Source organism: Acinetobacter brisouii CIP 110357, from assembly GCF_000488275.1.
GTDB lineage: Bacteria > Pseudomonadota > Gammaproteobacteria > Pseudomonadales > Moraxellaceae > Acinetobacter > Acinetobacter brisouii.
On record NZ_KI530763.1, the window covers coordinates 288,358 to 345,776 of the forward strand.

Below are 57,419 nucleotides of genomic sequence, written 5' to 3' on the forward strand. Positions count from 1 at the left end.
CTTTACCATTCCATACAGGTTGCATGGTTGCAGGAGAAATACCCAAAATCGCAACTTGTGGCCAGTTCACCAATGGGGTAAACGCTGTACCACCGATTGCGCCCAAGCTTGTAATGGTAAAGTTCGCACCTTGTAAGTCTTTTGGTGATAATTTTTTATCACGCGCTTTCTTACTCAGCTCACCTAACTCAACTGCAATTTGCTTAATGGTTTTTTGGTCTGGGTTACGTAGTACAGGAACCGTCAAACCATCTGGGGTTGCAACTGCAATACCCATATGGATTTCGTTGCGTAACAACACAGATTTACCATCATCTGCCAAGTGGCCTGCAAATTCGCGCTCTTCTTTGAGTAAGTGCGCAACCGCTTTAATGATGAATGCCATAATGGTCAGACTAATGCCTTCTTTCTTAAAGTTGCCTTTAAGATCATTACGCCATGTTTCAAGCTCAGTAATATCAGCAAGGTCAAATTGCGTCACTTGAGGAATAAAGTTATTCAATGACAGTTGCGGAATTGAAACTTGTTGTAAACGAGTCAGAACTTTCTCTTCAACACCACCAAATGCACTGAAGTCTGGTAATGATGGCAAGCCTGATGCAACTGCTGCGGCAGCCGCTTTTGGTGCTTCAACAGGCGCTGTCAAACGCTGTTTCACATAGGCATAAACGTCGTCTTTCATGACGCGGCCATGCTCGCCAGATGTTTTCACCTGTGCCAAGATCACACCAAGTTCGCGTGCTAGCTTACGAACCGCAGGGCCTGCATAAACTTTCGCATTTGCAGCTTGCTGTTCTTTGGTCAGCTTATCGGCACCTTGAGTTGCTGCGACTGGAGCTTCAACTTTGGCTGCTGGTGCTGCCATTGGTACAGTTTCTGCTTTTGTTGCAGCAGGTCCAGGCGTTGCTGCCGCCACTGGTGCAGCCGCTTGACCTTCTGCCGCAATCGTTGCAAGCAAGACACCTTGTGATACGCTTTGACCAGACTGTAGGTGAATGGCTTTCACTACACCTGCGACAGTACTCGGGACTTCAACCGTCGCCTTGTCAGACTCAACTACAACTAGGCTTTGATCCACTTCAACTTTATCGCCGACCTGAACCAAGATTTCAGCCACAACCGCTTTATCTACACCCAGATCAGGCACTTGAATTTCAACATCGCCTGCAGGTTGTGCCTGTTGTACTGGAGCAGCAGCTTGAGCAACTGCAGCAGGTGCTGGTGTTTCTACTGATGGTGCAACAGGTGCTGGTGCAGCAGCAGAAGTTGTTTTAACCTTAATTAAAACCACGCCTTCTTTAACGCTGTCACCTTGTTTAACTTCAATGCTTTCAATCGTACCAGACACTGTACTTGGCACTTCAACAGAGGCTTTATCAGACTCAAGCAAAACAAGACTGTCGTTTTCTGCAATGCTCTCGCCGACTTTTACCAAGATTTCAGCAACAAGGGCTTTTTCTACACCAATGTCAGGTACTTGAACTTCAACCACTTGGCTGCTGGTTACTGCTGGTTGAGCCACAGTTTGTGGTGCTGCAACAGGAGCTGCTGTTTCAGCCACTGGAGCAGGTTTTGCCACTTCTTCTGCTTTGGCAGCAGGCGCTGCGCCTGCTGTTTCAAGCTCAAGCAATACCGTACCTTCAGTAACGCTATCGCCTTCTTTGATCAAGATACTTTTTACCACACCTGCTGAAGTGCTAGGCACTTCAACAGAGGCTTTATCTGATTCAAGCAAAACCAAACTGTCATTTTCAGCAATGCTGTCACCAACTTTAACTAAAATTTCAGCGACTGTTGCTTTATCTACACCGATATCAGGAGTCGTAATTTGCATGATTAGTTCTCCTCTTTATAGTCTGCAACAGCATGCAGTTCAGGTGTTGCTTGCGGTGCCCATGCCACTGGACGGTCTGTATCCAATTCAAAGTTAGAAATCGCATCTTTGACTAAACGTGCATCAACTTCGCCTTCATCAGCCAACTTTTTCAAAGTTGCAACTACGATATGCGCAGCATCTACACCGAAGTAACTACGTAAGTTCGCACGTGTATCTGAACGACCAAAACCGTCTGTACCCAATGCAACAAATGGACGACCATCTGGAAGATAGGCACGGATTTGTTCACTATACGCACGCACGTGATCTGTTGCAGAAACCACAATACCTTCTGTACCACGCAACTGTTGAGATACCCAAGATTCTTTCACTTCTTCAGCAACAGGATGTAGGCGATTGTATTCTTCACATGCCATACCATCACGTGCCAATTCGTTGAAGCTTGTTACACTCCATACGTTTGAATGGATTTGATATTCATCACGTAAGATTTTCGCAGCTTTAATCACTTCACGAAGAATCACACCAGAACCCATCAACTGAACTGTTGCTTTTTCATCTTTTTCGAACAAGTACATACCACGTTTAATGCCTTCCTCAGCACCATCTGGCATTTCAGGATGCTCGTAGTTTTCGTTCATCACGGTTAAGTAATAGAACACACGCTCTTGATTGACATACATGCGTTTTAAACCGTCATGTACGATCACAGCCAACTCATAACCAAAACATGGATCATACGAGATACAGTTTGGAATAGTATTTGCCAAGATATGTGAATGACCGTCTTGGTGCTGTAAGCCTTCACCGTTCAGTGTGGTACGACCCGCAGTTGCACCCAACAAGAAACCTTGTGCTTGTGCATCGCCTGCTGCCCATGCAATATCACCAATACGTTGGAAACCAAACATAGAGTAGTACATGTACATTGGAATCATTGGCAAGTTATTGGTTGAATAACTGGTTGCCAACGCAGCCCATGCGCTCATCGCACCTGCTTCGTTAATCCCTTCTTGTAACATGTGACCGTCTTTTGCTTCACGGTAATGCATCAACTGTTCTTGGTCTTCTGGAGTATATTTTTGACCGTGAGCGGCATAAATACCGAGCTGACGGAACATCCCTTCCAAACCAAAAGTACGTGCTTCATCTGGAACGATTGGCACAACGCGGTCTTTAATCGCTTTCTCTTTCAACAATGCAGCAATTAAACGAACCATCACCATCGTAGTAGATTGTTCTTTACCACCAGAACCACTCAACACTGAGTCAAATACAGATAGTTCAGGAATCGCCAAAGATTCGCTTTCACGACGACGTGCAGGCAAATAACCACCCAAAGACTCACGACGTGCTTTCATGTATTTCATCTCTGGTGAGTTTTCACTAGGACGATAGAATGGAAGCTCTTCAAGTTGCTCATCTGTAAATGGCAAGTTGAAACGGTTACGAACATATTTCAACGATTCAATTTGCATCTTTTTGATTTGGTGCGTTTTATTGACCGCTTCAATTTCTTCAGACAGACCATAACCTTTGACAGTTTTTGCCAAGATTACAGTAGGTTGACCTTTAGCTTTGGTCGCTTCTGCATATGCAGCAAAAACTTTGTACGGGTCGTGACCACCACGGTTCAGGTTATCAATATCTTCATCGCTTAAGTTTTTAACCAAGGCTTCAGCTTCTGGGTATTTACCAAAGAAGTGCGCACGTGTATATGCACCACCTTTTACTTGGTAGCGTTGAAAATCACCATCAACTGCTTCTTCCATTACTGCTTTTAAAGCGCCTGATTCATCTTTATCCAGTAATGGATCCCAATGACGGCCCCAAACCACTTTAATCACACGCCAGCCTGCACCACGGAATAGTGATTCGAGTTCTTGAATGATTTTACCGTTACCACGTACAGGACCATCGAGACGCTGTAAGTTACAGTTGACAACCCAAATCAGGTTATCCAGTTTTTCACGACCTGCCAGTGAAATCGCACCCAAGCTCTCTGGCTCGTCCATTTCACCGTCGCCAAGGTATGCCCAGACTTTACGGTCTTCTTCTTTAATCAAGCCACGGTTCATCAAGTATTTTTGAATATGCGCTTGGTAAATCGACATGATTGGACCAAGACCCATTGAAACCGTTGGGAACTGCCAGTAATCAGGCATTAAATATGGATGTGGATACGATGGTAAACCAACACCTGCAACTTCACGACGGAAGTTGTTCAAATGTTCTTCAGTCAAACGACCTTCTAAGAATGAACGTGCATAAATCCCTGGTGCACAGTGACCTTGATAATAGATCATGTCGCCGCCAAAGTTATCATTGCTTGCACGGAAGAAGTGGTTAAAACCTACATCATACAAGGTTGCTGAAGATGCAAAACTTGCCAAGTGACCACCTAAATCATCACCTGTTTTGTTGGCACGTAACACCATCGCCAGCGCATTCCAACGAATCAAAGCACGGATACGGCGTTCCATGTCTTGGTCACCCGGCATTGCAGGTTGTTCTTCTACAGAAATGGTATTTAGATATGGAGTATTTAGGCGCTGAATAGGAACGTGTTTAGCAATTGCACGCTGATAGAGTTTTTCTAATAAGAAGGCTGCTCGCTCTGTTCCCATATGTTGTAACACTGAATCAAAAGCATCTTCCCATTCTAGGGTTTCTTGCGCGTCAGAATCGCCATAATACGCCATGTTTCACCTTTCCTTAATCATTTTAGACAACCCGTTATTTTTAACATGTTTTAGATTAAAAAGTTATGGCTACTTTTAAATACAACTAGATACCAACATTCATAAAATAAATAATCGTTATCTTTAAAATCCTTATTGACAAAAAAATCGCCCATAAGGGCGATTTTTATAAAATAACAACAAATCAGCAGGAAGATTTAGAGGTTTTTACTGCTGATCTGTCACATTACACATTTAAATATTCAAATTTATGGCAACATCGCAAGATAAGTACTTGGGTTCTTACGTTGACCATCTTGTACGATTTCATAATGTAAATGCGCACCTGTACAACGACCTGTACAACCGACTTTGGCAATTTCTTCGCCCGCCTGTACACGCTCGCCCACGCTCACTAGCAAACGTGATGCATGTGCATAACGAGTGATATAACCATTACCGTGGTTAATTTCAATCATTTGACCATAACCATTGACCCAGCCTGAACGAGTCACGACACCAGAACCAGAAGCGTAAATTGGAGTGCCATTTGGTGCAGCCAAATCTACACCTGGGTGATATTCAGATTTACCAGCAAAATAACGTGTTCCATACTGTGAACTCACACGTACCATACCTGGTAAAGGATTGGCTTTTAACCAAGACAGAACACTTGAACCAGAACCGGTATTTGCAGCAGAAAGGTTTGAACTACCGTATTTTTTAGTGACTGACGCATTGTTAAATTCAACTGATTTATGACCACGAAGTCTCACATTCACATGTGGTGTCGCATCTTCATCATCAACATCATTACTTTCTACTGAGTATGAACCTTGTGCAACTGCACGGCTCAATTGTTCAAGACGATCTGTTGAAGATGGAGTCTCAATTAAATCTGCAAATGTCAGTGGCGTCGAGACCAGTAAAGATAACGCTAATAAAATACGTCGCATAAAAACCTCTAAAAACTGCTTAACTTAAGCATCACGAAAAACAACCTTTGTGCTTCTTGTTTAGACTTAAACAAGGCTCTAAGATGAATGCCATAGCAAAAATCGGACTCTGCCATGTCACAACCTCGGAATCTATTTCAGTCTAATCCCCCCCAAACAAAGGCTGCAAATATTCAGCAACTCACCAAACAAGTACAATATTGGCAGATGCTGACAAAAATCATTCAACCGCTTTTACCACAGCCTGAACAATGGCAAGTGGTTTGCTATCAACATGGTGTCTTAATTATCACAGGGGAAAATCAGGCCATGATTAGCCAACTGGGATATTTACAAAAACATTATGTTGCACAATTATCTCAAAAAGATGAATTAAGAGATTTACAAAAAATTCAAGTTCGTCTGCGTACAAAAAGTATTCAAAAAAGACCGGTAAACAAAGTTCAACCTATCTCAGCAGAAACACAACAAATGTTACAAAGCGCAGCACAGTTTGTGAACGACCCTAAGCTTAGCCAAGCTCTACGCAATTTGGCAAGCGTTATAAAGTAACAAGCTAATTTCGACAGGCTATTTCTCGATATTTCGCTATTTTTCACACAATTTATATTTTTGTATAATCAATGCGCCTGCCTGAAATTTTAAGGGTTTAGCTCACATTCACATACGGAATTGGGCAATCCTTAATGTCATTAAATGTTACAATTTCATAGTTACTCGGATCGCTCTTCACCTGATGCAACAACTGATTGTTCAATGCATGCCCAGACTTGTAAGCATCGAATTTTGCAATAATTTGGTGACCTAGCAAATATAAATCCCCTACTGCATCTAGAATTTTGTGACGTACAAATTCGTCATCGTAGCGTAGCCCTTCTTCATTCACTACACCTGTTTCATCGACACCAATCGCATTTTCTAGGCTTGCACCTAACGCCAGATTATTGGCTTTCAAGAAATCCAGGTCTTTCATAAAACCAAAAGTACGTGCATCACTGACTTCATACACAAAGGTTTCAGTTGAAAAATCAATTGTTGCTGACTGATATTCTTTAGCAAATGCAGGGTGGTCAAAATCAATAGTGAAGTTAAGCTGAAAACCGTGATGTGGGGTAAACGCTGCACGTTTATCGGCAATCGTTGCTTCAACAGGTTTTAAAATTTTAATAAATTTCTTTGGGGCATCTTGTTCAACAAGCCCACCTTGCATCAGCAAGTAAATAAATGGACCCGCGCTACCATCCATAATTGGAACTTCAGAGGCAGAGACTTCTACGATTAAATTATCAATACCCAATGCAGCAATCGCACTCATAACATGTTCAATTGTGCCGACTTTAATTTCATCTTTTACCAAGTTAGAGCACATAAATGCTTCTTGGATCAACATGGCATCTGCAGGTAGGTCTACAGGTGGGTTTAAGTCAATACGACGGAACACAATACCCGAGTCAACCGTATGCGGCACAAAGTTAATCATGACTTTTTGCCCACTGTGTAAACCAATACCACTGGCCTTGACCACACGCTTGAGGGTACGCTGTTTCAACATCTGCTATTGTCTTCTACCTTTACAAACTGCTCAAGATTAGCATAATTAACCATTGATAAAAAACAAAAAAGGTAGGTCTATTGCCTACCTTTTCTCATTTTAGTAAATTAATTACTAAAATAATCACTTACCTTGTTGTTTTTTCAAGTAATCTTGAATACTCATCGGGTTAGGACGTGAGCCACCTGTTGATGTTGCTGCTGGACGTGCAGGTGCGCTATTTGGCTGATACTGGCGCTGAATCGCTGGAATATCATCATCTTCAACGATTTGCTGAGGTTGCTGCTGAGCTACAGCTGCCGCAACGTGTGATGCTGCCTTAGCACGTGCTTCTGCATTATTAGAATTACGAGTCAGACCTGTTGCAATCACAGTAACGCGAATTTCATCACGTGCATCTGGATCAAATACTGTACCAAAGAAGACTTCACCTTCATCAAGGTCAACAATTTGGTTCACCACATCGGTAATGATCTGGGTTTCACGCAAAGTTACATCGTTACCACCTGTAATGTTAATCAACACGCCCTTCGCGTTCATGATATTTACATTATCAAGTAATGGACTACGAATAGCTAAACGTGCAGCTTCTTCTGCGCGGTCTGGACCTGAGCTTTTACCTTCACCCATCATGGCATAACCACGAGTACTCATCGCTGTTTTCAAGTCGGCAAAGTCAAGGTTAATGTGACCTGGGCGTACAACCAGATCAAAAATACTACGTACAGCATTCAGCAATACATCGTCTGCTTTACGATAAGCATCTTGCATAGAAATGTCACCATAGACATTGAGCAAGCGTTCGTTTGGAATAATAATGAGTGAGTCAACAAACTGTTCAAGTGCCTCAATACCTTTTTCAGCGGATTTTTGACGGCGACGACCTTCAAAATTAAATGGTGTCGTAACAACACCCACCGTTAAAATTCCCATTTCTTTGGCAATTTCTGCAACGACAGGAGCAGCACCCGTACCTGTTCCACCACCCATTCCTGCGGTGACAAAGACCATGTCTGCGCCTTCAAGATGCTGGCGGATCAACTCACGGCTTTCTTCCGCTGCAATTTGTCCGACTTCTGGATTAGCACCAGCACCCAAACCGCGTGTGCTTTGTTCACCAAGCTGGATTTTAAATGGGGCATTCATGCGGTCTAAGGCTTGTTTGTCTGTATTCGCACAAACAAATTTTACGCCTTTAATATCAGACTGCACCATATGTTGCACAGCGTTACCGCCACCACCACCTACACCAAATACAGTAAAACGGGCTTGACCGTTACCATCGGTTTGTTCGTCGTCTAAAAATTCAAATGAGGCCATGACCTTGAGTGTTCCTAATGCTTATTGGCAGCCACTTGAGCCCGTATACTGCCTTGAACGTCTATATAAAATACAATTTTTTTAGGATGCTGTGCTAAAGCCATCTTTGTCAAGTATAGAACTTTTTGCTTACAACTTCCCAACAATATGCGCCATCAAAACGGACTTAGAAAATCGATTTTAGTTTATTGTTTAACGAATTCCATCCATTTTTTAAACGATTCATCATCGTTTTATCTCTATTTTCGTCGGCAACTTCAATTGCATCAGGTATTTCACTTTGACTATACATCAATAAACCCGCAGCAGTAGTATATTGCGAACGACGTAAAGCGGCTAAATATGCATCATCTGCACCGACCTGTAAAGGTGGATTACCTAAATGTGCTGAAACCCCAAAGATTCTACGCGCCAAACTGACCATACCTTCAATCTGACAAGCATCACCTGTAAGCACAACGCCATGATATAGTCCGTGGATTGCGCCCGTTTCATCAAGATCATTACGAATAGTATTTAAAATTTGTTCGTAACGCGCAATGATAATTTCACTCAATTCAATACGACTAATGGTCTGCGGCCCTTCAATCCCCTGCACATGCAACATATGATCGGGTTTAACCACATTCATATCGACACAGCCATGCAGAATTTTGATTCGCTCAGCTTCTTCAGTTGTGGTTTGCAAGACAGCAGCGATATCACGGGTCACATGCTCACCGCCCACTGCATAGGTCTTGGTTAATGCTAAACGACCATCGAGGTAAACTGCAAGATTGGTTGTACCCGCACCAATATCGAGTAAGCATACGCCATAATCTTTTTCATCCTGCAACAAGCTCGCTTCGGCTGTTGCCAAGCATGAAATAACCATGCGCTCAACGCCAATATTGGCACCCTTCATCGCACGATCAAGGTTCTGCATGGTGCTAATTGGCAACATCATCAACTGATAGTGCCCTGTCATACTATGTGCTGACATGTTAATTGGGTTAATCACCCATTGTTGGGAATCATCAAGCTCAAAACCCAATGGTACAGCACTAGCAAGATAATGATCTGGCGTAATATGACTGGCCTTAGCAAGTTCTAGTGCACGCACAACTTCATTGGTGGTAATGGTATGATCAGGATTGGCAATCGGGGTACGCCCTGCTGCATAAAAGCTTTTTAAATCAGTACTTGGAATCGAAATCCAGGCAGAATGTACACGACATTCTGCCATATTTTCAGCTTCTGACACTGCATTTTTAATGGCAGAAATCACTTTATCCAGACTAACTATTTTACCTTTGTTCATACCGCGATTGCGCGCAGTTGCCATACCAACAACCTGAATATTGTCAGGTGCATGAACTTTACCTATCAAGACTGAAACTTTATGCGTCCCGATGTCTATTGCTACAACTGAGGGAACCGCTTCACTCATTACCTACTACCATTGATTTATGATTAATTATTGGCATAGCGCCGGCCAGTATTCCAATATTAATGCGCTTGTGCCGTATTTGGCTCACTCGCTGGTGTACTGGCAACATTATTGCTCGCTACAAATTGTCCATGCGAAACAGGTGCTTCACCTCTCCACTGGATTGCCAGCCCATTTCTGTAACGCAAATCTACAGTGGCGATTTGAGACCAAATCGGCTTTAAATCTGTTCCTGCAAGTACACTTAAACGCTGTAGTTTACTCATGGTTTGATCCTGATCCACAATAATGCGTAATCCTGAATCAAACTGCATAAACCACGTCATGCGCTCGGTTAAATACAACTCTTTTAAATGGAGATTAAAAGGTTGAAATAGTTGATTTATCTCATTATAACGTCGCATCATCAACTGTGACTGGCTAATCGGCCCATGTAACAATGGTAAATCATTGTGTGGCTGCGGTGCAGCTTCACTATACACATCGCCATTGTCACTCAGTAAACGTCCTGTTCCCCAGCGCGCAATCGGGTGACGAGGGAAAACTCGCACACGAATTGCATTTGGCCATGCACGAGAAATAACAACCCGATCAACCCATGAAATTTCTAAAGTCCGATCACGGATTTTTTCCAAGTCTGAAGTAAAATAATTATCTCGTATAATCGGTTTAACGTACGTACCAACTTGCTGAGCTTCTAGAGCAGAATCATTACCGACCACTTGCAAATCTGCAACACGCGCATCTGTAATAATCTTATATAACCCATAAGCTCCTGCAATAAAAACAGTTGTTGCAATTATTAACAATATCCATCCGCCCCAATTTGCCATTTTCTCGGCACGTGTGGGCGGCTTTTCATGAATAGAGGTGACTGCTGCGCGTGATTTGCGACGCATTGAAGCTGGTAATTGCGCCATAAATTAGCGAGCCGTTTCCGTCAAGGTTTGTTCTAAAATCGCCACGCAAAGACTGTCAAAATCATAGCCAACTGCTTTAGCCGCTTTAGGTACTAGCGAATGGCTGGTCATACCTGGAACTGTATTCACTTCCAGCAACCAGAAATTGTTCTGTTCATCTTGCATTGCATCAATACGTCCCCAGCCGCTTGCACCCACCGCCTGAAAAGCGCGTAAGCATAATGCCTGCAAACGTTGCTCATCTGACTCACTCAAGCCACAAGGAATGCCATATTGCACGTCATTACGCTGATATTTAGCTTCATAATCATAAAAAGCCACATCTGCGGGTGGTTGTAAACGAATCACTGGCAACGGCTGACCATTCAAGAATGAAATGGTGTACTCACGTCCAGTAATCCATTTTTCTGCCATAACTACGGCATCGTGCTGAGTGGCTTTGGCAATCGCAGCAGCAAGGTCTTCCGCTTTTTCGACCTTACTCATGCCAACGCTTGAACCTTCATGCACAGGCTTGATAATTAAAGGTAAACCAAGGCTTTCAACCACTTCGTTCAAATCAGTGTCTTTACCGATAATTCGATACGGCGCAGTAGGTAAATCCGAACCTTGCCAAACTTGCTTGGTTTTGACTTTATCCATACCAATCGCCGAGCCTTGTACGCCCGTACCTGTGTATGGAATATTTAACCATTCAAGCACACCTTGAATCTGGCCATCTTCACCACCACGACCATGCAAAACAATAAAAGCACGATCATAGCCAACCAGTTCAGTCACGCTACGTTCCTGTGGATCAAATGCTTCTGCATTGACACCTGAACGCAACAATGCTTCAAGAACCGCTCGACCACTATCTAAGGAAACTTCACGCTCTGCTGAACGTCCACCCAATAACACTGCAACCTTGCCGAATTTTGAAGCATTTGACACGTTTTTTATCCTTAAATCTAAGCAAATCACCCAAGCGGGATTATTTTATAAATAAGCGTTTTTGCGCTAACTCAACCGAAATTGCACCCACGTTACCCGCACCTTGTGTTAATAACAAGTCATTTGGTTGTAACACTTTTTGAATGACGTTTTCGAGATTTCCCTCAACCGGATCAATCAAAATCGGTTCGACTTCACCACGTAAGCGAATGCTGCGCGCCAGTGAACGGCTATCTGCACCCACAATTGGTTTTTCACCTGCTGGATAAACTTCAAGTAACAGTAACTGATCCACCTGTGACAGCACGTCAACAAAGTCATCGAAACAATCGCGGGTACGGCTAAAGCGGTGTGGCTGGAACAACATCACCAAACGGCGGTCAGGATGACTCTGGCGAGCTGCCTTAATGGTCGCTTCAACTTCTTTTGGATGATGACCATAATCATCAACCAGTTTCACATTGCCATCACCAAGCGCATATTCACCTTGTACCTGAAAACGGCGACCTACACCACTAAAGCCTTCCAAAGCACGGCAGATAGCAGCATCAGAAACCCCTTCATCGGTTGCGACGCCAATCGCTGCCAAGGCATTTAAGATATTGTGCAAACCTGGTTGGTTGATAGTGACACGCAGTGGCTCACGATCTTTACGTAAAACGGTAAAGTGCGAACGCATACCATCTTGTTCAACCTCAACTGCGCGAATGTCATTATCTTCATTGAAACCATAAGTGACCGTTGGGCGACCAAAACGCGGCATGATTTCACGTACATTGGCATCATCACCACAAACTACAGCCAAGCCGTAGAAAGGTAAACGGTGAATAAATTCAATAAAGGTATCTTTTAATTTGTCAAAGCTACCACCATAGGTGTCCATGTGATCTGCATCGACATTGGTGATAATGGCAGCCATTGGCTGTAAAAACAAAAATGAAGCGTCAGATTCATCTGCTTCCGCCACAATATAACGGCTCGCGCCTAGCGCAGCATTTACACCTGTACGGTTGAGTAAACCACCAATCACATAAGTTGGATCGAGGTTTTCTTCTGCCAGCATGGTCGTCAATAAACTGGTGGTTGTGGTTTTACCATGCGTACCTGCAACTGCAATCCCGTGGCGATAACGCATTAACTCGCCGAGCATTTCTGCACGGCGCACGACAGGAATACGCTTTTCAAGTGCTGCTTTGACTTCAGGGTTTTCATGATCAATTGCAGTTGAAACCACCAAGACATTGGCATCTTGCACATTTTCAGCGGCATGCCCGATATACACCTGAATGCCTTTTTCTTCCAAATGCGCTGTGGTTTTAGATGCTTTAATGTCCGAACCAGAAACACAATACCCCTGGTTTTTTAAAACTTCAGCGATACCACACATCCCTGCACCACCAATTCCCACAAAATGAATGTGTTTAATACGGCGCATTTCAGGCACTTTGATAAGTTTGTTGACTTGATCTACTGGGGTTGTCGATGACATACGATGCTCTAACTATAATGCTTGGATTAAATCCACCACATGTTGTGTGGCTTCTGGTTGTGCGTGTTGACGCGCTTTAGTTGCCATTTCAGAGAGTAACTGGCGATTCATCAGCGGCGTCAATAATTGCTGTAAATTTTCAGGGGTCATACTGGCTTGCGGGCAGATTTTTGCTGCACCAATCCCCTCAAGAAAACGGGCATTGGCAGTTTGATGATCATCAACCGCACTTGGCAGTGGAATAAAAACGGCGGCAACACCTGCGGTTGCGACTTCCGTCACTGTCAACGCACCTGCCCGACAAATAATCAGATCGGCATCACTATACGCTTTTGCCATATCTTCAATAAAGGGAACCACTTGCACTTGTAACTGCTGTGGCGCGTTGGCATAGCGAGTTTGCGTTTCAGCAAGCTGTTTTTGCCCGCACTGATGGGTAATATGCAGTTCAACATTAAGTTGTTTAAATGCTTCTGGCAATTTTTCATTTAGTGCCTGTGCGCCGAGTGAACCACCAACCACCAAAATATTCAGCGGTTGATGGGCTTGTTCACGGGTTTCGTAACGCCATTTCGGGGTTAATGTCTCGGTAATTTCTTTACGTACAGGGTTGCCTGTCGTCACAACCTTGCTTGATGCAGGAAATGTATTTGGAAATGCCTGACAAATTTTACTTGCCACACGTGCCAATTGTACATTGGTAAAGCCTGCAACAGCATTTTGTTCATGAATCAGCACAGGAATTCCAAGCGCACGTGCAGCCAAACCACCTGGGCCTGCAACATAGCCACCAAAACCTGCAACCACATCAACCTGTTGCTGTTTCATAAAGCGCATAGCAGCTAGAGTTGCGCCCAAAATTTTAAATGGTGCAACCAGTTTACGAAGTAAACCATTACCACGTACACCCTGAATATCAATCTGATAAATCGGAATGTTTTGGTCTTTTAACAAACGGTTTTCCATGCCTGCTGGGGTTGCCAACCAAGAGACACGATGACCTTGTTGTTGTAATAATTTTGCCACGGCTAATGCAGGGAAAACGTGTCCACCCGTACCAGCAGCCATCATCATGACATGTTTCGGTTTTTGTAATTGAGAATTGGTCACGGTTAAATACTTCAGCTGTGCAAGTTACGTAAATTTCTTGGCTTATTTTAATCATAAAGTCTTATTAGCGTGAATGATTTTCACGTCATTTAAACAAATATTGATTAATTAAAGTGATACTGATCTTGTTATCTCACATTCTTGTTAAATCATCTTGAAGCTGTTTGTTTAAATCACGACAACTTTCGGTATTTTTCTATCACAGCAGGCGCGCAAATCAACTCAGTTGATAGACAACTCTGCATCAGGTAGTTTTTAAAATCATAAGAAATCGATATGTTTTATATTCAATATGTTATTCGGCTGATCTTAAAAATCGATGAGCGTACTCTTGATACGCTCATATGATCGGAATTTGAATATTTTTACTGCATAGACAGCTTACAGGAGTGAATTAACGTCCTCGCTCTAACACATCAAATAACGTATCGGCAATCGAAGTACCAAACTGAGCATCGATTTCACGAATACAGGTTGGGCTGGTCACATTAATTTCAGTCACATAGTTACCAATCACATCGAGTCCCACAAAAACCAAACCTTTTTCGCGTAAGAATGGGCCGACTTTTTCAGCAATTTTCTTGTCATTTTCACTCAATGGTCGAGCCTGCCCTAAACCACCTGCTGCCAAGTTGCCACGCACTTCACCATTTTGAGGAATTCGTGCCAAGCAGTAAGGAATCGGTTCACCATTGACCATCAAAATACGTTTATCCCCTTCCACAATTTCAGGAATATAGCGCTGTGCCATAATTGGCTGCTGACCGTTCTGGGTTAATAGCTCAAGCGTTGATCCAATATTCACGCCGTCTTGGAATAAACGGAAAATACCCATTCCCCCCATACCATCCAGTGGTTTAACGATCACATCACCATGTTCAGTAATAAACTCGCGCATCAAACTTTCTTGTGATGTAACTAGAGTTGGAACTTGAAGCTCAGGGAACTGGGTTGCAAATAGTTTTTCATTGCAGTCACGCAACGACTGTGGTTTGTTGATAATCCACGCACCTTCGCGTTCTGCCTGTTCCAGAATGTAAGTGGTATAGACAAAATTCATATCGAACGGTGGGTCTTTCCGCATCAGAATTACATCGTAATCCGCCAGTGATTGTTTTTGTTTTTCACCCAGTTCGTAATAATGCTGATAATCTTCAAAAACTTTCAGTGGTGCAATCAAGCCGAAGGCTTTACCCTGATCAATATATAAATCTTGTTGTAAAGCATAGCCCAAATCATGCCCACGGCGGCTCGCAGTCCATAGCATTGCCATGGTTGAGTCTTTTTTCAGATTGACATTTTCAATGGGATCCATCACAACCAATACACGCATGATTTTTTACTCTAGCTATTTTTTGATGAGAAAAAGTATAGCGGAGATTGTGGCGGTCTTTTTCTGAATTTCAGTAAAGCCTCATATATTATTTGCAAGAAAATAAAGGATGAACTCATGCAGCAGGCGATTATTGGGTTTCATTTAGATGAAGAACAGCATTGGGTTGCAGATTTAGCCTGTGGGCATACGCAACATGTACGGCATATGCCGCCTTGGCAAAACCGCCCTTGGGTCATGACTGAACAAGGGCGTCAGGAAAAAATCGGGATGATGCTGGAGTGTAAGAAGTGTGATGTGGAAAATTTTGAATAAGAAATTTTATTGGCAAAAGATAAGAGATTTACTTCATAAAACGCCGACTTATTTCAGAAACGGCATTTTTATGTTTGATTGATTTTTTAAAATCAAACAAACTATTGATTCATATTGTTTTAAATTAACTTTGCATAACGATCATTATGTTAAATATAGGGTTCGTAAGGTTCATCTAAGGATAAAGTCCACTGCTTAAATGCTTCATTCATTTTATTCTTTTGCTCTTTAGAAACATCTGGATAAGAATAGAATCTATCGTAATCATTCCTAAAGTGACTACTCTCAATTCTTTCAGCTAATCCATCAATAAATTCTTTTCCTTTGGTTATATAACCTTGAATTGCTTCTTCATCTAGGATTATAGCCTTTTCGAAACTCGTTATTCTTAAATTGATAATAACATTAAGATACATCCATTCATGGTCTTTATATAATTCCCAATAATGGGGTTTTATTTCTATTATTTGCATATGGTGATGTCGATAGATTTTTAAATATTTCTAAAATTAATATAATACGGATTATACGAAGGCTAGGTATGAGATCTAAAAATTTTTCTACTTCGTGCAAGTACACATGATATTTAACAAAGGATTAATTTGAGATCCATCTTTCAAACTGATTAGCTACGAATCTATAAGCATTACTTTCTTCTTTCGAGGAAAATATAAGTTCAGGTTTATCCCTTTCTGTATAGTAAACACACCACTCTGTTTTTTGTTTTAAGACACTAATACATTCAGAGTTCTTAATTTTATCAAAAGAGTAACTGCTGTGATGAATTCCCATCTGTTTTAATAATTTAATAAGCTCATCTCTAGTCATTGTCAGGCTCTTAATTATTAATTCTTTCTAAAATTAACATAAACCTTATACGAAATTCTTAAAATTTCTTATTCAGCATCAATACCTTAAATAATCCACTCCAGAGTTCGGCGCACTGCAACGTTTTTTTTCATGATTTTCTACGTTTCACGACTATTATTTAATCGTTTTAATTAAGTCTACTCAACAATTTAATTAAATGACTAATAAAAAAGGAAGCCTTCGCCTCCTTTCTTATTTAAGTAAATATAGACTTAGATACCATATTTCTCACGGTATGCCTGCATATTGGCTAAGGCTTCTTTCTCACCTTTGGCATCCAGATAATCCATCAAATCTTTCATGGTAATCAGTGCATGTACAGGAATCTCAAGTTCTTTTTGTACTTCTTGGATTGCAGATAATTCACCTTGACCACGTTCCTGACGATCTAACGCAACCAACACGCCAGCAATGCTCGCACCCGCATTTTTCAAAATGGTCACGACTTCGCGAATCGCTGTACCAGCGGTAATCACATCATCAATAATCCAGACTTTTTTACCTTCGACAGCAGCACCGACTAAAACACCGCCTTCGCCATGATCTTTGGCTTCTTTACGGTTAAAACCCCAAGGCACACTTTTACCATGAATTTGTGATAATGCCACAGCCGTTGCAGCAACAAATGGAATACCTTTGTACGCAGGCCCAAAAATAACTTCAACATTGTCACACTGAATCAGTTGATCCGCATAACCTTGTGCAAGCAATGATAATGCTTCACCATCGTTGAGTAAGCCTGCATTGAAAAAATAAGGGCTAACACGACCCGATTTTAAAGTAAACTCACCAAACTTCAGCACACCTCGTGATAAGGCAAGGTCAATAAAAGCCTGTGGGTTAAATTGAGATGGCGTTGTCATGAGGGCTCCAAATTTAGATATTAAGGTAAGACTTGAGCATGATACCAAAGGATCACTATCCAAGTGAGGCAAAAATTCTACGCGTAGTCTCGATTAACGTAAATGGGCTACGTTCTTCTGTGACCAAAGGTCTGCTGGACTGGCTAGAACAGTCCGATGCCGATGTGGTCTGCATTCAGGAAAGTCGTATTACCCACGCCCAATGGACAGACAAATTTAAACCGGAAGGCTGGCATACGCATCTCTTTCCAGCAGAGCGTGCAGGTTATGCAGGTACGGCAATCTATAGCCGACTCCCCTTTCTCTCGGTTCGAGATGGTCTGGGCTTTGAACTGGCAGATTCACAAGGGCGTTTTATTTGTGCCGAATTTGATTTAGGACTAGAGCAGCCTGTACATATTGCGTCGTTGTATTTACCTTCAGGCTCTTCAGGTGAAGAAGCACAAATCCGTAAAGATCAGTTTTTAGATGAATACAAAAAAATTCTGAAGCAATGGCGCGATGAAAATAAATCCATCATTGTCTGTGGTGACTACAACATCGTACATAAGCGCATTGATATTAAAAACTGGTCAGGCAATCAAAAAGCTTCAGGCTGCCTTCCTCATGAACGTGCATGGCTTGACCATATTTATGATGAACTGGGTTATGTCGATACCTTCCGTGTAGTACGTCCTGAACCAGAACTGTATTCATGGTGGTCAAATCGTGGACAAGCCCGTGCGAAAAATGTCGGTTGGCGAATCGACTATCAAGCTTGTTCACCTGACTGGAAAACTCGAACAATAAACGCATGGGTTTACAAAGATCAATGGTTTAGTGACCATGCACCTGTTATTATCGATTATCGACTTAATTAATTTTGTGAACACATGTTCACAAAACCATTAAAAATAGCTTACATCCATTGTCGCCTGAAATGCTTTTTTCTGACATCACTTTGTAGCAATATAGCCGCACGGCACAGGGACATGTCAGGACGACAGCAAAAGGATAGGACGCCGTAGGATGAAGTAAAAATAAACTAAGTTTCTTAGTTTATTTTTCAAGGATGTGACATCGGACGTTGTAAATGAGACCCGCATAATCAGGATGATCTAATGCGGGTTTTCTCTATTTGAAGTACTCATTTTTCCCAATAAGATAAGCATAGCCGAAAACAGATTTTTTGGTTAAGCTCATTTGTCATATTGATAGATGAGTAATGAATATGCTGAAAATTTACGGTATCAAAAACTGTAATTCCATGAAAAAAGCCTTCGATCTGCTAAATGAATTAGGTTTAAGCTACGAGTTCCATGACTATAAAAAACAAGGTATTGATACAACAACAGTCAAACAATGGCTAGACACCTGTGGACAAGACCAGATCTTAAACAAAAAAGGCACCACATGGCGTAAACTCAGCGAAGCTGAACAACAGCAAGCGCTTGCGAACGAAGACAATCTGATTCAGGCACTCATCACACATACCAGTTTAATTAAACGCCCTGTGCTGCAAACTGCTCAAGGCTTTATTGTAGGCTTCGATGAAGCAGCGTATCGCAACTTAGCCTAAAAATAAAAAAAGCCTAGAACAGTCTAGGCTTTGCTTTTATCACAATACATATTAGTGAATACGGTTCCAGGTTTGGTTACGTCCAAGCGCAGAAAAACCCAAATACCCCCGAATTTTAAACTGCTTGCCACCGTTAATTAACTGACCTTTCAGGCTATAAGTTTTGCCATTTTTCGGATCAAGGATTGAACCATTATCGTACTGATTGCCACCCACATTTTTCAGACCACGTACAATCGTCACACCATGTAATGGTTTATTTTTGTAGGGACCTTCGCAGTTGGTACAGCTATTTTCTTCCCCAGGGGTCAGTACTTTTTGAATACTTGCAGACAATGTACCGTTTTTTTGCTCGGTAAAGACAACGATCGCTTTAGGCTTTTTGGTTTCATCATCAATTGTTTGCCAAACTGTTCCATTGAGCTGATCTGCTGCATGTGCAGCCATCGCGGCACCAAATAGTCCAAACGCAAGTAACATTTTTTTCATTATTTCTTCCCTAATCATCTATTGTAGTATTGCCAATCTTCAGTATTCAAAATACATCGCCAATTTGCAATTTCTCAGTGTGACCGTTTAGTGTTGCCTTGTAACAATATTTACAAGATCATCCTATATTGTGCTGTTCTCTTGCAAGAGAAAATACAAGCAAACCACATCAGATCAAAAGCCTGATAGACCTTAGCCTTCAAAATAAAGCATCAGGAATTATATAACGTCGCTTTTTATCGCATCCTCAGCTCAGCACAAGCAATAAATGAGTTATTTACACGCCAATCACTGCGTTTTTTGCGTAAGTTGCTGCAAACGCTGAAGCAGTCCAGCCATTTTAAATTCACCTGTTAAACGCAAACTGCGTAGTTCCCGATGTTGGGTGTCTAAAAACAAATAAGTTGGTGGCCCCAAAATATCCCATTGACTCAATAACGCCTGATGCGAAGCATCATACTGACTCAAATCCAGCTTGATCAGATAAAATGGCGCAAGTGCCTGTTGTACCTGTGGCTGTGGCAAAATCTGATGCTCAATAGGCTGACATGCCACACACCACTCAGCATAGACATCGACCACGATAGCCTGACCTTGAGGTGCTTGTGCAAGCAACGCCTGAAATTTGGCAGCAGTCTTGGCAACATGCCATTGCACCTGAGTAGAGGTTCCAACAGTATTTTGACCTTGCCACCACTGGTATTGCTGGTAAGCATATGCAGGCACCAGACTTAGCAGTAAAACTGCATACAACCACTTGAGACCGCGCACATGTTTCACTGTGCCATAGAGCAAATAAGCAATAAAACTCACCAGCAGCAATACATTCAGAAGTTGCCACGCACTAGCACTCAGGACAGGGCGAATAAAATACAGTGCCAGTCCCAGCATAATAAATGCAAAGACCACCTTAACCTGCATCATCCATAACCCTGCTTTAGGCAAAGCTCTGGAGCCAAGCAAACTGACCAGCAGCATTGGGACTCCCATCCCCATGCCTAAGCCAAACAGCAAAATCGCACCATGCCATGGGCTTTGGGTCTGAGAAATAAACAGTAACGCTCCTGCAAGAGGTGCTGTCATACACGGCCCGACCAGCAAAGCAGAAATCACTCCCATGACTGAGGCACCAAGTAAGGACCCCCCTTTTTGCATAGACTGTGCCCGATCTAAGCGGTGTGTCCATGTCTGCGGTAACTTGATTTCAAACAGACCAAACAGGTTCAGGGCGAAGACCACAAATAACAGGCTAAATGCCATTAAAATGCTCGGCTGCTGTAACCAGCGCTGAAAGCTCAAGCCAAATGAAGATGCCACCACACCTAAAACTGCATAAACCGATGCCATGCTACAAACAAAGACCAAAGCAATACTCCACGCCTTTAAGCCCTTATGCTCCCGAATTAACAGCGAAGTCAAAATTGGAATCATGGGTAAAGAACATGGGGTAAAAGCCAGTAAAATTCCCAAGCCTAAGAACAACAGTAATCCATAAGCAAAAGAATGCTGACTAAGGCGCTGTGACCAGACTTCATCATCGGCGGTTAAAACAGTGGCGGGCTGGGGAGTATTTTTCGTCGTTACCGCAGCGGCTGTGGTATTTAAAGGATTGGAATCTAGCGATGTGGATTGCTGCTGTGAAAGTTCAAGCAAACCAGACGGTGGACGTACCTGGTCCTGCATACTGATCAAGCCATCGGCATCGGTGCGAATGGTGAGTTTTTGTGGTGGGTAACACAAACGGTCTTTGGCACATCCCTGCCACGTCACCTGATAGCTTTGGTTGGGTTGAGTTGGAATACTAAAACTGACCTGATTAAAGTACACCCAACTTTGCCCAAAATTATCATCGTGCTGGGACACGGCTTGCGGAAATTTAAGTGCGAGTTGCTGTTGCCCCTGCTGCACCGTAAATTTTTGCTGATACAGATAATAATGCGGCTGGATTTTCCAAGACAGTTGTGCCTGATGATCAGAGAGAGATTCCGCCGAAAACTGAAATGCCTGTTCAGCAGGCAACAACTCGTCGGCATGGCTGAACACAGGAAAAGATACGATCAATAATAGGCAATATTGTAAGGCTAGCCACAATATTGCCGTTTTTTTGACATACAACCGCATCGGCAGATCTGCTCATTGAATTTAGAACAGGTAGGATACGCCAAAACCACCACTGTAGTCAGGTACATCGCCGCTCAAACCCACGCCAAAACTGGCATCGAATTGTGTGCGATTGTTAAGATTGTAAACCAAGCCTGTTGCCAATGAAGTCTGCTCATGCTGGCTTTCTTGTTTACGGTAGACAAACTGCGAAAAACCAGACCAGTTGCCAGCAATCTTATAATTTAAAGTCGGAATAGCCGTCCATGACCAGCGACCATCCTGCATTTCATAGAACATGGTCATGCTGGTGTTCAGCAATTCATTTTGCTGGTACGCCACGGTTGAACCCAAAGTATAGGTATCTTGATTTTCTCTAAAACCTTGATTACCTGTCGCAAAGGAGACTTTACCCAAAACCGCCATGGTCATTTGGTCATCTTGTAAATCAATGGCTTTTTTGATCCCGACAGATACATCTCCCAGACCATTATCATTGATTCTTTGACCTGCACGACGGATTTGTGTCCAAGCTGGCCCTTGCCAACCCAACTGCAATTCCATACTGTTGGTCAAACCCGTACGAAAGAGCATATCCATCTGAATTTTTGTAGTTTTCTCATAACCGTCAGCCGTACCCTCTTTGCTATAAGAGACGCTTGGCAAGCTCTGTTCCCATGCCAGTTGCCCAACTGGGGTAATACTTGTTCCAAAGCCTGAACCTGGACGGTCAAAAGAAAAATCAGTCGCCAGACTATGCATACTCACTGTAGAAGCCAGTGCGAATGCCGTGGTTTGCCATAGTTTCATAGATATTCTCAAGGATTAAGCGTTAGTTAATTCTTTTGTCATTTTTGCACCATGCTCACGAAGCAACTGCAAAGTCTGCTTTTGCTCTGGCAAGGTTTGCGACCAATCGATTTCATCATAGTCACATTCAAAAAATAATTGGCTAATTGATGATAACACGGTTAAATCTTCATCATCCAACGTATTTGGGTTGACTTTTTCATCCAGCAACCGCTGCACCGCAGGAACACATGCTGCGCTGGCTGCATCCCAAAGCGGTCCATAAAACTCTTCCGCATCCCACAAATGCACATTGGCTTTCGCCTGAATCAAAGCATCTAGAATTTCAAGATGGGGTTGTAGGAGTTGCTGTTTTTGTTGTTCTGACAAAGGTTTTCCTGCCTCAGAAGCATCGCACAGCGCTTCCCACCACTGGAACAAGCCATCACAAACCACGGTAATTGGCAAGCCTTTTTCAGGATCCATAAAATTAGGATCAAGCCCTTGAGATAACAGGTCTTGTACTTTGGCTGGGTCAAGTTGTTCAATGGCATCAATCAAGGCATGTTGTGATGTCGTTAGCATGATGAGTTCTCAATGGCAATGTGCTCAAGCCAGTTTAACAAGAAATCCAATATCAAAGGCAATAAAAAAAGCTCCCGAGGGAGCTTTTCTAGAAAAAGCAGTTACTTAAGCTTCATCTTCTTCTTCAATTTCAAGCGGTTTAGCGCGAGGATTATCTTTTTTCTCAATCACATGTTCTAGGCTACGTTTGAGGCGTTCAATTGCGCCATGAATTGCGGCATCCACATTACCTGCTTTATGTGACACAGCAATCGGTTTCAATCCTGCTAGGCGTGCTTCGATCATGCAACGTAGGTCGTCATCTCCGCCCTTGTCTCCATTTTCATCACTTAAATGTACTGAAAAGTGAGTAATACGTTCACTGTGACGTTGAAATTCATTCGTAAGTTCTGCACGTATATAGCCAATTAGACGTTCACTATTTTGGATATTTTTATCTGTACGGATTTCAATATTCATAATTAATCCTCTCTTATTTCATCGATCTGCGCTGTGCAAAACAAAACAACCATCCATGTAAATGCACCTGAAACCTAATGATGCGCGATGGTAAAAACACTTAAATTTATAAGCTTTTACTCTTCCTAAACAGAAGATGTTGTCACCATTTTTGCATATTGTTTCGGTGTCCTTATGCTTTAAATATCAGGCTATACTCGAAAATATGCAAGCATATTTTGCAAAAAACGATCAAAAGGAAACCAACCGTGACAACTTCTTACTTGCGTGGTCAGGCACTCATCGATTGTATTCGTTCTACCCCCTATTCTCGTGACCTGATTGGCTATCATGGGTCTCCTCCTCATGCCAACTGGCCACATCAAGCCAAAATTGCGGTGCAGTTTGTACTGAATTATGAGGAGGGATCTGAAAACCATATTGAGCATGGCGATACAGGCTCGGAGCAATTTTTATCCGACATTATTGGCGCAGCCAGTTTTCCTGCCAGATACATGTCGATGGATTCCATGTACGAATATGGTTCGCGTGCAGGTTTCTGGCGTATCCATGAAGAGTTTCAACGGCGTAATTTACCCATGACTATTTTTGGTGTCGGTATGGCTCTCATTCGTAATCCTTATGTAGTCGAAGCAATCAAGTCAGCGGGCTACGATGTGGCATCGCATGGGCAGCGCTGGATTCATTATCAAGACATGCCTCTTGAAACGGAACGGCAATATATGGATCAGGCGATCAGCGTACTGGAAACGCTTTTTGGTGATGCACCTATTGGCTGGTACACAGGACGCGATAGCCCGAACACCCGCCAACTTTTAGCTGAATTCCCACAAATTCAATATGATAGTGATTACTATGGTGATGACCTGCCCTTTTGGACTACCTTGACCAACTCAGTAGGTGAAAGCCGACCACATCTGATTATTCCGTATACCTTAGAATCCAATGACATGAAGTTTTGTTCATCTGGCGGTTTCAACAGTGGCGAGCAGTTTTATCAGTATCTCAAAGATGCTTTTGATGTGTTGTATGCGGAAGGAGAGATTGCACCGAAAATGCTGTCGATTGGCATGCACTGCCGAATTTTAGGTAAACCTGGGCGTTTCAAGGCATTACAACGCTTTTTAGATTACATTCAGTCACATGAACGGGTATGGATTTGTCGCCGTCAGGATATTGCCGAGCATTGGTATCAGCATCATTATCCAAAGTAAAAAAATCTGTGTTGGCTCTTGCTTTTTAAGCCATGATTGCACATGTTTAAATGATTAAAAGCAACAATAAACTGGACATAATTATGCAACTCTCAGAATTCAACCAACTCTCCGAGACACAGGCGCAAGAATTTTTAAAACACTGTGTCCATATTTCTTCTTGGGTAAGAACACTTTCTGAACAACGCCCCTATCCAAGCAAGCACACCCTGATCAATGCAGCCGAGATGCAAACGGAAACATGGACATGGTCAGATATTAAAGCAGCGCTAGATGCACATCCACGCATTGGGGAACAACAGGCAAAACAGGCTTTGTCAGCACAAGAGCAGGCTTTTTCACAACAAGAACAGGCGCTCATTTACCAAGGTGTTGAAACGACTGATGCACTGTATGAAGCCAATCTGGCTTATGAACAAAAATTTGGTTTTATCTTCTTAATTAAAGCCGTTGGGCTGACGCATATGGATATTTTTGAAGCCTTACAACAACGTTTGCAAAATGACCTGGAGACCGAAAAACAGGTGGTTCATGAACAGCTTGCGGGGATTGCTCTGCATCGCTTGGAACTGGGAATCGAAAGTGATTAGTACCCATATTTTAGATACGCACTTAGGCAAACCTGCTGCGGCGGTAAACGTGAAGTTATTTGAGGCGGTCAGCCATCAATTACTTGGGCAAGGCCAAACCGATGCCGATGGTCGCCTGAAAGATTTTGGTTTGACTACCATCACGGAAGGCGAATATCAGCTTGAATATGAAATTTTACCTTACTTCGCATCGAAACAACTTGAGACTTTTTTTCCTAAAGTCTGTATCCAGTTTTATGTCGCAGATCCACAAGAACACTATCATGTGCCTTTACTGATTAGCCCATTTGCTTACTCGACCTATCGGGGGAGTTAAGCAGCAAATTGCTGACGACAAGGTATGATTCTGCCAAGTAGCAGGATTATACCAATCAGACCAAATGGTCAAAATAAATTCATTTTCTGCACTAAATCCAAGCAGGATGCCATGTAAAACCCTACTTTTTGCCGTGAGTTTTTGAATGGAGTTTTTATAGATCAATCATTAAAAATACATCACACCGCTATATTTCCTCATGCTTTCTCGGCTTTTCTGCCGTTTTTCTCAACGATCTACTGTCGATTTGTCTAATCAATAGCTACATTCAAGCGAAATTTGTTTAAAATTGGTCAAATTTTTGCATCTTGCTTGTAAACCAGTTTATTTTCGTGGGGAAGTCTACAATGAGCAACATTCGCCTTAAAAAAGCGCTTCTATTATGTGGTATCAGCAGCTTATGTTCTTCAGTTTTTGCATTGCCATTATCTAGCGATGACGCTTGTAAGGCCACGAATGTCAGTGATTTTTCACAAATGTTTAGCTGTGGTTCGGTTGAAGGTAGCTTACGTTTGGCTTCTTACTCAACCAACAATGCTTACTTTAGTAATATCAGCCAAGATACTACTACTGCTGGCGGATATGTAAATTATAAAACAGCCCGTTACAATGGCTTTCAGGCAGTTGTCGGGATTGAAGGTCAAAATCGTCTTTCACACGGTTCTCATAGCGTTTCTGAATTATCAGATGGTACTTTTGGTATTGGTGAAGCTTACTTAAACTGGACACAAGACAAATTCTCGGTGACAGTGGGTAATCAAAAACTTGACCTGCCATTTGTGGGTGATTATTCCTTCTATCGTGTCCAACCGTTCTTATATCAAGGCGTTGACATGAAGTACGGTGATGTCGATAACTTCGTTCGTGCGACCTATATTAATAAATACAAAAGCTACGGCGATGACAACTTTGCCCACCGTGACCGTTACAATGATGACCCATATTCGGCTGCACAAAACACACGTCTTGATCACGTCACCAACTTCGGTCTAGGTAAAAAATTCAACTTGAATGATAAATACCTAAAAACTCAGGCTTGGGTAGAAAGCTATGAAGATTCATTCAACTTGTATTATGGCGAAGCCAATCTTGGCTTCAACAAAGTTAAATGGAACCCAGAAGTTAGCGTGCAAGCCGCTTATGCCAATGACATTGGTGATGCGCAATTTGGTAAAGTCGACAGCACATCACTTGGTGCTCAGTTGAAACTTAAACCAACTGACAAACTGACTTGGCGTATTGGCTATGACCACGTATTCAAGAAAAATAACGCTTGGGGTCTAGGTAGTTTGCCAACCCCTTATGCTCACAATACGTCTTCTGATCCATACTTTGCACAGCCATTCTTCACCAGTACTCAGGACTTGGGACCAGGCGATTTCTATACCACCGAGCTTTCTTCGCCATTTGGTCAGAATGCCTTTGTGGGTACGCGTTTGAGCTATGTTGCAGTGAACGATAGCTACAAAAAACTGAGCAGCCTCAACAATGACATGTATGAAGTGATGTTCTATGGTTTTTATAATTTCACAGGCTCCCTCAAAGGCTTGAGCCTGTCTGAATTTGTTGGCTTCCAGAAACTCCAAGGTGATGCCAACCTGTTCTTGCAAAACCGTTTTGGAATCACTTACAACTTCTAAGTGTCTTGGTATAACTACCGTTTCGACGGTAGTACCATCTTGATCAAGTTGTTAAAAAAGATGCCTCAAGGCATCTTTTTTTATGGTTTGCTTTTCTTATTGCTAATCAGGTTTAATCCAGTACATTTCCCACGATATTGTGAATAATCCCCTGCATGATGTGTGGGCCCTGCTCCTGACGCAGTTCGCTATACCACGTTTGTGTAGTTGCTTCATCTTTCATATGGGTCACATCACAACGCTTGCGGGCACGTAACACCATTTCCTTGGTACGCTCATTACGTTTTTCCTGATAGCGTGACAAGGCATCTTCAACACCCAAAGTATTGATCTGTAAAGCACGTGCCAAATAAATCGCATCCTCCATCGCCTGACAACCACCTTGCCCAATATCAGGCGTGGTACTATGCGCGGCATCCCCCACCAACACGACACGACCTTTATAAAACTGTAAAAAGGGTTCAATGTCATGGATTTCTACCCGATTGGTTTTTTGCGGATCCAGTCGCTCTATTAGCGTTTGCACTTGTGGGCACCAGTTTTTAAAGTATTGTTTTAGCTGGCTTTGATACTGACTGCGGTCATTCTCCAGACCCGCAGGTAAGGGCACATCCAAAAAGAAATAAAAACGCTGATCTGCTACAGGCATTAAAGAAGCACGTTTACCTTCACCGACATAAGTCGTCCACTGTTCAGCAGGTGCTAAATCTTCAGAGATGTCCACTAGCCCATTCCAGTTGACATAGCCTGCATAACGGCGCTGTACCTGCTCGCCAAGCACGTAAGCACGTGTTAATGAGTGTGTTCCATCTGCGCCAATCAAAAGCTCGGTTTCAACCTCACTCCCATCGGCAAACTGAATCTTTACTCGCTGTTCTTGTTGTTCTAAAGCCAGCATGCGTTTACCCAAATGAATGTCTTCACGACCAAATTCATCCATCAACATATTTTGTAAATCGGCACGCGAGACAGGATAAGGACGCTGCCCAACTTCCTGAATGAGGGGCTGTAAGCTGAACTGGGTCATGGTTTCCCCTGTCAGACCATCAACATAAGCCAAATCATTCATTTGCCCGCCCAGTTTGGCAATTTTTTCTGATAATCCCAGATAGTTCAGACATTTAACCCCATTTGACCATAACGAAATGGCTGCACCGATAGGAAGAATTTTTTCTGTTTGTTCATAGATGGTTACTTTATGTCCGAACTTTTTTAGTGCAATTCCTGTAGTCAATCCTCCCATACCGGCGCCGATAATCACAATTTCCATCTATAGCTCCTTTATATTTATAACATTTGTTTAATTTTTGATGCCAAAAGCGTGCCATGCTCAATATTTTTCGCTGAATTTGTTCAGTTAGCGTAAAAACTGCCACATTTTTGCCAGTCTTCCCTAAATAAACAACGATGCTAGTATAGGTAAAGGACTCCATTTCAGTGACTAAAATAACAGCATACAGGAACCCTACATGGTAACCTTACTCGCCCCTGCTTTTGAACTTCCTACACATCTGACGCATTTAACCAACCTTGCCGATGCACGTATTGGTGCCAAAATCATGGACTGTTCCGATGAGTTCTTTGCAGAAGCGAAACGCATGCTCAACGCGGATGCACCGATTTTTATCGAAGACAAGTTTGATGATCACGGTAAGTGGATGGATGGTTGGGAAACCCGCCGTAAACGCCATGCAGGCTACGACTGGTGTATCGTCAAACTGGGTGTGGCGGGCAAGATTTATGGGCTAGATATCGATACTACGTTCTTCACAGGTAACTATCCTGCTTCGGCTGCACTGGAAGCTTGCTATGCGCCTGATGATCAGCTTGATCAAGCCGAATGGCATAGCCTGTTGCCCAACAGCGTTTTGGGTTCAAGTCAGCATCACATTTTTGATATTTCCTCGGATCAGGTCTTTACTCATATTCGCCTGAACATTTTCCCAGATGGTGGCATAGCCCGTTTACGTGTCTATGGTGAAGTGCAAATCCAACTGAAAGATCACGATCAAATACTGGATTTACTGGCACTGGAAAATGGCGGGCGAGTGATCGCCTATAGCGATGCACACTATGGTCATCCTCGCAACCTGATTAACCCTGGTCGTGGTGTCAATATGGGGGATGGCTGGGAAACCAAACGCCGTCGCACCCCTGGTTTTGACTGGTGTGTGCTGGCTTTGGGACAAGCAGGCTTGATTGAAAAAATCGAGATTGATACCGCGCACTTTAAAGGCAACTTCCCTGCTCAAGTGTCGATTCAGGCGGTGTATGTACAAGATGCCACCGATCCACAACTGATTCCACAAAGCATGTTCTGGCCATTTTTACTGGAAGCGCAAGACATGCAAATGAATCATGTGCATAGCTATATCAATGAGGTCTTGGCACACGAAAAAATCTCGCACATTCGCATTAACATGATTCCAGATGGTGGCATTAGCCGCATCCGTTTATGGGGTAAAGTCACAGGATGAGCCAACTCAGCATTCAGCTTGAACCATTAACCATCGAAAACTTCGCCGAATTCGGTGAAGTAATCGGCTGTGCAGGGCATGATTTCTTTCATATTAATGAGGCACATACCGAACGCTATCATGCCTTGGTACACACTGAAACAGATACAGCAGGCAAGATCGGCATCAGTATTTTTCGTAATATCAAGACCACAACTTTACCGTTACAGATTGATCTGCTGGAACGACATCCAATCGGTTCACAAGCTTTTATTCCGATGCAGGGACAAAAATTCCTGATTGTGGTTGCTCCAAATTTAAATGCCGAGCAGCCCGATCCACAACGTATTCGCGCCTTTATGTCAGATGGTACACAAGGGGTGAATTATCGGGCAGGGACATGGCATCACCCACTGCTGACTTTCGAAAGCCCAAGTGACTTTGCGGTGATTGATCGGCTCGGTACAGGACACAATTGTGATGTGTTCGAGTTTGCTGAGCCTGTACTGATTCAAGAATAAAAACCTGAACAGGCTGTTTCGGCAGCCTGTCTGCTAAATAACTGGAAAACATCAATTCTTTTGCTTTATGATCTTGAAATAACACAACATGACACTAGATAAAACATGGCAAAATTCTTAAATACCAGTGCAACCAATTTCTTCCTTGAAGAACTGATTAAAAATGCCAAAGAGCGTTTAATTCTGATTAGCCCTTATTTACGTTTGAATGATCGTATTAAAGAATTATTGGAAGATAAAAACCGTCTTAAAATTGATATTCGCATTGTCTACGGCAAAAGTGATTTACATCCTGACGAGATTAAATGGATGCAGCGCCTCGACTATATTCGGGTCAGCTTCTGCAAAAATCTGCATGCAAAATGCTATATGAATGAGAATACCTGCATTATTAGCAGCTTGAATTTATATGAGTTTAGTCAAATTAATAATAATGAGATGGGGATTCTGATTGAAAAACAACATGATGAGTCTGTGTTTCAAGATGCTTATGAAGAAGCACAACGGATTATTCGGATCAGCGAAGAAGTCCGCATTTCACTGGATGAAGTTCGTAATCAAACTCAAGAAGCAGAAGTCACGAATCAAGACAATGATGATGCACAGCAGAAACTAACGTCATCCAAACTGGCTGCCAAATACAAGTTAAAAACCCAAGATTTGCTGGATCGCTTTGTAGATAAAGGCTTCCTGATTTTAAATGATCGTGGCAAGCATCAACTGACTGAACAGGGAAAATCTGTAGGCGGTGAATTCAAAACAAACCAGTACGGTGGCTATTTCCTTTGGCATACCGATATGCCAATTGAATAACATGTTTCTACATTTTCCCTACTTAGTCTTTGCAAAAGCATAAAACTTCTGCAAGCTCGATTGGCTATAGTAGAAAACCTGTTTAGTGTGCCAACTTTTGTCCATACCATGATGAAAAAATTGATTTTACTGAGCCTTGCTACCACAACGGCATTTTTAGCAGCCTGTAGCAGCAACCCTTCGGAAAAACAACTGGCGATGGCAAACCCTGCCAGTAAGTACTGCCTAGAACAAGGCGGTAAACTGCGCCATCTGAAAGATGCCTTTGGCAATGAATCGTCCAACTGCAAATTACCCAATGGACAAGAGCAAGACGAATGGGATTTGTACCGACAAACCCATTCATAAAAAAAGAGGGCAACTGCCCTCTTTTTTATTCGCTCAATTAAACCACCAAATCGGCTAAATTACCTTTTTGCTCCAGCCAGTGCTTTCGATCTGCAGAGCGTTTTTTGGCAAGCAACTTGTCCAGCAAACTTGCCGTGAACTGCACATCATCCAGATCTAACTGCACCAGACGGCGTGTATTGGGATCCATCGTGGTTTCACGCAGCTGACCCGCATTCATTTCCCCCAAACCTTTAAAGCGGGTAATTTGCGGATTTTTAGTTTTGATCTTGGCTAAAATACTTTCCAGTTCGTCTTCATCCAGTGCATAAAATACGTCTTTGCCTGCATCGACACGGAACAAGGGCGGCATCGCCACAAACAAATGTCCTTCTTCCACCAACGCAGGAAAATGCTTCACAAACAAGGCACACAACAACGTCGCAATATGTAAACCATCCGAGTCAGCATCGGCAAGAATACAGATTTTGCCATAGCGCAGTTCCGACAAATCATCACTGCCAGGGTCAACCCCAATGGCAATCGCGATATCATGCACTTCTTGCGAAGCCAAAACTTCATCGGAAGAGACTTCCCATGTATTCAGGATTTTCCCGCGAATCGGCATAATCGCCTGAAAATTCTTGTCACGAGCTTGCTTGGCACTACCGCCTGCTGAGTCGCCTTCGACAATAAACAATTCACTTTCTTCACGCGTCTGCCCAACGCAGTCTGCCAGTTTTCCAGGCAACGCTGGCCCTGCTACGATGCGTTTACGCTCGACTTTTTTGGCTGCTTTTAGACGTCGACCGGCTTTGGCGATTGCCATTTCCGCTAGTTGGGTCGCGGTTTCGGCATTTTGGTTAAACCACAATGCAAACGCATCTTTGGCAATATTTTGGACAATACCTGAAGCTTCACGGCTCGACAGACGTTCTTTGGTTTGCCCTGAAAATTGTGGTTCTTGCAGCTTGAGTGACAAAATATAGTTCACCCCGTCCCAGACATCTTCTGCTGAAAGTTTCATGTTACGTGGCAACAAATTGCGCAGTTCACAAAACTCGCGCAGCGCATCGGTCACGCCTGCACGCAAACCATTTACATGCGTACCGCCTTGCGCAGTCGGAATCAGGTTGACATAGCTTTCCTGAATCTGCTCGCCACCTTCGACATTCCAGCACACGGCAAACTCACAACTGGCACGCTCAGCATCACCACGTGATACAAAGGCAGGTTGCGGCAAAATCTCACGATCTTGCAGCTCATCCATCAAATAGTCGACCAGACCATTTTCAAACTGCCATTCGATTTTTTCGTTATTGATCTTGTCGATATAGCAAATTTTTAAGCCTGCTGCCAAAACGGCTTTGGCTTTCAGGTTATGTTTTAAGGCTTTTAAAGCAAATTTTGGATTGTCAAAATATTTACTGTCTGGCCAGAAACGTACCAGTGTACCTGTAGCACGTTTCGGGGCTTTACCTTCAAGCACTTCAAGCGGCGCAACAGGCTCGCCATGCTCAAATGCCATTTGGTATAAGTTACCCTGACGCTGTACTTCAACCTCAACACGATTCGACAGCGCATTGACCACCGAAATGCCAACCCCGTGCAATCCTCCAGAAAACTGATAGTTGTCAGTACTGAATTTGCCACCTGCATGCAGTTTGGTCAAAATAATTTCAATACCGCTTTGTCCGTATTCAGGGTGAATATCGACAGGCATCCCGCGCCCATTGTCCTGAACGGATAAAGAGCCATCCTCATAGACCGTGACACTAATCTGGTTAGCATGCCCTGCCAAAGCCTCGTCCACCGCATTGTCGATTACTTCTTGCGCAAGATGGTTTGGACGCGTGGTATCGGTATACATTCCCGGACGGCGACGTACAGGATCTAGACCAGATAAAACTTCAAGGGATTGAGCCGTATATTGTGACACGTGATTATTTTTCCTTTGTAATCGATAAGGCTAAAAAGGTCAGTAGCATGGGAATTTTATCAGCAAAATTTTCCATGGCATGATTTCCCCCCATTTCGGTCATGATCATGCTGGGGGTTTGCGCCTGATTATAATAGCGTTGTGCTTCCCGATAATCCAAGACTTCATCACCTTGTTGCAATAACACCAACAATTTGCTGGCATCTTGAACAATAGGCACATCCATCGCTGCCAGTTGCTGCAACTGAGACTGATCCAGTGTCCAGTCAGGTGTGACCTGTAGCGGAATCTGCCCATGACCAAACAACCGCATAAACAAGGCATAAGGATGTACCGCAGGATTGATCAGCACCGCAGGGCAAGCATACTGCAATGCCAGATGAGTTGCGTAAAATCCGCCCAGACTGCTCCCCACCAGCACGACATTTTCAAGCGCCTGAATATAACCTGCAACCTGTGCCAGCGCTTCCAGTGGCGGCATGTTCAGATCAGGCAAGTGTACACTATAGCTTGGGCAATGGGCTTCACAGTATCGTTTCAGTTGCTGCCCTTTCACCGAATAAGCATTACTACGAAAGCCATGTAAATAAATAATATTCATACAAATCACTCATCAATTTTGTATTAAATCTACGTCATTCAATGCATGACTCCCCTATGATGATTTAAACTAGTCTTGTCAGACAAAAGTATGCTCAGCCTGCGTAAAAATTGCGTATGTTAAGCAAAGCAAAACCATAAATTATTGCCGTAGTACCAGACAATACTTGGTTAGCACAGTTATAGAGAGATCAAAGACTATGCCAAGTTTAACGCCACTACACGAAACTTATTGTCGTTGGGACGATACACCACCAAGTCAAGCGGACTTGCTGGAGGGTTTTGCGCAATTTCTGACTACACCGAAACAAAACCTGTACGGTTTAATGCATAACATTCAGACGGAACTGTTGTCGAGTGCTTTAGGCTTAAGTGAAGAACATGTTCAACGCCTGCAACGGATGTGTCTGATCAATCGATTTAACCATACTGTTTACGAAGTCATGAGACAGTCTGGTAGTCGTATTATTGCACCTAGTCTACGGAAAATTCTGGAACATAATCCACAACTCCGTCAAAAATCTCTCAGCCCGATTGCTCAGGAAGCTATCAGCATACTCAACGGTATTGCTGGAGATTATTTCTTGCTCCAGCAAAACCCACTGGCACTACCTATGGTGCTGTATGATCACTATGGTGCAATACAACGCGGCGATGTGGGGGGACGGGTAGTAATTTTTGTCCATGGCTTATGCACAAGTCACCTCTATTGGTCAAATCATCGTTATGAAGGCATTGGCGAACGCTTACTGGCACAGCGTGATTACAATACCATGCTGTATCTTAACTATAATACTGGGCGGCGAATTTCTGCCAATGGTCGAAGCTTATCCAATTTGCTTGAAGATTTGATTGAGCGCAATCCACGTATTCAATCAATTGATTTAATAGGGCATAGCATGGGTGGCTTGGTCTGCCGTAGCGCGCTATTTTATGGCAAGCAAGATCAAAAACACTGGTTTCACCGTACCCAAAATCTGGTGTGTATTGGCTCGCCACATCATGGCGCGGCACTGGAACGCTTTGGCTTTCGTTTACAGGAAAGTCTGGGGCGTTTTCCTCTGGTTAAAATTGCCCGTCATGTGGTCAATCTGCGCAGCAATGGCATTTTAGATTTGCGCTATGGCAGCGTGCGGGATGACGACTGGGAACACATGTCTGCCCGTATCGGCTCCATGAATGATAGCCGCAAACCAGCACCACTCCCCTCACATATCAATACCTTTTTTATTGCAGGTACAATGGAGTTTAAGAAAATAAAAACCAAAACCATGGCTGTGATTGGTGACTATCTGGTCAGTGTCAAAAGCGCACTGGGCGAACACCCAAATCCGCGCTTTAACTTAAATTTACCCGATTCGCACAAGGCTGTATTTTATGGCTTAAACCATTTTAATATTCAGTATCATCCGAGTGTCGCCGAACAGATTACCCGTTGGTTATATCCAAACCCTGAATTGCCAGAACAAAACTTCTTGCATCGCCATGTGGTGGATTTGGGAATCTATGAACTCGACACCTTACTTGAAATGCAAAGTGAAGATTAGACGGAACGCAAATGACTTGGCGCATTTTTCTTTTGCGCCAGCGCAATCCCGCACAAAATCATGATGCCGCCCAACGTGTGATAGATTGTCCACTGTTCATGCAACCAGATCAACGCGATAATCGCAGTAAATACAGGCATCAGATTCATAAAAATACTGGTACGATTTGGCCCTAAATGCTGCACGGCCAGCATCCATAAAATTGGCGCGCATAGTGATGGGAAAATTCCTGCATACAGCACGCTCAAAGCATTTTGACTGTTCAAGGCATCCAATCCCAAATAAATAATAAACGGCAGATGAAACAGCAAAGCAAAGGCAATCTGGATATACACACTGACCATGAGTGGCAGATTTAAACGCCATTTCTTTAAGAATACGCCATAAAATGCATAGAAAAATACGGCAACCACCATCAGCGCATCGCCAAAATGATGCCCCATCGCCAGCAAGGCGGCAAAATTGCCTTGCCCAATCACATATAACAACCCCAAAAAAGACAAGACACTGCCAATCAAGGCAAAGCGGTTGGGCGTATCTCGAAGCAGCAACATCGACACAAAAATAGTGAACACGGGAATAAAGGCATTAATAATGCCCATGTTGGTCGCCGAGGTGTAATGCGATGCGGTATAGGCGATGCCCTGATACAACACCATGCCAAATGCCCCCAAAACCGCCAGTTGAGCAATATGCTGACGGATCTGTTGGCGTGCCTGCCACACCCGATGCAGCATAAATGGTGTCAGCAATACAAAAGCAATCAGCCAGCGGTAAAAACTAATACTGACAGGTGAAATGAAGTCAGAAACATAACGGGTCACGACAATATTCAATGACCAGATCAGTACGGCCAATAAAGGCAAAGCCAATGCCCACCACGGTGTTTTCTGATGCTGTTGCATAGCATTCTCTTGATCATGGATTAAAGGAATATTCTGACTATCGGCGGATTGAATTGAAATCCTGAAAATCCGACATGAATATGGTAAAGACGACACCTGAACCTAAAACAAATCCCAAACCCGCATGGCATGTTCAATCACTTTATGCAGTTGTTCCTGTGTTGCACCATCACGTGCTTGTAAGGTTAACCCCTGAATCACCGTAGTATAAAAATCAGTCATTTCTTCAATCGGTGTAGTTGGTGCCAAATCGCCATCAACTATGCCCTGCTGCAAACGCTGCAACAGTTTTTGTTTCTCTTTTAAGCGTTTTTCCAGAACTTTTTGCTGTACATCATGCGTCTGTTCGGAGCAGTTGACTGCGGCAACAATCAGCATACAGCCCGCAGGCTTATTGGGCTGGAGTAAGCGTTGAATATGGTTATACAGATAAATTTCAAATGCGACTTTTGCTGTTTTTGCCTGCTCAAAAATCGGAATAATCGGGCAGGCTTCATGCTCCAGATAATAGTCAATACAGCGATAAAACAATGAAGCTTTATCCCCAAAACAGCTATACAAACTTGGTGCGGTAATTTGTAAAGCGTGGGTTAAATCATTGATTGATGTCGCTTCATAGCCATGTTCCCAAAACAATAGCATGGCTTTTTCCAGCGCCTGCTGCTCATCAAAACACTTTGGTCGCCCACGTTTCTTTTTGATCTGTACGTCGGTGTGCTGTACCGCCAAATCTGTTGTGGTTTTTGTCATACAGTGAACAACCATTTTTATAGCAATCGCTAATAAATTAATTGACGATTGGATTTTATTCAACTATTTTATTTTATAGTGATCACTACATAATTAATTTTTACTTTGAAAACAGGATGCCTTTATGCCCACTTCCGTGGTCTCAGAACATCAATCTCCCTCAACTCAAGGCAGTTGGCTTGCCATTTTGACAGTTGCCATTGCTGCCTTTGTACTGGTCACCAGTGAATTTTTACCTGTAGGCGTACTCAATAATGTCGCCAGTGATTTACATATTTCAACGGGTACAGCGGGTTTGGTCATTACCTTGCCAGGTGTCATGGCTGCACTGGCTGCACCGCTACTGCCTGTCTGGTTTAAACGGCTTGATCGACGTTATGTGCTCATTGTATTGACCGCGATTATGGTGATTGCCAATAGCATTACCGCATTGGCCAGCAATTTTCATATTTTACTGCTTAGCCGTCTGGTTTTAGGTATCTCAATTGGTGGGTTCTGGGCAACAGCAATTGCGCTAAGTGGCAAACTTGCACCTGCCCAACTCCCAATTGCCAAAGCTACTGCGGTGGTCATGACAGGTGTGACTTTTGCAACAGTCCTAGGCGTACCGATTGGTACATGGCTGAGTGGCTTATATGGCTGGCGCAGCGCTTTTGCCATCAATGCGGGGATTGGTTTTTTGGTACTGATTTTACAAATGCTGTGCTTGCCAAAACTGCTACCCGAATCTGCGATTCGTTTTGCTGACTTGCCCGCTCTGCTACGTGTCAGTAAGGCACGCCGTGGAATTGTGATTATTCTATTAATCGGTCTGGCACATTTTTGTGCTTATAGCTATCTGGCACCATTTTTTAAACACATTGCAGGTTTTAACAGCGCGACGATTGGCAGCCTGTTATTGCTATACGGCATTGCAGGGATTTTTGGCAATGCTTTTGCAGGCTATAGTGGCAACCTCAATATTCGCTATACCCTCGCCTTTGTCAGTTTGTGTTTTGCCATCGTATTTTTTAGCTTTCCTGTATTTGCCGTGCATCTGTCTGGCGCATTGGTCTTGACTGCACTCTGGGGCTTTGCTTTTGGAGCATTTCCAACGACAGCCAACATCTGGATGTTCTTGCATGCAGGCGATGCGGTAGAAAAAGGTATGCCGTTATTTGTTGGGATGTTTCAGATCATGATTGCCGTGGGTTCATTATTTGGCGGAATGGTGGTTGACCACTATAATGAAACTACGCTGATTTATAGTGTCCTGAGTTTCATTGTCTTGGCACTAATTGCCTTATTTACCCTAACCCGAGGGCTAAATAATCCTAAAATGACCTGCGAATCCTAAAATATTGCTATGAACAATGCATCAAATCTCATTCAACTCAATGACATGGTTGAAATCCATGAGTTTTTCTTCCAAGCCAATGACCAGATTTCGATGCATTGCTGTTTATGGGGTGATTTTAACTTTAGCCTCGATGGTATTTTACAACTCCAGATTGGTGATGCGCTGTATTTAGCACCCCCGAATTACGGTTTGTGGCTTCCACCACAGACCGAGCATAGCTGTATTGCAATTGACCAACAGATTACCCATTTTATTTGTATCCGCGTTCATCCCTATTTAGCCAACAAGCTCAGCCCGCAAACTCAAACTTTGGTCACTCGACCTTTCTTTCATACATTAGTAAAAGAAGCCTTACGAATTCAACATAGCCATCCACAGCAGTATCAGCATTTATTGCAAGTCATTTATGACCAGATCTGCATGGCAGACTGTTATGATCATTATCTGCCACAAACCAGTCATCCTGTATTGCAACCGATTCTGGCACAGTTAAGTGATTCAGCACATTTTCAGCACTCTATTCAGAAAATCCTTACTGAATTTCGTATAAGTGAACGGCATCTTTTACGCTTGAGTCAGCAAGAACTTAAACTGCCAATCTCTGAATGGCGTAACCGTGCCAAAATTGTTCATGCCATTTCTTTATTGAAACAGGGGCTTGCGATTAAACAAATTGCTTACCTTTTGGGATTTCGACATAGCTCCAGTTTTATTACATTTTTTAAGCGTTATTTAGGTAAAACACCTGCGGAAATGCGCCTTGAACATTAGTCACGCAAATCTACTTGTCTTTCATAAAAAATCATTTTAAAACATAACTCTACTTTTTAAGGATATGATGATGAGCCAGTCAATTTTGGATATTCCTGTAAATACCATTACAGGCGAAGAAACTACGCTTGCAACTTACCAAGGCAAGGTTCTTTTAGTGGTCAATGTCGCCTCAAAATGCGGCTTAACTCCGCAATATGAAGGTCTGGAAAAACTGTATCAGGCAAAAAAAGCTGAAGGTTTAGAAATTTTAGGTTTCCCTGCCAACAACTTCTTGGCACAAGAGCCAGGCAGCAACGAAGAAATTCAAAAATTCTGTTCCCTGAACTACCATGTCGATTTTCCACTGTTTGCAAAAATTTCAGTTGCAGGTGAAGATAAGCATCCTTTGTATCAGGCTCTGATTTCGGCGCAGCCTGAACGTATTGGCGAAGGCCCTTGGTGGAAAGATTTGGTCGACTACGGCTTAACACCAAACCCAAAACCTGAAATTTTATGGAACTTTGAAAAATTCCTAATTGGCAAAAATGGTGACGTTGTCGCACGTTTCGCACCAGACATTACTGCGGATGACCCGCGTATTGTCAATGCTATTGAAGCTGAACTTGCCAAATAAGCATTCAGATAGAGTAAGTCCATCACGGATTTACTCTACTTTTTACTGATTGATGTTTTCATAAATACTAAGCAATTTATCTAAGTTTACATTTCGCAGGCAAGTTTTCATGGTCTGTTCATGGTTTTAAAACTGTTCCAACAAAATCTTCATTTGCGCCTAGCACAAATCTGTTTAAATAAAATTGTCGAAACAACAGCAATAACAAGTGGAGAATTTTATGAAACGTCTAGCTCAAGGAATTGTTCTATCTTTAGCTGCAACTTTAGCTGCAGGGTCAGTATTTGCTTATCCAAATGACCCTCACTATGTCAAACAAACCGTTACAACAACTGAGTGGCGCGTGGGTCATGCTGTACCGCCAGAGCATTTCAGACGTGCACATGCTGTAGATTATCGTCACTATAAAAGATTACATCACCCTGCACGCCATCAACAATGGTATCAAGTGAACCCACATAAATACGTTTTGGTAAACACTGACAACCATCGCGTGATTAAAGTAGTTCATCGTTAATTTCAGGCATAAAAAAGAGGGCATCTGCCCTCTTTTTTATTACGTCTGATTTATAAAGCTAAATCAATCACAATACGCCCATCAATCTTGCCATGTTCCATCCGCTCAAAAATATCATTAATATTTTCAAGTGGTTCAACACTAATATGTGCTTTGACTTTGCCACGTGCCGCAATATCTAACGCCTCTTTTAAGTCCAAACGCGTTCCCACAATCGAACCGCGCACGGTAATTCCCTCCAGTACCATATCAAAAATCGACAGATCAAATTTGCCTGGTGGCAAACCGTTCAAGACCATTGTACCGCCACGACGCACAATCGAAACAGCCTGTTCAAAGGCTTTCGGAGAAACCGCCGTTACCAATACCCCATGACAACCCTCCCCAGAAGCTTTTAGAACCTCCTCTTTGACATTCACTTTCAGGGCATTAATCCCCACATCTGCACCCAGTTCTTTTGCCAATGCAAGTTTTGAATCATCTACATCAATCGCAATAACATTGAAGCCCATGGTTTTGGCATATTGAATCGCAACATGACCCAAGCCACCAATCCCTGAAATGGCAACCCAGTCTCCTGTTTTGGCTTCGGTCATTTTCAAACCTTTGTACACGGTCACACCTGCACACAAAATTGGTGCAATTTCAAACAGATCGACACCTTCAGGAATCACGCCAACATAATCACCATCGGCAAGGCAGTATTCTGCAAAACTGCCATTTACCGAATAACCTGAATTTTGCTGTTTCTTACACAAGGTTTCCCAACCTGCATAACAATGATCACAATGCCCACAAGCCGAATACAGCCACGGAATTCCTACTTTATCACCCACTTTCAAATGAGTAATACCTTCACCAACCTCCACAACCTCTCCAACGCCTTCATGCCCAGGAATAAAGGGAACCGTCGGTTTAATTGGCCAGTCACCATGCATAGCATGCAGATCAGTATGGCAAACACCCGTCGCAATGACTTTGACCAAGACTTTACCTGCGCTCACTTTCGGAATCGGAACCTCTTGAATTTCTAGGGGTTGATTAAATGCTGTCACCACAGCGGCTTTCATTGTGCTTCCCATGTTATTCTCCTTATTATTTCTATTGATGAAAATGACTATTATGATAGGTGCCAAATTTAAGAATCATTCTCATCCATAAAGTAAAATGACATAGGTAGGTGCTTGGTAGGTTTTATGTAATTCAAAATTATGTTTTCAGAATTAATTTAACCAGCGAAAGTCCTTTTGAAATAGCCAGTTAGAAGATTAGCTCTCCAATAGTGACGTTGATCTCCTCATTTTCGATATGTAAACCATATATGCAACTTATTCTTTTTATTGGGATTCAGGCCGCTGGGAAATCTACATTTTATCAACAATATTTTTATCATACTCATTTGCGCATTAATCTGGACATGCTCAAAACCCGTCATCGGGAAAATATCATTTTTGAAGCTTGTCTTGCCTCAAAAACCAAATGTGTGGTTGATAACACCAATGTCAGCATCGAAGATCGTGCCCGTTATATTCAACGCGCACAGCAGGCAGGATTTCAGATTGTGGCTTATTATTTTGAAACGGCACTGAGTCATGCCTTAGAACGCAATGCCGAGCGCCAAGGCAAAGCCAGAATACCCGATCGAGGCGTACATGCCACCCATCGGCGTTTACAAATCCCGCAGCTTAGTGAAGGATTTGATGAAATTTATAAGGTAAAAATCAGCACACATGGGCAATTTTCCATTCAATTGATTGCTGATCAATCGCAAGTTTAATCGGGCTTTTGTGCTTCACGCCATTGCTTAAATGCTGCAAACATCGCTGTCTTTTCTGTAGCTGTCGCTTCATGCTGTTGCATAAAAGAAAAATCACCCCGAAAAACGGCTGCAACAACCTGCTTAGCCAACTCAACAATACTGTCTCGCCCCTGCCGTTGATAAGCTTCGATCTGCTGCGCAGTTAAATGCAGATCCCAGTTATAAGTGACTGCGCTATTATCCACGCTCACACTCAAATACAGTTGTTGTTGATCTTGGTACAATTCCCAAAAATGCGGTTCTATTTCAATGAGTTTCATAAAGTTCTACCTGACAGCGCTCATTTCTTTTATAACATAAAAAAGAGCAGATACAGGCACGACCTTGGCATAGCATCGAATGATTCAAAATAAGCAAAACATGACCGACAGAGCATCAATAAAACTGTCGATGCTTTACTGAAAATTTCATAAAAAAAGCCACTCTTTCGAGTGGCTTTTTCAATCTCAAACCGTCTCTTATTGAGCGCGGTTTTTGATTTTACGGATGGTTTCAAGCTGAGCAGCAGTTTCTGCAAGAGCAGCCAATGCAGCAGCCGAGTCCAAATCACTTTTTTGGTTTGCAAGCAATTGTTCAGCGTTTTTACGCGCTTCCATAATTGCAGCTTCATCCAAGTTGTCAGCACGGATTGCAGTATCTGCAAGAACCGTAATGACATGTGGTTGAACTTCTAAAACACCACCTGATACATAGACGATTTCTTCTGTACCATTTTCCAACTGAACACGAATCGGTCCCGGTTGAAGCAAAGTTACAAGTGGAGCATGACCAGGCATAATACCCAATTCACCACCTGCACCTTTCGCGATAAGCATAGTCACAGCGCCAGAGTAAATAGACTCTTTAACACTTACGACATCACATTGCATAGTCGCCATGAGATGATCTCCTTAAATTAGAGTTTCTCGGCTTTCGCAATCACTTCGTCAATACCACCAACCATATAGAACGCTTGTTCTGGAATGTGATCGTATTCACCAGCTAGAAGACCTTTAAAGCCACGAATTGTTTCTTTAAGCGGTACAAGTTTACCAGGAGCACCAGTAAATACTTCAGCTACGTGGAACGGTTGAGAGAAGAAACGTTGGATTTTACGCGCACGGTAAACAACCAATTTATCTTCTTCAGCCAATTCGTCCATACCCAAGATCGCGATGATGTCTTTAAGCTCTTTATAACGTTGCAATACGTTCTGTACAGAACGTGCAATTTCATAATGCTCTTGACCAACAACCAATGGATCTAGCTGACGAGAAGTTGAGTCTAATGGATCGATCGCTGGGTAAATACCAGAAGATGCGATGTCACGGCTCAATACTACTGTTGCATCCAAGTGAGCAAATGTAGTTGCAGGTGATGGGTCAGTTAAGTCATCGGCAGGTACGTATACTGCTTGGATCGAAGTGATCGAACCAGACTTAGTAGACGTAATACGCTCTTGAAGAACACCCATTTCTTCTGCAAGTGTAGGTTGGTAACCTACCGCAGATGGCATACGACCTAGAAGTGCAGAAACTTCGGTACCAGCCAATGTGTAACGGTAAATGTTGTCAACGAACAACAATACGTCACGGCCTTTACCGTTTTCGTCTTTCTCGTCACGGAAGTATTCAGCCATGGTCAAACCAGTCAACGCTACGCGTAAACGGTTACCTGGTGGCTCGTTCATCTGACCGTAGACCATCGCTACTTTGTCAAGAACGTTAGAATCTTTCATTTCGTGATAGAAGTCGTTACCTTCACGAGTACGCTCACCAACACCAGCAAACACAGACAAACCTGAGTGAGCTTTCGCGATGTTGTTGATCAATTCCATCATGTTTACGGTTTTACCAACACCCGCACCACCAAACAGACCAACTTTACCACCTTTAGCAAACGGGCAAAGTAAGTCAATGACTTTAATACCAGTTTCTAAAAGGTCAGTAGAAGCTGCTTGTTCAGCATAAGAAGGTGCTTGACGGTGAATTGGCAAACGTTCTTCAGTAGCAACAGGACCAGCTTCGTCGATAGGGCGACCAAGAACGTCCATGATACGACCTAAACATGCAGTACCTACAGGTACAGAGATTGGTGCACCAGAGTTAGTTACGTTAAGACCACGTTTAAGGCCTTCGGTAGAACCCATTGCGATGGTACGAACTACGCCATCACCAAGTTGTTGCTGAACTTCCAAAGTAGTTTCAGTACCGTCAACTTGGAGAGCGTCATAGATCTTAGGAACGCTGTTACGTTCAAACTCGACGTCGATAACCGCGCCGATGATCTGAATGATACGACCGCTACTCATTGCTGTCTCCTCAATTCAAACTAATAATGTTAAACGGCAGCGGCACCACCAACGATCTCAGAAATTTCCTGAGTAATCGCGGCTTGACGCAGCTTGTTATAAATAAGTTGTAGGCTCTTGATCAGCTCACCTGCGTTGTCGGTTGCAGCTTTCATTGCGACCATACGTGCAGATTGCTCACAAGCGATGTTTTCAATCACACCTTGATAAACCATAGACTCGATATAGCGAACCAATAAACCATTTAATAGCTCTTCAGCTTCTGGTTCATAGATATAGTCCCAACCGTATTGACGGTTCAGGCTCTCATCCGTATCAGCCGCAGCTAAAGGAACAAGTTGTTCAACTTTTTGATTTTGAGTCATGGCATTGACAAAGCCGTTGGATACAAGATAAATACGATCTAATTCGCCTTTATCAAACGCATCTAACATCACCTGTACAGAACCAGATAACTGTTCAAGACTTGGCGCATCACCTACGTTCGTAGTTGCACCAAGCACTTTACCGCCGTAGTTTTTAAAAAACGAAACCGCTTTTTGACCAATTAAAGCAAATTGAACTTCAATTGACTGCTCTTGTTGTTGTTGTACGTGTTTAACAACTTTTTTGAACAAGTTAATGTTCAAACCACCTGCCAAACCACGATCTGAAGACACAATGATATAGCCAACGCGTTTTACTGGACGTTCAACCATATAACGGTGTTTATATTCAGGATTCGCTTGTACCAAATGAGCAATTACACGGTGCATATTTTCGGCATACGGACGGCCTTGAGCCATGCGCTCTTGCGCACGACGCATCTTAGAAGCTGCTACCATTTGCATCGCGCGAGTAATCTTTTGCGTGCTCTTGATACTAGCTACTTTGGCGCGAATTTCTTTTAAATTTGCCATACGCTTAACCTAGTATTCGAAAGCTCTTTCGAGCTTCCGAAGGTTGATCCGTGAACCAAACCTAACTAAGACTGAACTTAGTAAGTTTGAGTCGCTTTAAAGCTTTCAATACCTGCTTTGATTGCAGCTTCGATGTCTTTGTTGTAATCACCAGTTTCATCGATTTTTTGCATTAACGCAGCATGTTCTGAACGGAAGTAAGCAATAAGCGCAGCATCAAATGCAACGATTTTCTTCACTTCAACGTCAGCCATATAGCCTTCGTTAGATGCATAAATTGAAACAGCTTGGTCAGCAATTGAGTAAGGAGCATATTGTTTTTGCTTCATTAACTCAGTTACACGTTGACCATGTTCAAGTTGCTTACGAGTTGCTTCATCAAGATCAGAAGCGAACTGAGCAAACGCTGCCAATTCACGGTATTGCGCCAAAGCAGTACGGATACCACCAGACAATTTTTTGATGATTTTAGTTTGAGCAGAACCACCAACACGCGATACAGAAATACCCGCGTTCACCGCAGGACGAATACCCGCGTTGAATAATGAAGTTTCTAAGAAGATCTGACCATCTGTAATAGAAATTACGTTCGTTGGTACGAATGCAGATACGTCACCGGCTTGAGTTTCAATAATCGGTAATGCAGTTAATGAACCAGTTTGGCCTTTAACTTCACCTTTAGTGAATTGCTCAACGTAGTCAGCAGATACACGAGAAGCACGTTCAAGAAGACGTGAGTGTAAATAGAATACGTCACCAGGATATGCTTCACGACCTGGTGGGCGGCGTAAAAGCAATGAAATTTGGCGATACGCAACAGCTTGTTTAGACAAGTCATCATAAATGATTAACGCATCTTCACCGCGGTCACGGAAATATTCACCCATTGTACAGCCAGAATATGGAGCCAAATACAACATTGCTGCTGGATCAGCTGCCGCAGCTGCGACAACAGTCGTATACGCCATAGCACCAGTTTCTTCAAGCTTGCGCACAACGTTAGCGATAGTCGATTGTTTTTGACCAATCGCTACGTATACACATTTAATGCCAGAATTTTTCTGAGCGATGATCGCATCGATCGCCATTGCTGTTTTACCAGTTTGACGGTCACCAATGATCAACTCACGTTGACCACGACCTACAGGGATCATTGTATCTACTGATTTATAACCAGTTTGTACAGGTTGATCCACTGATTGACGCCAAATTACACCTGGTGCTACTTTTTCAACAGCATCAGTTAATTTTGCATCAATTGGGCCTTTGCCATCAATTGGGTTACCTAAAGCATCTACGACACGACCTAAAAGTTCTGGACCAACCGGAACTTCTAATACACGGCCTGTACAACGAGCTTTTTGACCTTCTTGAAGGCCTAAGTAGTTACCTAAAACAACGACGCCCACTGAATCCTGTTCTAGGTTCAGTGCCATACCAAATAAGCCGCCGTCGAATTCGATCATTTCACCGTACATTGCATCAGCAAGGCCGTGAATACGCACAATACCGTCGGATACCATAACAATGGTACCTTCGTTTTTAGCGGTCGCGCTGGTGTCCAGATCGCCGATACGCTGTTTAATGAGCGCACTGATCTCGGATGGATTCAGTTGTTGCATTGCGCTATACCTCAATCTTTAATTAGTTCAGTCTTCTATGCAATTAAGCAAGAAGACGTGTCCGCATTTTTTCAAGCTTGTTAAGCGCAGAATCATCTATCACTTGGTCGCCTGCACGAATAACCACACCTGCAATTAATGCAGGATTGACTTCTACAGTTACATCTACTGCAGCTTCAAAACGTTTTTCTAACGCATGAGCCAATAGTTGTTCTTGTACAGAAGTCAACGGGAATGCTGATTCAATCACAACATCCACAGTATTGTTATTCTGTGATTTGAGTTGTTCGTATTCTGCAGCAATTTCAGGAAGCAAAGCCAAACGACTGTTTTCAGCCAGCAATGTCAAAAAGTTTGACACTGCCGCAGTTTGGTCTTCACCTAAAATTTTTGCAAAAAGACTAACCTGCTCAGCAGGTGTAAGCTCAGGGCGATTTAAGTAAGCTGAAAATGCTTCATCTTGCACCGCAGCACTGAGCAAGTTTAATGCATTTGACCAATTGTCAGTTGCACTTTGCTCAGAAGCGTAAGCAAATGCTGCTTTAGCGTATGGGCGTGCTAACGTCAAGAATTCAGCCATAATCTGCCTCTCTTAAAGTTTAGCAGCCAGCTGAGTCAGCATGGCATTGTGAGCTTCTGCGTCAACTTGCTGGTTCAGGATTTTTTCTGCACCAGTAACTGCAAGAGCAGCAACTTGTTGACGTAATTCTTCGCGCGCAGAATTGATTTCTGTATCAACAGCTTCTTTCGCTTGTTGACGGATACGCTCACCTTCAGCAGATGCTTGAATACGCGCTTCTTCGACCAATTGTGCTGCACGACGGTTCGCTTGTTCGATCAATTGAGCCGCTTGTGCTTTTGCTGCGTCTAACTCTTGCTTTACTTGTGCTTGCGCATCAGCAAGGTCAGCTTTCGCTTTTTCTGCAGCATTTAAGCCATCAGCGATTTTACGCTGACGCTCACTAATCGCATTGATTAGTGGTGGCCAGACAAATTTCATGCAGAATGCGACAAACATCGCAAATGCAATTGCTTGACCAATCAATGTGAGGTTGATATTCATTGCTATTCCTCAATAGTTTAATTTAGGAATTAAGCTGATTAACCTACAAATGGATTAGCGAAGATGAAGAACAAGCCAATACCAACACCGATCATAGGCACAGCATCAAGAAGACCCGCGATTAAGAACATACGAGTTTGAAGTTGTGGAGCCAATTCTGGTTGACGAGCAACAGCTTCCAAGAAGCGACCACCTAAAAGACCAAAACCAATTGCAGTACCCAAAGCACCAAAAGCGATCAAAATAGCAGCAGCAATTGCAACTAAACCTGGAACGATAGACATGAAAAATTCCTCAGAGGTTAGGTTTATACCAATTAAATTAAAAAATTTTATGCCTAACCACCCTGTGATAGTTAGGCGTTACCATTAATGTTTTTCGCTTGCCATGCTCAAGTAAACGATTGTCAGCATCATAAAGATAAATGCTTGCAATGTAATTACGAGAATGTGGAAGATAGCCCAAGGCACAGACAACGCCCATTGGATCCAGAACGGTAATAATGCGATAAGGATAAAGATTAATTCACCCGCATACATGTTACCGAAAAGTCGTAGAGCCAATGAAACTGGTCGTGCAAGGAAGGTTACTAATTCCAAGATTAAGTTCACAGGAATTAGACACGCTTTTGCAATTGGATTACTTGGGTTAAATGGGTTAAGCGCCAATTCGCCAACAAAACCACCAATGCCTTTCTCACGAATGCTATAAAACAAGATCAGTACAAATACAGACAATGACATACCAAGGGTAATGTTCGGGTCTGTAGATGGAACAATCTTAAAGTAAACGTGATGAGGGTCCATGCCAAATACGCTTGCACCAATGTGTTGAGCCAAATATGGAATCCAGTCAACAGGAATCAAGTCCATTAGGTTCATGAGGAAAATCCACACGAAAATGGTCAGTGAAAGTGGTGCGATTAAACGAGATTTACCATGGAAGGTATCGCGAACGCTTGAGTCAACAAACTCGATCACCATTTCAATTGCTGCTTGGAATTTCGTAGGCACACCAGAATTGGCAGCTTTCGCAACACACCAAAAAAGCAAACAGAAAATCAGACCTAAGCCGATTGACCAACCCATTGAGTCCAAGTGAATAGCAGAAAAACCCATTTCATGAGCTTCTTTCGCATTCTCAGCCAATTTCCATGTACCGTCCGGCATTTTGCCATAGGCCAAATTGGTCAAGTGATGCTTAATATACTCTGTCGAAGTAAGGGCATGTTCTTCAGCAGCCATAAATCACACCTGGTCAATGTCAATTAATAAAAAGAGAGATGAATATCGCACGCTGCTAGATATCTCATCTTGCTCTATATATTCAATTTTTTATGCGCCTATACTCGTTTTTGTTGACGTGATACCCACCAAGGAGCAACCCACGACATGGCTTGAACGAGAATAAAACCACAAAACAATGCCACCGATGACAACGGCTTGACATTGCTTAAAATCAAAATCAGTCCAACGATCACAATAGCAAACTTGCCCATCATGCCTCGATACATATTTGAAAGCACTTGCTTTGAAGCACGCGCTCCCGCAACCCGAAAAGATTGCCAGGCAAAGTAACAATGTGCCAGCCAGCAAACCAGTCCGCCCAGAGCGACACTTTTGGCTACCACGATGTCTTTAAGCACCCACGCAATCAAAGTTGCAACAGGTATCGTCAATGCTTGCAAGAAGACCAAAGCTTTCGCCAATCGTCGGTCAATCATGCGACTTGGTCGGCTCATTATTATCCACTCACAGCATAAAAGCTTGACAAGTTAACCTGATGATCGTTTTTAATCGGTGGCATTATAGAGTCACCCCCCTAAACATGCAATCTTTTCCCGACTTAAGACGTATGATTTTCAAATAATCTATATATTTTTAATTTTCTATTAAGATTCTCTTGATTTGATTATTTTCGTATATTTCTTGCGCAATTTTGAATATTTTTTGCTAAATCCGTCCAACCCTGAATAAAGTCATTTTCTGCGCTCATACTTTCGTCTACTGCCTGAAAACGCACAGGCTGCAAGATTTGATATTGGCTATTTGCCTGCCCTTCTGCCAACAAGCACATTTGTGGATATGGGCGATGGTCATTGAGATACTTAATTTGAGTGACCGTAGCAGGAATGTGCGGGTCGCTACTTAAAGCACCAGCAAGATGTAAATTCAGTGCATGTTCCAAATACTGATAAGCATCGTGATATGACCAATAGTCAACCGTATTTCTATACGTACCGACTTGCTTACTTCTCACCAATAGCTGCTGAGCAAAAGTTTTTGCATTTGCCCAATATTGAGCTTTATGTTCTGGGTGTTGCTGCGAACGTAATGCAGCAATAAAAAAGCCAATTCGAACTGCATTATTCGGGTCTAGCCAGACATGTGTATCGATGGTATTGGCAATTGGTTTTCCTTGTACATCTCGCACGGGGAAAGTCCCTAAAATCTTAGAGTTAAGCAGCGAAATTGCTTTAGGATTGTGCCCCAGCAGCTTATCCAATGGCGCCTCATGTGCTTTACCCAACCAGATCACCAGCTCTGCATCTTGGACTGCTTTTCGGTTGGCTGGTGTCAGCTGTACATCATGCCCAGATTGATTTCCCAATAATAAAGTTGGCGTCTCAACACCTTTGGTCACTTCTTTAGCGATTAAGTATAAAGGGTGAATGGATATAACCAAGCCCTGTGCCCATAAACTGCCACTCATACACAGCAAGACACACGCTGCAAAAAAACGCGCCATCATGTTCAAACGATCTCTATATATCATCACTTGGGATTTAATGTTACACTATAACACCAAAAATAGTGATATTGTTATAAAAGAGTTAACTTATCTGTTTTGATGCACCATAGGTGAGATATTTATGAGTTCATGTTCGCATTCACATGCCAATAGCTTACACGAGGTACATGACCACGGCGATATTCAAGTCCGCCTAGAGCAAGCAGAAGCATTGTGTCTAGCGACTGGTGCACGTCTTACACCATTACGTAAGGAGGTTCTGCATTTAATTTTAAATGCGTCTGGACCGATTGGTGCGTATGATATTCTGGCAAAAATAAAAAATACATCAGATAAACCTGCTGCACCACCAACCGTTTACCGTAGTTTGGACTTTTTACTGGATAAAGGCTTAATTCATCGTTTAAGTTCAATTAATGCCTTTATTCCTTGCTGCCACCCTCGTGAAGGTCATCAGGCGGCATTTTTAATCTGTGTAAGCTGTAAAGCGGTTAAAGAAGCTTCTGCCGATGCCTTAATGGCACATCTCAATGCATTAGCACATTCGGATGAATTTAATATTCATCACACCATTATTGAAATTTCAGGAAAATGCCAACAGTGCACACAACGTCACTAACGCCTGCGCTCATTTCATTACAGAAAATTTATGTCCGAATTGATGAACGCGAGATTCTTAAACAGGTAGACTTTGAGTTACATCCCAATGAAATTGTGACACTGATTGGCCCAAATGGCGCTGGAAAATCTACGCTCATTAAAGTCCTTTTAGGCATTGTCAAACCTACGTCTGGTAAAATTCTAAAAGATCGCAATTTAAAATTTGCTTATGTTCCGCAGAAGTTTAACCCCTCTCACAGTTTGCCGTTACGTGTCCGAGATTTATTGGCGTTAGAGGCGTGTGATACCACAACTAAACAACAGATTATTGCGGAAACTGGCATTGAAAAACTTCAAGATGCCAAAGTGCAGCAACTTTCTGGTGGTGAGCGCCAGCGAGTACTTTTGGCGCGAGCATTACTACGCAAACCACAGGTTTTGGTGCTTGATGAACCGATGCAAGGGTTGGATATTCAATCTGAAGCCGAGCTATATGAATATGTCCGTAGTTTGCCTGAGCGTTATGGCTGTGCGGTACTCATGGTTTCACATGACCTGCAATGGGTCATGCAAGGGACACATCGTGTAGTTTGCCTGAACAAACATATCTGCTGTAGCGGATCTCCAGAAAATGTACAGCAACATCCTGAGTATCAAGCTATTTTCGGGACACAGCGAGTATTCTATCAGCATCATCATGACCACTGCGCACATGGTGACAGTCCGACAGCAAACTGTGAACATGATAGCCACCCCCATATTCACCCTGAACCGGAAGCTTAACGCATGATGGAATGGTTTCAACTTTTGCTCCCAGCATGGGTTATGGGTGCTTTACTGATTATTTTAACTGCGCCACTCGGCTGCCTCATGCTTTGGCGTCGTATGTCTTTTTTTGCAGATACCATGTCTCATGGCACGCTACTCGGCGTCGCGGTAGCTGGGGTTTTACAGTTACCGATGTGGGTTGGTGTCGCAAGCTTAGCGATTTTACTGGTTTGTATTTTATGGATTTTGCATGATCGTCGTTTGCCTAACGATGCACTACTGGCGTTATGTGCTGCTACCCTGCTCTGTTCAGGTTTAATGCTAATTCAAAACCTCCCTGCTCTACGTCCTGAATTACTTAGTTATCTGTTTGGGGATCTACTCACCATTAGTTGGTCAGATCTGCCTGTTTTTGCAGTCATTATTGTTGTGTCTGTCAGTATTTTATGGAAATTTTGGTCAGCACAAATTCAGATTGCAATTGACCCAGATATTGCAATTAGTGAAGGCGTAAATGCCAAATTGCAGCGTTTTATCTTCATGCTGCTTTTGGCATTATTTACAGTATTGGCACTACGTGCAGTCGGCTCCCTATTGATGGGCGCGCTCTTGGTCATTCCCGCATTGGCAGCACGCCTCTTGGCAGACTCCCCTAAACAAATGGTGCTGTATGCGTTTATTATCGGTCAAATTGCCTTAGGTATCGGCTTGTGGACTAGCGCTTTACTCAACATTGCCAGTGGTTTAAGTATTGTACTGACCATGTCGAGTATTTTCTTTGTGCTGTTTTGCTGGCAAAAAATTCGTAGCACTTTATAAAAACGGATTTTCAACTTCCTGCTCGGGTTGATGTGCAATCTTCTCGGGCAAGTTTTCTTGTTGCTCTAATACTTCAACCACCTGATTAATCAAGCTTTGCAGTGCTTTGGCTGTCGCAAGCCCCTGCTGATCTTTGGTAATTTGCAGATTGCCATACAGATTGATGCAATCTAGCTGATTTTCTAAGGTTAAGTCATAAATTGCAGAGGATGACTGGTCTTCAGCAAATGGTTTAAACATATTCAGCTCCCTGAAACGGGGTTAAGATTTAAACAACTTTAATAAAAATTCCAACACACTATCAAGCAATGCTTTCAATAACTTTTTTATAAAGTTATCTTTTTCTTGATTCACAGTTTTTTCAATATCTTGCGTTGCTTGTTGCACAGCATTGCCAAAAGATTGCTGCAATGAATGAATGTCCGATGAGGCTGATGGCGTAGCACATTGGCTATTTTGATCCGTTCCAATCTGCGCAGGAACACGACCTGCCTGAACATCACTGGTGGTAAGTGGCAAATCATAAATTTTACGTTTGGTTTCTACTGAAAGCTGTGGAAATAAATTTAAGCCAGTTTGCTGTTCGATCTGACAAACACTGACAACCTGCACTTCTTGAGAGTTATTATTTGGAGCATAGTAAGCACTGATCACGCCTGTCTTCGGCATATATACTGCTTTAAATACCACACTTGGGACAAGCACTTTGCCCTTTCCGATGGTTTTTAGGCGTTGACCTGTAAAGATCGGCCCTGTCACTACATAGGCATCCTGTTTTTGTTTCTTGACCAAGCTACGAGTGGCTTCTTCAAGCTTCCGCCAGACTTCCTGATTATTTTTTGGGGCTTGTGGCACCATATTAGCTAAAGAAAAGCTGTCATGTTGTGAAGCTTTGTCTGGCATGTCCGCATTCGGAGACATATGTCCGCGGTCATAACCTGAAGCGCGATAATCTGCTAGCGTGGAACGAAACTGCTCTGGAATTTGTTCTTCTTCATGAAACTGGTCTTCACGTTTAATTTTCTGGCTTAAACGTTCCGCGGTGAGATGCTCAGCACTCCATAAAGGTGTTTTAGATACGCCAGAATAAACCAGACCAAAACCATTAAAACATAAAGGAAAAGTGTTTTTATTTAAACTTTGCTTAACCAGTGCAGGCGGAGTCTGCTGATAAAATTGAGATAAGCATGAGTCTTGTGCAAAAACAGTGCCTGTCGCAGCAGATGCACATAACAAAACGAGTCCTTGGATACTATGGTTAAGTTTTTGGGTCATGTTGATTATCCTTGAGCACTAAAAACAGCTTAGCAAGCCCATTTTAGAAAGTATATCTGGTTTCTTTCAAATGACTAATCCTTATACTCATCAGATTGTCAGTTGCTTTTTACGTAACAGTTTGTTGTGGTTATACCACACTTATACCTATAATTTATTGATATTCCGTATACTTAGTTGCGGGTAATCCCAATCTATGGGATTGTTAATTCAGATTAAAACTCACACAATTTTTTAGTATTGGAGTTCGGGTATGCGTAATATTTTCGTTAGCATTGGGTTATTCATGGGAATGTTCACAGCAACTGCTGCATTTGCAGAGCCTGCTGTACAACCAGGCGAGACTCTAGAAAGCCTGTCTCAAGTTAAAGTCCATACAACTGTAAATGGTCAAGCAGGATCATTAGCAGACTTAATGAGCAGTGGTAAATATACACCTGTTCCTACGCCACAACCTGCAGCAGATCATAACAATAGCCCTGCCGCAACTCCCGATACACCTGCATCTACACCAGCCCAATAAGTAAGCTAAAAAATAAAAAAACCAAGGCTTGAGCCTTGGTTTTTTTTATAGCTAGATTTCGATTTGCCCACCTAACTCAACCACACGATTGGTTGGAATTTGATAGAAATCACTGACGGGACTGGTATTGCGTTGCATAGAAATAAATAGCTTTTCTCGCCAAGGAGACATGCCATCTCCAACTTTATGCACCACACGATCTCGCGAAATAAAGAAGCTAATCTGCATGAGATCATACTCAAAGCCAAGTTCTTCATAGGCTTGCTTTAAATCACGTGGTACATTGGGTTCATCTTTAAAACCATAGAAAACTTGAATACGGTAGAAATGCTCAGTGAGAGTTTCAACTAAAATGCGTTCTTTCTGTGCAACATATGGGACATCCTGAACCATCACAGTGATCAGAATGTTACGTTCATGCAGTACTTTATTGTGTTTAATATTATGCAGCATGGCATGCGGCACAACATTTGGTGTTCCAGTCAGGAATACAGCATCACCCTGTACCCAATGCACAGTATCTGAACCAATACTTTTAACAAATAAATCAATCGGCAAGGTATCATGTTCGAGTTTAGCAAACATTAATTCACGACCACGTTTCCATGTCATCAAAATGCCAAAGGCTATCCCACCAATCAACAATGGAACCCAACCACCCGATACAATTTTCAGCGAAGTTGCAGCAACCAGCACAATATCCAAAACCAGAAATGGCGTGATCAGCAACAGTAGTTTTGGTGCACTCCATTTCCACGCATAAAAGATAAATACGCCAATCAGCAAGGTATCGCACAGCATAGTCAGAGTTACTGCCAAACCGTAAGCGCTTGCCAAGTTAGAACTGGTTTTAAAAATCAGAATCAGAATAATGATGGCTGTCAGTAACAACCAGTTCAGAAAAGGCACATAAATCTGCCCCTCTTCTGATTCGGAAGTGTGCTTAATGCCAAACCGTGGCAAATATCCAAGTTGCACAGCCTGACGCGCCAAAGAAAACACACCTGAAATTACGGCTTGAGAAGCAATGACAGCTGCAATAGCAGCCAAGATAATCGTTGGGTACAATGCCCACGAAGGTACAAGCAAGAAAAATGGGTTCTCAATCGCACTTGGATTACGCAGCAATAAGGCCCCTTGACCTGCATAATTCAACACCAAACAGGGTAAAACTACACCAAACCACGCGAAGCGAATTGGCGTACGGCCAAAGTGCCCCATATCTGCATATAAAGCTTCGCCACCTGTCACAGTCAATACCACTGCACCCATAACAAAAAAAGACATCACTGGGTTGGTAAAAATGAATTCAACTGCCCAATGTGGACTAAACATTCCCAAGACAAGTGGTGTTTTGGCAATACTCATGATCCCAAAAATACCAATCGCCAGAAACCAAATCAGAGTGAGTGGTCCAAAAAGTTTACCAACAAATGCTGTGCCATGTTTTTGTACCAAAAACAGTATCACCACAATCACAATTGCAATTGGCATAATATAGGGATCAAAAACATCAGTTGCGATGGATAAACCCTCTACTGCCGAAAGCACTGAAATGGCTGGGGTAATAATTCCATCACCAAAAAATAAGGATGCTCCAACAAAACCAATTGCAATAAGATAGATTTTTTTATTATCAGCAATTTTTGCTTTACGCAGGTTCAAAGCAAGCAATGCCATAATGCCGCCTTCACCATTGTTATCGACGCGCATAACGATTGCTACATATTTAATGCTAATAATCAGCGTTAAACACCAAAAAATGATCGACAAAATACCTAAGACATTTGCAGGGTTAATGCCAAGTCCATGTGCCTCATGAAAAGATTCTTTTAGGGCATAGAGTGGGCTGGTACCAATATCACCAAAGACGACTCCGAGTGCTGCGAGAGCCATCGCAGGTAATCTTGCCTTTTGGGTCATAGTTTGCATTGCATAATTAAACCAAGATGATTTTTGATGCAATCTTAGCATTTAAATAAAATTTTTTCTGTAAAGCGGCGATTAAATCTTGGCAGCCTGCTTTTTTTTAGTTACTATCGCACGCCTTGGTGAGGTGTCCGAGTGGCTGAAGGAGCACGCCTGGAAAGTGTGTATACGTTTGCGCGTATCGAGGGTTCGAATCCCTCTCTCACCGCCAAGATTCATTATCATGCAGATTCATGATATATAAAAAGGCTTAAATCTAAAGGGTTTAAGCTTTTTTTATGTCTAATATTATCCACTCCATCTCTTGCAATCTCGATATAGTTGGGGGGGGTATAATAAATCACCTCCAAAATTATACCCCCAATTCTGCAGAAAAATAGCAATGCTCACAGATGCTCAAGTCAGAAAAATCAAGCCATTAGAGAAGAAAACCAAGTATTCTGATGAGAAAGGTTACATGCATGATTTGACTAAAATTCAGCTAGCACACCGTGTAAGTAATGCTATATCTCAAACTTATAATAATGCTCAACATTTAGTAGAGCATCGAATCAAGATGATGCAAGATTGGTCTGATGTTATTGATAGCTTGAGGAATAAGATATCCTATTA

61 protein-coding genes, 1 tRNA gene and 1 pseudogene (2 of these 63 only partly in view) are annotated in these 57,419 nt (G+C 42.7%); 24 read left to right on the forward strand and 39 right to left on the reverse strand.

Features of this window, described 5'->3' with window-relative positions:
• From P255_RS12180 to P255_RS12190, 3 genes are all read right to left on the reverse strand, one after another.
• Positions 1–1,834, reverse strand: the 5' portion of a protein-coding gene (locus P255_RS12180) for a 2-oxo acid dehydrogenase subunit E2 (RefSeq protein WP_004902666.1). It extends 131 nt beyond the left edge of the window; the window shows 1,834 of its 1,965 coding nt (coding positions 1–1,834); its start codon is at positions 1,832–1,834; the stop codon falls past the left edge of the window.
• 2 nt (positions 1,835–1,836) lie between these two features.
• Positions 1,837–4,539, reverse strand: a complete 2,703-nt coding sequence (aceE, locus tag P255_RS12185; RefSeq protein ID WP_004902668.1) for a pyruvate dehydrogenase (acetyl-transferring), homodimeric type — start codon at positions 4,537–4,539, stop codon at positions 1,837–1,839.
• Between the two features lie 248 nt (positions 4,540–4,787).
• Positions 4,788–5,474, reverse strand: coding sequence for a M23 family metallopeptidase (locus P255_RS12190; protein ID WP_004902670.1), 687 nt, complete (start codon positions 5,472–5,474; stop codon positions 4,788–4,790).
• Between the two features lie 114 nt (positions 5,475–5,588).
• Between P255_RS12190 and P255_RS12195 the strand changes: the two genes are divergently transcribed.
• The gene (locus P255_RS12195; RefSeq protein ID WP_004902674.1) at positions 5,589–6,026 is read left to right on the forward strand and encodes a hypothetical protein; all 438 of its coding nucleotides are present in this window, start codon (positions 5,589–5,591) and stop codon (positions 6,024–6,026) included.
• Positions 6,027–6,123: 97 nt separating this feature from the next.
• On the opposite strand, the gene lpxC is transcribed toward P255_RS12195, so the two are convergent.
• From lpxC to gshB, 8 genes are all read right to left on the reverse strand, one after another.
• Positions 6,124–7,026, reverse strand: a complete 903-nt coding sequence (lpxC, locus tag P255_RS12200; protein ID WP_004902675.1) for a UDP-3-O-acyl-N-acetylglucosamine deacetylase — start codon at positions 7,024–7,026, stop codon at positions 6,124–6,126.
• A gap of 123 nt (positions 7,027–7,149) precedes the next feature.
• Positions 7,150–8,346 carry a cell division protein FtsZ gene (ftsZ, locus tag P255_RS12205; RefSeq protein ID WP_004902677.1) on the reverse strand — a complete coding sequence of 399 codons (1,197 nt, stop codon included), beginning with the start codon at positions 8,344–8,346 and terminating at the stop codon, positions 7,150–7,152.
• Between the two features lie 166 nt (positions 8,347–8,512).
• A complete protein-coding gene (gene ftsA, locus P255_RS12210) occupies positions 8,513–9,775 on the reverse strand; it encodes a cell division protein FtsA (protein WP_004902678.1) in 1,263 nt (420 codons plus the stop codon).
• A gap of 59 nt (positions 9,776–9,834) precedes the next feature.
• Positions 9,835–10,695 carry a cell division protein FtsQ/DivIB gene (locus P255_RS12215; protein ID WP_004902681.1) on the reverse strand — a complete coding sequence of 287 codons (861 nt, stop codon included), beginning with the start codon at positions 10,693–10,695 and terminating at the stop codon, positions 9,835–9,837.
• Positions 10,696–10,698: 3 nt separating this feature from the next.
• Positions 10,699–11,628, reverse strand: a complete 930-nt coding sequence (locus P255_RS12220; RefSeq protein ID WP_004902683.1) for a D-alanine--D-alanine ligase — start codon at positions 11,626–11,628, stop codon at positions 10,699–10,701.
• A gap of 40 nt (positions 11,629–11,668) precedes the next feature.
• On the reverse strand, positions 11,669–13,117 hold the full coding sequence (gene murC / locus P255_RS12225; protein ID WP_004902685.1) for a UDP-N-acetylmuramate--L-alanine ligase: 1,449 nt from the start codon (positions 13,115–13,117) through the stop codon (positions 11,669–11,671).
• 12 nt (positions 13,118–13,129) lie between these two features.
• Positions 13,130–14,227 carry an undecaprenyldiphospho-muramoylpentapeptide beta-N-acetylglucosaminyltransferase gene (gene murG, locus P255_RS12230; RefSeq protein ID WP_035365522.1) on the reverse strand — a complete coding sequence of 366 codons (1,098 nt, stop codon included), beginning with the start codon at positions 14,225–14,227 and terminating at the stop codon, positions 13,130–13,132.
• A gap of 394 nt (positions 14,228–14,621) precedes the next feature.
• A complete protein-coding gene (gene gshB, locus P255_RS12235) occupies positions 14,622–15,560 on the reverse strand; it encodes a glutathione synthase (protein ID WP_004902689.1) in 939 nt (312 codons plus the stop codon).
• A 117-nt stretch (positions 15,561–15,677) separates the two neighbouring features.
• On the opposite strand from gshB, the gene P255_RS12240 reads away from it, so the two are divergent.
• A complete protein-coding gene (locus P255_RS12240; RefSeq protein WP_004902691.1) occupies positions 15,678–15,875 on the forward strand; it encodes a DUF3565 domain-containing protein in 198 nt (65 codons plus the stop codon).
• A gap of 149 nt (positions 15,876–16,024) precedes the next feature.
• Here the strand turns inward: P255_RS12240 and P255_RS12245 are convergent, their stop codons facing one another.
• The 3 genes from P255_RS12245 to pyrE all read right to left on the reverse strand — a co-directional run bounded on the left by P255_RS12245 (position 16,025) and on the right by pyrE (position 17,608).
• Positions 16,025–16,348, reverse strand: a complete 324-nt coding sequence (locus P255_RS12245) for a hypothetical protein (RefSeq protein ID WP_004902693.1) — start codon at positions 16,346–16,348, stop codon at positions 16,025–16,027.
• Positions 16,349–16,472: 124 nt separating this feature from the next.
• The gene (locus P255_RS12250; protein WP_004902695.1) at positions 16,473–16,703 is read right to left on the reverse strand and encodes a hypothetical protein; all 231 of its coding nucleotides are present in this window, start codon (positions 16,701–16,703) and stop codon (positions 16,473–16,475) included.
• A gap of 254 nt (positions 16,704–16,957) precedes the next feature.
• Positions 16,958–17,608 (reverse strand): orotate phosphoribosyltransferase, encoded by a 651-nt coding sequence (pyrE, locus tag P255_RS12255; RefSeq protein ID WP_004902697.1) that lies wholly within the window; start codon positions 17,606–17,608, stop codon positions 16,958–16,960.
• A 38-nt stretch (positions 17,609–17,646) separates the two neighbouring features.
• Here pyrE and P255_RS12260 point away from each other — a divergent pair, with 38 nt between their 5' ends.
• Complete coding sequence (locus P255_RS12260; RefSeq protein ID WP_004902698.1) at positions 17,647–18,468, forward strand: exodeoxyribonuclease III; 822 nt, start codon at positions 17,647–17,649, stop codon at positions 18,466–18,468.
• A gap of 350 nt (positions 18,469–18,818) precedes the next feature.
• Positions 18,819–19,166, forward strand: coding sequence for a Spx/MgsR family RNA polymerase-binding regulatory protein (locus tag P255_RS12265; RefSeq protein ID WP_004902699.1), 348 nt, complete (start codon positions 18,819–18,821; stop codon positions 19,164–19,166).
• A 51-nt stretch (positions 19,167–19,217) separates the two neighbouring features.
• Here P255_RS12265 and P255_RS12270 read toward each other — a convergent pair whose 3' ends face one another.
• The 5 genes from P255_RS12270 to P255_RS12290 form a co-directional block, all read right to left on the reverse strand.
• Positions 19,218–19,655 carry a DUF2147 domain-containing protein gene (locus P255_RS12270; protein ID WP_004902700.1) on the reverse strand — a complete coding sequence of 146 codons (438 nt, stop codon included), beginning with the start codon at positions 19,653–19,655 and terminating at the stop codon, positions 19,218–19,220.
• A 288-nt stretch (positions 19,656–19,943) separates the two neighbouring features.
• Positions 19,944–21,776: a protein-disulfide reductase DsbD gene (gene dsbD / locus P255_RS12275; RefSeq protein WP_004902701.1), complete on the reverse strand. Its 1,833-nt coding sequence runs from the start codon at positions 21,774–21,776 to the stop codon at positions 19,944–19,946.
• 21 nt (positions 21,777–21,797) lie between these two features.
• A complete protein-coding gene (locus P255_RS12280; RefSeq protein WP_004902702.1) occupies positions 21,798–22,565 on the reverse strand; it encodes a transporter in 768 nt (255 codons plus the stop codon).
• 15 nt (positions 22,566–22,580) lie between these two features.
• The gene (locus tag P255_RS12285; protein WP_004902703.1) at positions 22,581–23,129 is read right to left on the reverse strand and encodes an ankyrin repeat domain-containing protein; all 549 of its coding nucleotides are present in this window, start codon (positions 23,127–23,129) and stop codon (positions 22,581–22,583) included.
• A gap of 105 nt (positions 23,130–23,234) precedes the next feature.
• Positions 23,235–23,588, reverse strand: a complete 354-nt coding sequence (locus tag P255_RS12290) for an HPF/RaiA family ribosome-associated protein (RefSeq protein ID WP_004902704.1) — start codon at positions 23,586–23,588, stop codon at positions 23,235–23,237.
• Positions 23,589–23,836: 248 nt separating this feature from the next.
• Here P255_RS12290 and puuE point away from each other — a divergent pair, with 248 nt between their 5' ends.
• From puuE to P255_RS12310, 4 genes are all read left to right on the forward strand, one after another.
• Complete coding sequence (gene puuE, locus P255_RS12295; protein ID WP_004902705.1) at positions 23,837–24,802, forward strand: allantoinase PuuE; 966 nt, start codon at positions 23,837–23,839, stop codon at positions 24,800–24,802.
• 83 nt (positions 24,803–24,885) lie between these two features.
• Positions 24,886–25,392, forward strand: coding sequence for a 2-oxo-4-hydroxy-4-carboxy-5-ureidoimidazoline decarboxylase (uraD, locus tag P255_RS12300; RefSeq protein WP_004902706.1), 507 nt, complete (start codon positions 24,886–24,888; stop codon positions 25,390–25,392).
• On the forward strand, positions 25,385–25,708 hold the full coding sequence (gene uraH, locus P255_RS12305) for a hydroxyisourate hydrolase (RefSeq protein ID WP_035365528.1): 324 nt from the start codon (positions 25,385–25,387) through the stop codon (positions 25,706–25,708). Before uraD ends, uraH begins: the two co-directional genes overlap by 8 nt.
• Positions 25,709–26,055: 347 nt before the next feature.
• Positions 26,056–27,348, forward strand: coding sequence for a hypothetical protein (locus tag P255_RS12310; protein ID WP_004902708.1), 1,293 nt, complete (start codon positions 26,056–26,058; stop codon positions 27,346–27,348).
• 112 nt (positions 27,349–27,460) lie between these two features.
• On the opposite strand, the gene hpxO is transcribed toward P255_RS12310, so the two are convergent.
• Positions 27,461–28,618, reverse strand: coding sequence for an FAD-dependent urate hydroxylase HpxO (gene hpxO / locus P255_RS12315; protein ID WP_004902709.1), 1,158 nt, complete (start codon positions 28,616–28,618; stop codon positions 27,461–27,463).
• 199 nt (positions 28,619–28,817) lie between these two features.
• Here hpxO and alc point away from each other — a divergent pair, with 199 nt between their 5' ends.
• The 4 genes from alc (at position 28,818) to P255_RS12335 (ending at position 31,486) form a co-directional block, all read left to right on the forward strand.
• Positions 28,818–29,825: an allantoicase gene (gene alc, locus P255_RS12320; protein WP_004902710.1), complete on the forward strand. Its 1,008-nt coding sequence runs from the start codon at positions 28,818–28,820 to the stop codon at positions 29,823–29,825.
• Positions 29,822–30,325, forward strand: coding sequence for an ureidoglycolate lyase (locus P255_RS12325; RefSeq protein WP_004902711.1), 504 nt, complete (start codon positions 29,822–29,824; stop codon positions 30,323–30,325). Before alc ends, P255_RS12325 begins: the two co-directional genes overlap by 4 nt.
• A 105-nt stretch (positions 30,326–30,430) precedes the next feature.
• Positions 30,431–31,138, forward strand: coding sequence for a phospholipase D family protein (locus tag P255_RS12330; RefSeq protein ID WP_004902712.1), 708 nt, complete (start codon positions 30,431–30,433; stop codon positions 31,136–31,138).
• 60 nt (positions 31,139–31,198) lie between these two features.
• Positions 31,199–31,486, forward strand: a complete 288-nt coding sequence (locus P255_RS12335) for a putative hemolysin (RefSeq protein WP_228127517.1) — start codon at positions 31,199–31,201, stop codon at positions 31,484–31,486.
• Positions 31,487–31,523: 37 nt separating this feature from the next.
• Here P255_RS12335 and parE read toward each other — a convergent pair whose 3' ends face one another.
• Both parE and P255_RS12345 read right to left on the reverse strand, forming a co-directional pair.
• Positions 31,524–33,404, reverse strand: coding sequence for a DNA topoisomerase IV subunit B (gene parE, locus P255_RS12340; protein WP_004902714.1), 1,881 nt, complete (start codon positions 33,402–33,404; stop codon positions 31,524–31,526).
• 4 nt (positions 33,405–33,408) lie between these two features.
• Positions 33,409–34,005, reverse strand: coding sequence for a YqiA/YcfP family alpha/beta fold hydrolase (locus P255_RS12345; protein WP_004902715.1), 597 nt, complete (start codon positions 34,003–34,005; stop codon positions 33,409–33,411).
• Positions 34,006–34,204: 199 nt separating this feature from the next.
• Between P255_RS12345 and P255_RS12350 the strand changes: the two genes are divergently transcribed.
• Positions 34,205–35,551 carry an alpha/beta fold hydrolase gene (locus P255_RS12350; protein ID WP_004902716.1) on the forward strand — a complete coding sequence of 449 codons (1,347 nt, stop codon included), beginning with the start codon at positions 34,205–34,207 and terminating at the stop codon, positions 35,549–35,551.
• Here the strand turns inward: P255_RS12350 and P255_RS12355 are convergent.
• Both P255_RS12355 and P255_RS12360 read right to left on the reverse strand, forming a co-directional pair.
• Complete coding sequence (locus tag P255_RS12355; protein WP_004902717.1) at positions 35,548–36,456, reverse strand: DMT family transporter; 909 nt, start codon at positions 36,454–36,456, stop codon at positions 35,548–35,550. The two genes, P255_RS12350 and P255_RS12355, sit on opposite strands and share 4 nt — an antisense overlap.
• A 102-nt stretch (positions 36,457–36,558) precedes the next feature.
• Positions 36,559–37,206 carry a TetR/AcrR family transcriptional regulator gene (locus P255_RS12360; RefSeq protein ID WP_004902718.1) on the reverse strand — a complete coding sequence of 216 codons (648 nt, stop codon included), beginning with the start codon at positions 37,204–37,206 and terminating at the stop codon, positions 36,559–36,561.
• 124 nt (positions 37,207–37,330) lie between these two features.
• Here P255_RS12360 and P255_RS12365 point away from each other — a divergent pair, with 124 nt between their 5' ends.
• The 4 genes from P255_RS12365 to P255_RS12380 all read left to right on the forward strand — a co-directional run bounded on the left by P255_RS12365 (position 37,331) and on the right by P255_RS12380 (position 40,449).
• Positions 37,331–38,542 carry an MFS transporter gene (locus P255_RS12365; RefSeq protein WP_004902719.1) on the forward strand — a complete coding sequence of 404 codons (1,212 nt, stop codon included), beginning with the start codon at positions 37,331–37,333 and terminating at the stop codon, positions 38,540–38,542.
• 9 nt (positions 38,543–38,551) lie between these two features.
• Entirely contained in the window at positions 38,552–39,316 is a 765-nt protein-coding gene (locus P255_RS12370) for an AraC family transcriptional regulator (RefSeq protein ID WP_004902720.1), read from the forward strand.
• Between the two features lie 70 nt (positions 39,317–39,386).
• Entirely contained in the window at positions 39,387–39,932 is a 546-nt protein-coding gene (locus P255_RS12375; protein WP_004902721.1) for a glutathione peroxidase, read from the forward strand.
• Positions 39,933–40,152: 220 nt separating this feature from the next.
• The gene (locus P255_RS12380; RefSeq protein ID WP_004902722.1) at positions 40,153–40,449 is read left to right on the forward strand and encodes an RcnB family protein; all 297 of its coding nucleotides are present in this window, start codon (positions 40,153–40,155) and stop codon (positions 40,447–40,449) included.
• 50 nt (positions 40,450–40,499) lie between these two features.
• Here P255_RS12380 and adhP read toward each other — a convergent pair whose 3' ends face one another.
• Positions 40,500–41,531, reverse strand: a complete 1,032-nt coding sequence (gene adhP, locus P255_RS12385; RefSeq protein ID WP_004902723.1) for an alcohol dehydrogenase AdhP — start codon at positions 41,529–41,531, stop codon at positions 40,500–40,502.
• Positions 41,532–41,770: 239 nt separating this feature from the next.
• Between adhP and P255_RS12390 the strand changes: the two genes are divergently transcribed.
• The gene (locus P255_RS12390) at positions 41,771–42,226 is read left to right on the forward strand and encodes an ATP-binding protein (RefSeq protein ID WP_004902724.1); all 456 of its coding nucleotides are present in this window, start codon (positions 41,771–41,773) and stop codon (positions 42,224–42,226) included.
• Here P255_RS12390 and P255_RS12395 read toward each other — a convergent pair.
• From P255_RS12395 to P255_RS12445, 11 genes are all read right to left on the reverse strand, one after another.
• The gene (locus tag P255_RS12395; RefSeq protein WP_004902725.1) at positions 42,223–42,528 is read right to left on the reverse strand and encodes a hypothetical protein; all 306 of its coding nucleotides are present in this window, start codon (positions 42,526–42,528) and stop codon (positions 42,223–42,225) included. The genes P255_RS12390 and P255_RS12395 overlap by 4 nt on opposite strands.
• 198 nt (positions 42,529–42,726) lie before the next feature.
• Positions 42,727–43,146, reverse strand: coding sequence for a F0F1 ATP synthase subunit epsilon (locus tag P255_RS12400; RefSeq protein WP_004750042.1), 420 nt, complete (start codon positions 43,144–43,146; stop codon positions 42,727–42,729).
• A 17-nt stretch (positions 43,147–43,163) separates the two neighbouring features.
• A complete protein-coding gene (gene atpD / locus P255_RS12405) occupies positions 43,164–44,558 on the reverse strand; it encodes a F0F1 ATP synthase subunit beta (RefSeq protein WP_004902726.1) in 1,395 nt (464 codons plus the stop codon).
• Between the two features lie 29 nt (positions 44,559–44,587).
• On the reverse strand, positions 44,588–45,457 hold the full coding sequence (gene atpG / locus P255_RS12410) for a F0F1 ATP synthase subunit gamma (RefSeq protein WP_004902727.1): 870 nt from the start codon (positions 45,455–45,457) through the stop codon (positions 44,588–44,590).
• A 77-nt stretch (positions 45,458–45,534) separates the two neighbouring features.
• Entirely contained in the window at positions 45,535–47,079 is a 1,545-nt protein-coding gene (gene atpA, locus P255_RS12415; RefSeq protein ID WP_004902728.1) for a F0F1 ATP synthase subunit alpha, read from the reverse strand.
• A 43-nt stretch (positions 47,080–47,122) separates the two neighbouring features.
• Positions 47,123–47,659 (reverse strand): F0F1 ATP synthase subunit delta, encoded by a 537-nt coding sequence (locus P255_RS12420; RefSeq protein WP_004902729.1) that lies wholly within the window; start codon positions 47,657–47,659, stop codon positions 47,123–47,125.
• 12 nt (positions 47,660–47,671) lie between these two features.
• The gene (locus P255_RS12425; protein WP_004750050.1) at positions 47,672–48,142 is read right to left on the reverse strand and encodes a F0F1 ATP synthase subunit B; all 471 of its coding nucleotides are present in this window, start codon (positions 48,140–48,142) and stop codon (positions 47,672–47,674) included.
• 38 nt (positions 48,143–48,180) lie between these two features.
• On the reverse strand, positions 48,181–48,426 hold the full coding sequence (atpE, locus tag P255_RS12430; protein WP_004750052.1) for a F0F1 ATP synthase subunit C: 246 nt from the start codon (positions 48,424–48,426) through the stop codon (positions 48,181–48,183).
• Between the two features lie 84 nt (positions 48,427–48,510).
• A complete protein-coding gene (gene atpB, locus P255_RS12435) occupies positions 48,511–49,386 on the reverse strand; it encodes a F0F1 ATP synthase subunit A (protein ID WP_004902730.1) in 876 nt (291 codons plus the stop codon).
• 98 nt (positions 49,387–49,484) lie between these two features.
• Positions 49,485–49,883, reverse strand: a complete 399-nt coding sequence (locus P255_RS12440) for an ATP synthase subunit I (RefSeq protein ID WP_004750055.1) — start codon at positions 49,881–49,883, stop codon at positions 49,485–49,487.
• 170 nt (positions 49,884–50,053) lie between these two features.
• On the reverse strand, positions 50,054–50,890 hold the full coding sequence (locus tag P255_RS12445; RefSeq protein ID WP_035365534.1) for a metal ABC transporter solute-binding protein, Zn/Mn family: 837 nt from the start codon (positions 50,888–50,890) through the stop codon (positions 50,054–50,056).
• 124 nt (positions 50,891–51,014) lie between these two features.
• Here P255_RS12445 and P255_RS12450 point away from each other — a divergent pair, with 124 nt between their 5' ends.
• The 3 genes from P255_RS12450 to znuB are packed head-to-tail and all read left to right on the forward strand — an operon-like array spanning position 51,015 to position 53,080.
• Positions 51,015–51,512, forward strand: coding sequence for a transcriptional repressor (locus P255_RS12450; protein WP_004902732.1), 498 nt, complete (start codon positions 51,015–51,017; stop codon positions 51,510–51,512).
• Positions 51,485–52,276, forward strand: coding sequence for a zinc ABC transporter ATP-binding protein ZnuC (znuC, locus tag P255_RS12455; protein WP_035365536.1), 792 nt, complete (start codon positions 51,485–51,487; stop codon positions 52,274–52,276). Before P255_RS12450 ends, znuC begins: the two co-directional genes overlap by 28 nt.
• Positions 52,277–52,279: 3 nt before the next feature.
• Complete coding sequence (gene znuB / locus P255_RS12460; protein ID WP_004902734.1) at positions 52,280–53,080, forward strand: zinc ABC transporter permease subunit ZnuB; 801 nt, start codon at positions 52,280–52,282, stop codon at positions 53,078–53,080.
• Here znuB and P255_RS12465 read toward each other — a convergent pair.
• Complete coding sequence (locus P255_RS12465) at positions 53,075–53,320, reverse strand: hypothetical protein (RefSeq protein WP_004902736.1); 246 nt, start codon at positions 53,318–53,320, stop codon at positions 53,075–53,077. The genes znuB and P255_RS12465 overlap by 6 nt on opposite strands.
• 21 nt (positions 53,321–53,341) lie before the next feature.
• Positions 53,342–54,355: a DNA/RNA non-specific endonuclease gene (locus tag P255_RS12470; protein ID WP_004902737.1), complete on the reverse strand. Its 1,014-nt coding sequence runs from the start codon at positions 54,353–54,355 to the stop codon at positions 53,342–53,344.
• A 253-nt stretch (positions 54,356–54,608) separates the two neighbouring features.
• Here P255_RS12470 and P255_RS12475 point away from each other — a divergent pair, with 253 nt between their 5' ends.
• Positions 54,609–54,878: a hypothetical protein gene (locus P255_RS12475; RefSeq protein WP_004902739.1), complete on the forward strand. Its 270-nt coding sequence runs from the start codon at positions 54,609–54,611 to the stop codon at positions 54,876–54,878.
• Between the two features lie 51 nt (positions 54,879–54,929).
• Here the strand turns inward: P255_RS12475 and P255_RS12480 are convergent, their stop codons facing one another.
• A complete protein-coding gene (locus P255_RS12480) occupies positions 54,930–56,810 on the reverse strand; it encodes a potassium transporter Kup (RefSeq protein ID WP_004902741.1) in 1,881 nt (626 codons plus the stop codon).
• A 118-nt stretch (positions 56,811–56,928) separates the two neighbouring features.
• Between P255_RS12480 and P255_RS12485 the strand changes: the two genes are divergently transcribed.
• A tRNA-Ser gene (locus P255_RS12485) sits at positions 56,929–57,018 on the forward strand.
• Between the two features lie 234 nt (positions 57,019–57,252).
• Positions 57,253–57,419 (forward strand): annotated as a pseudogene (locus tag P255_RS12490) (tyrosine-type recombinase/integrase) (its annotated part continues 1 nt past the right edge of the window); the annotation flags it as partial.

What these genes read in the sequence shown, in the direction of transcription:
- aceE (WP_004902668.1), bottom strand. Translation starts at nt 4,539, where the DNA reads ATGGCGTATTATGGCGATTCTGACGCGCAAGAAACCCTAGAATGGGAA.
- P255_RS12190 (WP_004902670.1), bottom strand. Translation starts at nt 5,474, where the DNA reads ATGCGACGTATTTTATTAGCGTTATCTTTACTGGTCTCGACGCCACTG.
- P255_RS12195 (WP_004902674.1), top strand. Translation starts at nt 5,589, where the DNA reads ATGTCACAACCTCGGAATCTATTTCAGTCTAATCCCCCCCAAACAAAG.
- lpxC (WP_004902675.1), bottom strand. Translation starts at nt 7,026, where the DNA reads ATGTTGAAACAGCGTACCCTCAAGCGTGTGGTCAAGGCCAGTGGTATT.
- ftsZ (WP_004902677.1), bottom strand. Translation starts at nt 8,346, where the DNA reads ATGGCCTCATTTGAATTTTTAGACGACGAACAAACCGATGGTAACGGT.
- ftsA (WP_004902678.1), bottom strand. Translation starts at nt 9,775, where the DNA reads ATGAGTGAAGCGGTTCCCTCAGTTGTAGCAATAGACATCGGGACGCAT.
- P255_RS12215 (WP_004902681.1), bottom strand. Translation starts at nt 10,695, where the DNA reads ATGGCGCAATTACCAGCTTCAATGCGTCGCAAATCACGCGCAGCAGTC.
- murC (WP_004902685.1), bottom strand. Translation starts at nt 13,117, where the DNA reads ATGTCATCGACAACCCCAGTAGATCAAGTCAACAAACTTATCAAAGTG.
- gshB (WP_004902689.1), bottom strand. Translation starts at nt 15,560, where the DNA reads ATGCGTGTATTGGTTGTGATGGATCCCATTGAAAATGTCAATCTGAAA.
- P255_RS12240 (WP_004902691.1), top strand. Translation starts at nt 15,678, where the DNA reads ATGCAGCAGGCGATTATTGGGTTTCATTTAGATGAAGAACAGCATTGG.
- P255_RS12245 (WP_004902693.1), bottom strand. Translation starts at nt 16,348, where the DNA reads ATGCAAATAATAGAAATAAAACCCCATTATTGGGAATTATATAAAGAC.
- P255_RS12250 (WP_004902695.1), bottom strand. Translation starts at nt 16,703, where the DNA reads ATGACTAGAGATGAGCTTATTAAATTATTAAAACAGATGGGAATTCAT.
- pyrE (WP_004902697.1), bottom strand. Translation starts at nt 17,608, where the DNA reads ATGACAACGCCATCTCAATTTAACCCACAGGCTTTTATTGACCTTGCC.
- P255_RS12260 (WP_004902698.1), top strand. Translation starts at nt 17,647, where the DNA reads ATGATACCAAAGGATCACTATCCAAGTGAGGCAAAAATTCTACGCGTA.
- P255_RS12265 (WP_004902699.1), top strand. Translation starts at nt 18,819, where the DNA reads ATGCTGAAAATTTACGGTATCAAAAACTGTAATTCCATGAAAAAAGCC.
- P255_RS12270 (WP_004902700.1), bottom strand. Translation starts at nt 19,655, where the DNA reads ATGAAAAAAATGTTACTTGCGTTTGGACTATTTGGTGCCGCGATGGCT.
- dsbD (WP_004902701.1), bottom strand. Translation starts at nt 21,776, where the DNA reads ATGCGGTTGTATGTCAAAAAAACGGCAATATTGTGGCTAGCCTTACAA.
- P255_RS12280 (WP_004902702.1), bottom strand. Translation starts at nt 22,565, where the DNA reads ATGAAACTATGGCAAACCACGGCATTCGCACTGGCTTCTACAGTGAGT.
- P255_RS12285 (WP_004902703.1), bottom strand. Translation starts at nt 23,129, where the DNA reads ATGCTAACGACATCACAACATGCCTTGATTGATGCCATTGAACAACTT.
- P255_RS12290 (WP_004902704.1), bottom strand. Translation starts at nt 23,588, where the DNA reads ATGAATATTGAAATCCGTACAGATAAAAATATCCAAAATAGTGAACGT.
- uraD (WP_004902706.1), top strand. Translation starts at nt 24,886, where the DNA reads ATGCAACTCTCAGAATTCAACCAACTCTCCGAGACACAGGCGCAAGAA.
- P255_RS12310 (WP_004902708.1), top strand. Translation starts at nt 26,056, where the DNA reads ATGAGCAACATTCGCCTTAAAAAAGCGCTTCTATTATGTGGTATCAGC.
- hpxO (WP_004902709.1), bottom strand. Translation starts at nt 28,618, where the DNA reads ATGGAAATTGTGATTATCGGCGCCGGTATGGGAGGATTGACTACAGGA.
- alc (WP_004902710.1), top strand. Translation starts at nt 28,818, where the DNA reads ATGGTAACCTTACTCGCCCCTGCTTTTGAACTTCCTACACATCTGACG.
- P255_RS12325 (WP_004902711.1), top strand. Translation starts at nt 29,822, where the DNA reads ATGAGCCAACTCAGCATTCAGCTTGAACCATTAACCATCGAAAACTTC.
- P255_RS12330 (WP_004902712.1), top strand. Translation starts at nt 30,431, where the DNA reads ATGGCAAAATTCTTAAATACCAGTGCAACCAATTTCTTCCTTGAAGAA.
- P255_RS12345 (WP_004902715.1), bottom strand. Translation starts at nt 34,005, where the DNA reads ATGAATATTATTTATTTACATGGCTTTCGTAGTAATGCTTATTCGGTG.
- P255_RS12350 (WP_004902716.1), top strand. Translation starts at nt 34,205, where the DNA reads ATGCCAAGTTTAACGCCACTACACGAAACTTATTGTCGTTGGGACGAT.
- P255_RS12355 (WP_004902717.1), bottom strand. Translation starts at nt 36,456, where the DNA reads ATGCAACAGCATCAGAAAACACCGTGGTGGGCATTGGCTTTGCCTTTA.
- P255_RS12360 (WP_004902718.1), bottom strand. Translation starts at nt 37,206, where the DNA reads ATGACAAAAACCACAACAGATTTGGCGGTACAGCACACCGACGTACAG.
- P255_RS12365 (WP_004902719.1), top strand. Translation starts at nt 37,331, where the DNA reads ATGCCCACTTCCGTGGTCTCAGAACATCAATCTCCCTCAACTCAAGGC.
- P255_RS12370 (WP_004902720.1), top strand. Translation starts at nt 38,552, where the DNA reads ATGAACAATGCATCAAATCTCATTCAACTCAATGACATGGTTGAAATC.
- P255_RS12375 (WP_004902721.1), top strand. Translation starts at nt 39,387, where the DNA reads ATGAGCCAGTCAATTTTGGATATTCCTGTAAATACCATTACAGGCGAA.
- P255_RS12380 (WP_004902722.1), top strand. Translation starts at nt 40,153, where the DNA reads ATGAAACGTCTAGCTCAAGGAATTGTTCTATCTTTAGCTGCAACTTTA.
- adhP (WP_004902723.1), bottom strand. Translation starts at nt 41,531, where the DNA reads ATGGGAAGCACAATGAAAGCCGCTGTGGTGACAGCATTTAATCAACCC.
- P255_RS12390 (WP_004902724.1), top strand. Translation starts at nt 41,771, where the DNA reads ATGCAACTTATTCTTTTTATTGGGATTCAGGCCGCTGGGAAATCTACA.
- P255_RS12395 (WP_004902725.1), bottom strand. Translation starts at nt 42,528, where the DNA reads ATGAAACTCATTGAAATAGAACCGCATTTTTGGGAATTGTACCAAGAT.
- P255_RS12400 (WP_004750042.1), bottom strand. Translation starts at nt 43,146, where the DNA reads ATGGCGACTATGCAATGTGATGTCGTAAGTGTTAAAGAGTCTATTTAC.
- atpD (WP_004902726.1), bottom strand. Translation starts at nt 44,558, where the DNA reads ATGAGTAGCGGTCGTATCATTCAGATCATCGGCGCGGTTATCGACGTC.
- atpG (WP_004902727.1), bottom strand. Translation starts at nt 45,457, where the DNA reads ATGGCAAATTTAAAAGAAATTCGCGCCAAAGTAGCTAGTATCAAGAGC.
- atpA (WP_004902728.1), bottom strand. Translation starts at nt 47,079, where the DNA reads ATGCAACAACTGAATCCATCCGAGATCAGTGCGCTCATTAAACAGCGT.
- P255_RS12420 (WP_004902729.1), bottom strand. Translation starts at nt 47,659, where the DNA reads ATGGCTGAATTCTTGACGTTAGCACGCCCATACGCTAAAGCAGCATTT.
- P255_RS12425 (WP_004750050.1), bottom strand. Translation starts at nt 48,142, where the DNA reads ATGAATATCAACCTCACATTGATTGGTCAAGCAATTGCATTTGCGATG.
- atpE (WP_004750052.1), bottom strand. Translation starts at nt 48,426, where the DNA reads ATGTCTATCGTTCCAGGTTTAGTTGCAATTGCTGCTGCTATTTTGATC.
- atpB (WP_004902730.1), bottom strand. Translation starts at nt 49,386, where the DNA reads ATGGCTGCTGAAGAACATGCCCTTACTTCGACAGAGTATATTAAGCAT.
- P255_RS12440 (WP_004750055.1), bottom strand. Translation starts at nt 49,883, where the DNA reads ATGAGCCGACCAAGTCGCATGATTGACCGACGATTGGCGAAAGCTTTG.
- P255_RS12445 (WP_035365534.1), bottom strand. Translation starts at nt 50,890, where the DNA reads ATGGCGCGTTTTTTTGCAGCGTGTGTCTTGCTGTGTATGAGTGGCAGT.
- P255_RS12450 (WP_004902732.1), top strand. Translation starts at nt 51,015, where the DNA reads ATGAGTTCATGTTCGCATTCACATGCCAATAGCTTACACGAGGTACAT.
- znuC (WP_035365536.1), top strand. Translation starts at nt 51,485, where the DNA reads ATGCCAACAGTGCACACAACGTCACTAACGCCTGCGCTCATTTCATTA.
- znuB (WP_004902734.1), top strand. Translation starts at nt 52,280, where the DNA reads ATGATGGAATGGTTTCAACTTTTGCTCCCAGCATGGGTTATGGGTGCT.
- P255_RS12465 (WP_004902736.1), bottom strand. Translation starts at nt 53,320, where the DNA reads ATGTTTAAACCATTTGCTGAAGACCAGTCATCCTCTGCAATTTATGAC.
- P255_RS12470 (WP_004902737.1), bottom strand. Translation starts at nt 54,355, where the DNA reads ATGACCCAAAAACTTAACCATAGTATCCAAGGACTCGTTTTGTTATGT.
- P255_RS12475 (WP_004902739.1), top strand. Translation starts at nt 54,609, where the DNA reads ATGCGTAATATTTTCGTTAGCATTGGGTTATTCATGGGAATGTTCACA.
- P255_RS12480 (WP_004902741.1), bottom strand. Translation starts at nt 56,810, where the DNA reads ATGCAAACTATGACCCAAAAGGCAAGATTACCTGCGATGGCTCTCGCA.